Below are 57,671 nucleotides of genomic sequence, written 5' to 3' on the forward strand. Positions count from 1 at the left end.
CCTTGTTCTCCTGCTCAGCAAGCTCGGCAACGCGACCATTTCCCGGCTCTCGATTCTGCTGGCCATGGTCATCGGAACCGTGGTTGCCGTCGTAACAGGGATGGCCAACTTTTCAAAGGTCGGCGAAGGTCCCATCGTCGCCTTTCCCACGCCTTTCCACCTTGGCGCCCCGACCTTTGAAGTAGCCGCAATCATCTCCATGACGATCGTCGTCCTCGTCATCCTGACAGAAACCATGGCCGATATCCTGGCCGTCGGCGAGATCGTCGGAACCAAGGTGGACTCGAAACGAATTGCCGCCGGACTGCGTGCGGACATGGGCTCCAGCCTCCTCGCCCCGATCTTCGGTTCCTTTACCCAGAGCGCCTTCGCCCAGAACGTCGGCCTGGTTGCCGTCACAAAGATCAAAAGCCGCTACGTCGTGGCAGCCGGCGGTGTCATCCTAGTCCTGCTGGGACTGCTACCTATCCTGGGCCGTGTGGTGGCCGCCGTTCCCACCGCGGTCCTCGGCGGGGCAGGCATCGTCCTGTTCGGCACCGTCGCCGCCAGCGGCATCCGCACCCTGGCCAAAGTCGAATACCGCAACAACATGAACTTGATCATCGTTGCCACGTCCATCGGTTTCGGCATGATCCCCATCGCCGCCCCCGCCTTCTACGACAAATTCCCCGACTGGTTCGCCACCATCTTCCACTCGGGCATCAGCTCTGCAGCCGTCATGGCCATCCTGCTGAACCTGCTCTTCAACCACCTCAAGGCGGGCAATTCTGAAAACCAGTCGGTCTTCGTGGCCGGAACGGGACGCGTCATCCGCGAGGAGGACTTGAAGTGCCTGGCTGACGGCGACCGCTATGAAAACGGCAAACTGATCGACTGCGACGGCAAGGAAGTCCCCGTCGAGCCGGTGAACACGGCCTCCGGACACTAGGCACCCCGCTATCAATCCCGCTCCCGGGGCAGCAGTTGAGGCCCATGTCCTTTCGGATCATGGGCCTCAGCTGCCGCGCCGCGTTCCGGTCCGCGGATGCGGCGGCCCGGGCTCAGTTCTGGTTCAGTTCCCGCGAAATCGCAAGGGACGCCTCGCGGAGCAGCGGCACCGCACGGTCGGCGAAGGACTGGTCCACCCGGGACACCGGACCGGAGACGGAAATCGCTGCCGGTGTGGGCGCATTCGGGATGGCCATCGCGAAGCAGCGGACTCCGATCTCCTGCTCTTCCTCGTCGATGGAGTACCCGCGGTCGCGGATCAGCTTCAAATCCGCCAGCAGTGCATCGACGTCGCCGATGCTCTTGGGAGTAGGCGTGGGCATACCCTTTCGGGCGACGATTCCGCGGACTGCTTCGTCCTCCAGCTGGGCAAGGATCGCCTTGCCCATGCCGGTGGCGTGCATGTAGCCGCGCCGGCCCACCTCGGTGATCATGCGCATGGAGTGCAGGGAGGGGACCTGGGCCACATAGATGACCATGTCCGAGTCCAGCACCGCCATGTTGGCGGTTTCCCCGAGCCGTTCCACAAGGGATTGGAGCTGCGGCCGGGCAACGGCGCCGAGCTGCTTGTTCGCGGCTTCGCCAAGTCGGATCAGCCGCGGCCCCAGGGCGTAGCGGCGGTTGGGCAGCTGCCGGATGTAGCCCAGGCTCACCAGGGTCCTGAGGAGCCGGTGGATCGTGGGAAGCGGCAGATCGGTGGAGGCGGAGAGCTCGCTGAGCGTGACGTCCCCACCTGCATCCGTAATGAGTTCGAGAAGTTCGAAGACGCGCTCAACGGACTGCACGCCTCCAGGGGCCTTTTCAGCCATAACCGTGATCTCCTGAGTGTGGGTCGTTACGACAACTTTTATCCACATCGTGAAAAAAGTGCTTGGTAGACCTAAGATACAGCACCGCCCGGCAGCCGTCGATGCAGAGCACAGGACTTGTATTTCCACAAAGTAGATAATAATATCCATCATACGAAATAAATACGTATACGGCCCGGCCGGGCCCGACTAGGAGGAAATTCAATGGCGAATCCGAGCCCCGGAAATTCGATCACCCTGCGCGTGGAAGCCCCGTCCAGCTTCACGGCCACCAGCGAACTGGCCGCCGCCGTCGCCGCCGCCGGAGCCGCGATGACCGCTCTCGACGTTACCGAGTCCCACCACGAGACGCTGGTAGTCGACGTCACCTGCAACACCACGGATGACGACCATGCAGCGCGGGTCAAGGATGTTCTCAACGCGCTCGACGGCGTCACCGTCCGCAACGTCTCGGACCGCACCTTCCTGATGCACCTCGGCGGAAAGCTTGAGGTTGTCCCGAAGGTCGCCCTGCGCAATCGCGACGATCTCTCCCGCGCCTACACCCCCGGAGTGGCGCGCGTCTGCATGGCCATCGCGGAGAACCCCGAGGCCGCCCGGAACCTGACCATCAAACGCAACACGGTCGCCGTCGTGACCGATGGCTCGGCCGTCCTGGGCTTGGGCAACATCGGCCCCGCCGCCGCCTTGCCGGTCATGGAGGGCAAGGCCGCCCTCTTTAAGCAGTTCGCCAACGTGGATGCCTGGCCGGTCTGCCTGGACACGCAGGACACCGAGGAAATCATCCGGATCGTCAAAGCCATCGCCCCGGTCTACGGCGGCGTGAACCTCGAAGACATCGCCGCGCCCCGCTGCTTCGAGATCGAAAACCGGCTCCGCGAAGAGCTGGACATTCCGGTCTTCCATGACGACCAGCACGGAACCGCCATTGTCACCCTGGCCGCCCTGACCAACGCCCTGCGCGTGGTGCACAAGAAACTCCCCGAGGTCCGGATCGTGGTCTCCGGGGTCGGCGCGGCCGGCTCCGCCATCATCCAGCTGCTCAAGGCGCAGGGTGCGCGGAACATCATCGCCGCCGGCCGCTCCGGGGCGATTCACTTCGACGAACAGTACGACGACGAGCACCGCACCTGGATCGCCGAGAACACCAATGAACAGGGCTTCTCGGGCACCCTGCACGAGGCGCTCAGGGGGGCCGACGTCTTCATCGGCGTCAGCGCGCCGCACGTGATCGGCGAAGAGCAGGTGGCATCCATGGCCAAGGACGCGATTGTCTTCGCCATGGCCAACCCCACCCCGGAAATCGACCCCGTCATCGCGTCACGGCACGCCGCCGTCGTGGCAACGGGACGGAGCGATTATCCCAATCAGATCAACAATGTGCTGGCCTTCCCGGGGTTCTTCCGGGGACTGCTGGATGCAGGCGCCACCGACATCACCCCCGAGATGCTCGTGGCCGCCGCCACGGCGATTGCCGACAGGGTGGCCGACGACGAACTGAACGCCAGCTACATCATCCCGAGTGTTTTCGACCCCCATGTCGCCGCCGATGTCGCGGCCGCCGTATCCTCCGCCGCCCAGTCGTCGGCCACCGCCGCGGCCCCGGCCCACGCCTGATTCACCGCCTGATACACCAACCAGGAAGGACCACAATGGCTCTCACAGTTTCAGCCCCCAGCCCGATCGACCGTGCGGAGGAAATCCTGACCCCCGGGGCGCTCGCCTTCGTGGAGGAACTCCACCAGCGGTTCTCCGGCACCCGCTCGGACCTGCTCAAGGCCCGGGCCGTCAAGCGGGAGGACGTGGCCCGGACCGGCCGGCTCGAGTTCCTGCCGGAGACCCGGGATGTCCGCGAGGGCGACTGGACCGTGGCCCCCGCCCCCGCGGCCCTGCAGGACCGCCGGGTGGAAATGACCGGGCCGGCCGCACCGGCCAAGATGGCCATCAACGCCTTGAATTCCGGTGCGAAGGTATGGCTTGCGGACCTGGAGGACGCCAGCACCCCCACCTGGTCCAATGTGATCGAATCAATCCTCAACCTCCGTGATGCAGCGGCGGGAACGCTCGCCTACACCTCCCCGGAGGGCAAGGAATACGTTCTCCGGACCGACGCCCCGCTCGCCGTCGTCGTGGCACGTCCGCGCGGGTGGCACATGAGCGAACGCCATCTGCTGATCGGCGGAGAACACACCGTGGGCGCCTTGGTGGACTTCGGCCTGCACTTCTTCCACACCGCCAAAGCGTTGCTGGAGAACGGCCAGGGCCCGTACTACTACCTGCCCAAGATGGAAAGCCACCTCGAGGCCCGCCTCTGGAACGAGATCTTCGTCTTCGCCCAGGACTACCTCGGCATCCCGCAGGGCACCATCCGCGCCACCGTCCTGATCGAGACCATCCCCGCGGCCTTCGAAATGGACGAGATCCTCTACGAACTCCGGGACCATGCCGCCGGCCTGAACGCGGGACGCTGGGATTACCTGTTCAGCATCATCAAGTATTTCCGCGATGCGGGTCCCCGGTTCGTCCTGCCGGACCGCGCCACGGTGGCCATGACGGCACCGTTCATGCGCGCCTACACCGAGCTGCTCGTCAAGACATGCCACCGGCGTGGTGCGTTCGCCATGGGCGGCATGGCTGCAGTCATCCCCAACCGGCGCGAACCCGAAGTGACGGCCCAGGCGTTCGAGAAGGTGCGCGCGGACAAGACCCGCGAGGCCAACGACGGCTTTGATGGTTCCTGGGTGGCCCACCCGGACCTGGTTCCCATCTGCCGGGACGTCTTCGACGCCGTCCTCGGCGAGCGGCCCAACCAGCTGGACAAGCAGCGCCCGGAGGTCACGGTCACCGCGGAACAGTTGCTGGACATCGAGTCCGCCCACGGCACCGTCACCGAGGCCGGTTTACGCCTGAATCTCTACGTGGCCGTCGCCTACACCGCGGTGTGGATATCCGGCAACGGCGCGGTCGCCATCCACAACCTGATGGAGGACGCCGCCACGGCGGAAATCTCGCGCTCACAGGTGTGGCAGCAGATCCGCAACCAGGTGGTCCTCACCGACACCGGCAACACCGTCACCCGAGAGCTGGTTTCCAGGATCCTTGCCGAGGAAACCGAAAAACTGCGTGGCGAGGTGGGCGAGGACGCCTTCGTAAAGCACTATCGGCCCGCCGGCAAGCTGATCGGTGACATCTGCCTCTCCGAGGACTACACGGATTTCCTCACCACCCCGGCCTACGAACTGGTGGGCTGAGCCATGGCAGTACCCGCCGGTTCCTTCAACGCCGCTGATCTGGCCCAGATTGATACCCAGCTCGCCGCTACCGACCGCATGCTGGTGCAAAACTATCCGGGAGACGACGGCTCACGCCAGCCAGTGCATACCGTCTACGTGCCCGCGGACCGTTTCACCCCGTCATTCTCCGCCGACTGGGGTGCCCAGGCGCTAGCGTCGGCGGACGCCCACGGCGGGCTGGCCCGCTTGGGCAGCCTGCTGGGCCAGGATGCCGGACTCGCTGAGTCCCTGGCGTCACGGATTCAGGTGAAGCTGGAGACCGAACCCATCGAGGACCTCAGGCTCGACTTCGAGGACGGGTACGGGGACAGGGGCGACGACGCCGAGGACGCCGCTGCTGTTGCCGCGGCCGCCGCAGTGGCCGCCGCGGTTGGCGCCGGCAGCGCTCCCCCGTTCATCGGCATCCGCTTCAAGTGCTTCGAAGCCCCCACCCGGGCCCGAGGCCTGCGGACGCTGGACCTGTTCGTCTCCGGTCTGGCCGCAGCCGGCGAACTGCCCCAGGGCCTGGTCCTCACCCTGCCGAAGGTCACCACGGTGGCGCAGGTCCAGGCGATGGACTTTGCCGTGTCCCGGCTCGAGGAAGTCCATTCGCTACCCGCCGGCCGGTTAAGGTTCGAGGTGCAGGTGGAGACCCCGCAGCTCATCCTGGGTCCGGAGGGCACGTCGCCGGTGGCGCAGCTGGCCCATGCCGTCCCGGGGCGTATCAGCGGGCTGCATTACGGCACCTATGACTACTCCGCTTCGCTGCAGATCTCCGCGGAATACCAGTCGATGGAACACCCGGTGGCCGACTTCGCCAAGGAAGTCATGCAGCTGGCAGTCGCCGGGACCGGTATCAGGCTTTCGGACGGCTCTACGAACATCATCCCCGTGGGCGACAATGTGGAAAATGCCTGGCGCCTGCATGGCCGGCTCGTGCGGCGTTCCCTGGAACGCGGCTACTACCAGGGCTGGGACCTGCACCCGGCCCAGCTGCCGAGCAGGTTCGCGGCCACCTATGCCTTCTACCGGCAGGGACTCCCCGCCGCGGCGGCGCGGCTGCGCAACTACGTGCTGCACACCGAGGGCGGCGTTATGGACGAGCCCGCCACAGCCAGGGCCCTCGCAGCTTTCGTTCTCCGCGGTGTCCAGTGCGGCGCCGTGGACGCCGAAGACGTCGAGGCGCTTGCCGGCGTCGGAGTCCCGCAACTGACAGCGCTGGCCCATCCGCGGCTGGCGCAGCCCGCCGCACCCAACCACTGACCCGCTTCCCCCAGGAGACCATCCATGAGCAATTACTTCTCACCCGAAGGCGGCCTGCCGCCGCAGACCCAGCTCCTCACCGACCGCGCGGTCGTCAAAGAGGCCTACACGGTAATCCCCAAAGGCGTGCTGCGCGACATCGTCACGAGCAACCTCCCCGGCTGGACGAACACCCGCGCCTGGATCATCGCCCGTCCCATCGCAGGATTCGCCACGACCTTTTCGCAGCTGATTGTGGAGGTGGCGCCGGGCGGCGGCAGCGAGAAGCCTGAGGCCGAGGCCGGCGTCGAAGGCGTCATTTTTCTGACCAAGGGCGCGCTGACACTGACCCTGGACGGCGAGATCCACCACCTCGCGGCCGGTGGCTACGCCTTTCTCGCGGCGGGCTCGAACTGGAAAATCTCCAACGACTCCGCCCGGGGCGGGGACGGCGTCAGTGACAGCGCCGGTGAGGCTGCCAGCTTCCAGTGGATCCGCAAGGCCTACGAGCCGCTGGAGGGCTTCACGGCGAAGTCCTTCGTCACCCGCGACCAGGACGTCGAGCCGCGGCCCATGCCGGGCACCAACGGCGCCTGGGCGACCACGCGCTTCGTGGACCCCGACGATCTGGCACACGACATGCACGTCAATATCGTCACGTTCCAGCCCGGCGCCTCCATCCCGTTCGCCGAAACGCATGTGATGGAACATGGCCTCTTCGTCCTTGAGGGCAAGGCCGTCTACCGCCTCAATGACGACTGGGTGGAGGTCGAGGCCGGCGACTTCATGTGGCTGCGCGCCTTCTGCCCGCAGGCCTGCTACGCCGGCGGCCCGGGTAACTTCCGCTACCTGCTCTACAAGGACGTGAACCGGCAGATCCGTCTCACCTGAGTTCTTCTTCCTGGCTGTGCCCCGACCAATCCGGCCGGGGCACAGCCAGTTAAAGCCCCTGGATGGGCAGATTCCGTAGATCCCCCGGCTACTGCCGCCCAAACCCCCGTCGTGGGGTTGACTGGCCACCTCACGACACTCTAGACTTTTCACATAGCAAGATATACTTTCCACAATGCGAAATCGATGAAAGGAACCGGGCATGTTCCCGGTTCAGAGCCCTGAAGGAACCCACAATGACGTATTCCGTGAACTGCTCAATCCTGTTGACCGAGCTGCCCCTCCTCGAGCGGCCCGCCGCGGCGAAGGCCGCCGGCTTTGACGCCGTCGAATTCTGGTGGCCGTTCGAGGAGTCCGTTCCCGGCGACGCCGCCATCACCGGCTTCGAGCGGTCCATCACCGACGCGGGCGTCCAGCTGACAGGCCTTAATTTCAACGCCGGGAACATGCCCGCCGGAGACCGCGGCCTGGTGTCCTGGAAAGGCCGCTGCTCCGAGTTCAAGGACAACATCGACGTTGTAGCCGGCATCGGCGGACGCCTCGGCTGCAAGTCCTTCAACGCCCTCTACGGCAACCGCCAGGAAGAGCACACCCCGGAGACCCAGGACGAACTGGCGGTCGGGAATCTCGCCGCCGCGGCCGCAGGCGTGGCCGGCATCGGGGGCACCGTGCTGCTCGAGCCGGTCAGCGGCGCCCCGCGTTACCCGCTCCTTACGGCTGCTGACGCCCTCCGGACCATCGCCCGGGTGAAGCAGGAAACCGGCGCGGAGAACATCAAGCTCCTCGCCGACTTCTACCACCTGTCTGTAAACGGGGACGACGTCGCCGCCGTCATCGAAAATCATGCCAACGACTTCGGCCACATCCAGATCGCCGATAACCCCGGCCGTGGGGCTCCCGGAACCGGTGAGCTTCCCCTCGGCGAATGGATCGCCCGCAGCCGCGAACTCGGCTACGAGGGCTACATCGGACTCGAATACAAGCAAGCGGCGGAAACTGCCTTCGCCTGGGCAATCCGGCAGCGCGTCGCCAGCTAGTCCCCACCCGCACCCTCACCTCGCAAGCTCGGCCAGGGAACCCCGCGGGAGTGGGCCCGACCACCCGCACCCTCACCTCGCAAGCTCGGCCAGGAACCCCGCGGGCGTGGGCCCAACCACCCGCACCCTCAGATTTCAGAAAAGAGAACCATCATGAGCAACGTTGCAGTCATCGGACTCGGAATCATGGGCCTGCCCATGGCCATCAACCTGGTCAAGGCCGGCCACAGCGTCACCGGCTTCAACCGCAGCCAGGACAAGATCGACAAACTCGTCTCCGAAGGGGGCCAGGGCGCAGCCAGCATCGCCGAGGCCGCCCGGGACGCCGACGTCGTGATCACCATGGTCCCGGACTCCCCCGACGTCGAAGGAGTGGTCAGCGGACCCGACGGGGTCTTCGCCAACGCCACGCCGGGCGCCCTGTGGATCGACGCCAGCAGCATCCGCCCGGACGTTGCGAAGCGGCTTGCAGACGACGCCAAGGCCGCCGGCATCCGTGCCCTCGACGCCCCGGTCTCCGGCGGAGAGCAAGGTGCCATCGACGCCGCGCTGTCCATCATGGTCGGCGGCGAACCGGAAGACTTCGAGGCGGCCCAGGATGTCCTGAACGCTGTCGGCAAGACCATCGTCCACGTCGGTCCCGCCGGCTCGGGCCAGACCGTCAAGGCAGCCAACCAGCTGATCGTCGCGGTCAACATCGAGGTCCTCGGCGAGGCGATCGCGTTCCTTGAGGCCTACGGCGTGGACACCGATGCCGCCCTCAAGGTTCTCGGCGGGGGCCTTGCGGGCTCCAGGGTCCTGGAGCAGAAGGGCCGGAAGATGCTGGACCGCAACTTCGAGCCCGGCTTCCGCCTGGCCCTGCACCACAAGGACATGGGGATCGTCACCTCCGCGGCCCGCGAAGCCAACGTCGCCATCCCGCTCGGCGCCGTCGCAGCCCAGCTGGTCGCCGCCACCGTCAATCAGGGTGACGGCGGCCTGGATCACTCCGGTCTCTTCAAGCAGGTCCTTCAGCTCAGCGGCCGCCAGTAAGCTGCACGGCCGCCCCGCCAAGCGCCCCTTCCCGGGGCACTTCGACACGAACACGCCGGCCGCCGTCGTAATTTACGACGGCGACTCCCCCAAAATGCCCCGCGACGGTTCGCAGGGCGGCTTCAGCACACCCAAAAACAGACTTCCAAGGAGTACACCATGACCAAGATGCGCACCGTAGACGCTGCCATCGCCATCCTGGAAAAGGAGGGCGCCACCGAGGCGTTCGGCCTGCCAGGCGCCGCGATCAACCCGTTCTACTCGGCCATGCGGGCCCACGGCGGCATCCGCCACACCCTGGCCCGGCACGTCGAAGGCGCCAGCCACATGGCCGATGGCTACAGCCGCGCGAAGGACGGCAACATCGGCATCTGCGTCGGCACCTCGGGACCTGCCGGCACGGACATGATCACCGGCCTGTACGCCGCCTGGGCGGACTCCATCCCCATGCTCTGCATCACCGGCCAGGCCCCCGTAGCCAAACTGCACAAGGAAGACTTTCAGGCCGTGGACATCGAGTCCATCGCCAAGCCCGTCACCAAGATGGCCATGACCATTCGAGAACCCGGGCCAGATTCCGGGCGCCTTCCAGAAGGCCTTCCAGCTCATGCGCTCCGGCCGCCCCGGCCCCGTACTGCTGGATCTGCCCATCGACGTGCAGATGGCCGAAATCGAGTTCGACATCGACACCTACGAGCCGCTGCCCGTGGAAAAGCCCAGGGCCAGCCGCAAGCAGCTGACCAAGGCGCTGGACATGCTCACCGCCGCCCGGCACCCGCTGATCGTGGCAGGCGGCGGCATCATCAACGCCGGCGCCTCCGCGCAGCTGGTGGAACTGGCCGAGCTGCTCAATGTTCCCGTGATCCCGACCCTGATGGGCTGGGGCGCCATCTCCGACGACCACCCGCTGATGGCCGGCATGGTGGGCCTGCAGACCTCGCACCGCTACGGCAACGAGACCATGCTGGCCTCGGACTTCGTGATCGGCATCGGCAACCGCTGGGCCAACCGCCACACCGGCGGCCTGGACACTTACACTGCCGGACGCACGTTCGTGCACATCGACATCGAACCCACGCAGATCGGCCGCGTGTTCTCCCCGGACCTCGGCATCGCCTCCGACGCCGGTGCGGCGCTGGAGGGCCTGGTTGAGCTGGCCCGGGAACGCAAGGCCTCCGGGACCTTGCCGGACTACTCCGGCTGGGTGGCCGAGTGCGCCGATCGGAAGGCTACGCTGCACCGCAAGACGCACTTCGAGAACATCCCCATCAAGCCGCAGCGCGTCTACGAGGAGATGAACAAGTCCTTCGGCCAGGACACCACCTACGTTTCGACGATCGGCCTGTCCCAGATCGCCGGCGCCCAGATGCTGCACGTCTTCGGGCCGCGCAAGTGGATCAACGCCGGCCAGGCCGGTCCCTTGGGTTGGACCGCCCCGGCCGCCCTGGGCGTGGTCCGCGGCAAGCCGGACGAGACCGTGGTCGCGCTGTCCGGTGACTACGACTTCCAGTTCATGATCGAGGAACTGGCCGTGGGCGCGCAATTCCAGCTGCCGTACATCCACGTGGTGGTGAACAACTCCTACCTGGGCCTGATCCGCCAGTCCCAGCGCGGCTTCAAGATGGAACAGAACGTGTCCCTGGCGTTCGAGAACATCAACTCCACCGATCTCTCAGCGAACGCAAGCGGATACGGCGTGGACCACGTCAAGGTGGCCGAGGGCCTGGGCTGCAAGGCCATCCGGGTGGAGGACCCCAGGGATCTGGCCGCCGCTTTCGACAAGGCCAAGGCACTGATGGGCGAGTTCCAGGTTCCCGTAGTGGTTGAGGTGATTCTGGAAAAAATCACCAACATTTCCATGGGCACCGAAATCAACGCCGTCAACGAGTTCGAGGATCTCGCCGAGACGCGTGGGGACGCCCCGACCGCCATCCTGGCCCTGCAGGCGTAGCCAGATGCGCATTGTCATCGCCCCGGACAAGTTCAAGGGCTCGCTCTCGGCACCGGACGTTGCCCGGCACCTGGAGGCGGGGCTCCAGGCGGCGGCCCGCCATGACGGATGGATCAGTAACCTGGAGGTCCTTCGGATTCCGGTCGCCGACGGCGGCGAGGGCACCCTGGACGCCGCCGTCGAGTCCGGCTTCACCCGCCCCAGCGCCCTGGTCAGCGGACCCACCGGGGTGCCGCTGCGGGCGGACTTCGCGGTCCGCGGCCGCGAGGCGGTCATCGAGATGGCGGCGGCCTCGGGCCTCGCGGTCCTGCCGGGCGGCCGCCCGGATTCGGCCAGCGCCACCGGTGCCACAAGCCTGGGCACCGGTGAACTGATCCGGGCGGCCCTCGACGCCGGGTGCCGGAGGATCATCTTGGGTGTGGGCGGCAGTGCCAACACCGACGGCGGCGCCGGCGTCCTGCAGGGGCTCGGCGCCAGGTTCCTCGACGCCGAGGGCTGCGAGCTGGCGCCCGGCGGCGCCGAGCTGGCGCGGCTGGACCGGATCGACTTTGCCGGCTTCGACCCGCGGCTGGACGAGGCACGTTTTATCCTGGCCAGCGACGTCGACAACGCCCTCCTGGGCGCAGAAGGCGCCGCGGCGATCTTCGGACCGCAGAAAGGCGCATCTCCGGAGGACGTCGGGATGCTCGACGCTGCCCTGTCCCACTTTGTGGACGTCCTGGCGGCTGAGATCGGCCCCCGCGCCCACAACGCCGCGTTCGCCCCGGGCGCTGGCGCGGCCGGCGGGGTGGGCTACGCGGCCATTGCGGTCCTCGCCGCCACCCGCCGGCCGGGCATCGACGTCGTGCTCGAATTCACCGGGCTGGCCGACCGCCTCGCCGGTGCGGAGTTGGTGATTACCGGCGAAGGCAGCCTGGACGAGCAAAGCCTGCTGGGCAAAACGCCGCTCGGCGTTGCTCGAGCGGCGGGGCGCGCGGGCATTCCGGTCATCGCCGTCTGCGGACGGACCACGCTGGCGCCGGAACAGCTCCGGACCTCCGGATTTCGCGAGGTTCACGCTTTGACGGAGCTCGAAAGCAATATAGACACATGTATAGCGGAAGCGGGACCCCTCCTGGAACGCCTGGGACGGAACATCGGCGTCCAACTGACGGCCCTGGCAGCAGGGCAATCCGCGGTGAGCAAGGAGACCCTCAATGCCTGAAGTAGCCTACGACCTCGTAGTCCGGGGCCAGCGTGTCCTGACGACGGCCGGAATCGCCCCGCGTGAAGTGGGCGTCCGCGGAGGCGTGATCGTCGCCGTCGAGCCCCTCGGCAACGGCCTGTCCGGTGCCGAAATCATCGAACTCGGCGACGACGAAACCCTCATCCCGGGCCTCGTGGACACCCACGTGCACGTCAACGAACCGGGGCGCACCGAGTGGGAGGGTTTCGCCTCCGCCACCCGTGCCGCGGCGGCCGGTGGCGTCACGACCATCATCGACATGCCGCTGAACAGCATTCCGCCCACCACCACGGTGGAAGGACTCAAGCTCAAGCGCGAGGTCGCCCAGGAGCAGGCGTTCGTGGACGTCGGGTTCTGGGGCGGCGCCGTGCCCGGCAACAAGGCGGACCTGCGCGGGCTGCACGACGAGGGCGTGTTCGGTTTCAAGTGCTTCCTGCTGCATTCCGGGGTGGACGAGTTCCCGCACCTGGAAGCGGACGAGATGGAGCAGGACATGGCCGAGCTCAAATCCTTCGACTCCCTCATGATCGTCCACGCCGAGGACTCCCACGCGATCGACCACGCGCCCCATCCCGGCGGCGACCAGTACGCAACGTTCCTGGCCTCCCGCCCCCGCGGCGCCGAGAACAAGGCCATCGCCGAAGTCATTGAGCGCGCCCGCTGGACCGGCGCCCGCGCCCACATCCTGCACCTCTCGTCCTCCGACGCACTGCCGATGATCGCCACCGCCAAGCGCGACGGCGTCCACCTCACCGTAGAGACGTGCCCGCACTACCTCACCCTCATGGCCGAGGAAATCCCCAACGGCGCCACCGCGTACAAATGCTGCCCCCCGATCCGCGAGGCCTCCAACCGCGAGCTGCTCTGGAAGGGCCTGCAGGACGGCACCATCGACTGCATCGTCTCGGACCACTCCCCCAGCACCCTGGACCTCAAGGACCTGGAAAACGGCGACTTCGCCGTGGCCTGGGGCGGCGTCTCCTCACTGCAGCTGGGCCTGTCCCTGATCTGGACCGAAGCCCGGCACCGCGGCATCCCGCTGGAGCAGGTGATCAGCTGGATGGCCGAGAAGCCCGCCGCGCTCGCGCGCCTCTCCAACAAGGGCAAGCTCGCCCTCGGCTACGACGCCGACTTCTCCGTCTTCGCCCCCGACGAGGCCTTCGTCGTGGACGTATCCAAGCTCAAGCACAAGAACCCCATCACCCCGTACGACGGCAAGGCCCTCTCCGGCGTGGTCCGGAAGACCTTCCTGCGCGGACACGAGGTCGACGGCCGGACACCAAGCGGCAAACTGATCCGCCGCGGCGGTATTTGACGCCGGCCGCATTTGACGCCGGCCTCGGCTCTCCCGACGACTACATCAACCAACCGACCAGCACCGGATCATCCCGCGTGAACGAGTTTCCAAGGAGCATCATGACCCCGACCCCCACGAGCCCGGCCCGTCCCCTGAAACTACAGCCCGGCACCGCGGCGCCGGAGTTCACGCTCCCCGACGCGGACGGGCGGTTGGTCTCGCTGGCGGACTATAGAGGCTCTAACGTCATCGTCTACTTCTACCCCAAGGCTGCGACGCCGGGCTGCACCACGGAGGCCTGCGACTTCCGCGACAACCTCGCCTCACTGAAGGGCTCCGGCTACACAGTGCTCGGCATCTCCCCGGACACGCCCCAAGCGCTGTCGGACTTTTCCGGGGACTTCGCCCTTGGCTATCCGCTGCTCTCGGACGCAGACCATTCCGTGGCGGCCGCATATGGCGCCTGGGGTGAGAAGGTGGTCGACGGCCAGATCGCCGAGGGCGTTGTCCGCTCAACTGTCGTCCTCGACGCCGAGGGCCGGGTAACGTGGGTGAGGTATCACGTCGCCGCCGACGGCCATGTGGCCGCGCTGAGGAAAGAACTGGGGCTCCAGGTCAGCAGCCGGGCTCCGCTGGGAGTACGCTGACAGGGCTGCCGCAGGCGTCCCGGCAGGGACGATTCCGCAGCGTCCACCGTTGGACTGGTAGGCGGACGCTCATCGGCGCGCTGCTTCCCGCCGTGAAGCCAGGCGGCGGCCGCAATCGGGCCCGAACGCCCCATCTAAAGAAGGAGCACGCTTGCTGATTGTCTTGACCGGGATTGACGGCTCGGGAAAAACCACGGCCGCACGTTCTGCGGTTGCTGCTGCCCGCACCGCCGGCAAGGACGCGCTCCTTCTCAGCAACTACGCCGGACGGCGCAGGATGTCCCTGCTGACCGCCAGGTTCGGGATCCGCCTCCCTCCCCGGCTGGCGGATGCCGTGGAGACAGTGATCCGCACTGCCAATGTGCTGCTGTCCCATGCCATGGCCCACCGGCATCCGGGGTTGGTCATCATGGACCGCCACCTCTACTGCCAGCTCGCGTTACGCCAGGCGCGGCAACTTCCCCGCGGACGGGTTCTTCCGTTCATCCTCGCGAAGCTCCCTAAACCAGACCTGGTCGTCCACCTCGTCATCACCCCGGAACAAGCGCATCAAAGAGTGCTGGCACGCGGCACGGACGCGGAAACCCTCGAGGAGCTCGACTCATTCCGGGCCGCCTACCAGGCGATACCCGAATACGCCCAGTTCACTGAGCTGGCAGCCGACGGAACACCAGACGAGGTGCTCTCAGAGCTGACGCTCGCCATCGCCGGCGCGGGCGGAGACTCAGACACAAAAGCCTTGGCCGCCGACGGCAGGGCCATGGTCCCGAGCTGACCCGGCGAGCCACTGTGCGGCGCGCCAAGCCGGGATCCCATCTGAAGCGGGCGTGCCTGCGTCGTTGATGACGTCCCACACGGGGAGACTCAAGCGTCCGTTCCGGCCGAGGACGGAATGACGAGAACGGGCCGCTGTGGGTCACGACTCAGATCGGCAGACACGGAGCCTTCCAGATGCCGGTCCAACCAGGCGCGGACGCCGGGCCGCTGGCCCCCGACGACGACCAAGGATGCCCCGACGCTCTCGGCCAGCCGGGTGAGCGATACGGCAACATCGCCGTTCAGCATGCGGAAAGTCCACTCGGCCCCCGGCGGACCGAGAATCGCTTCAAGTCGCTGAAGAAGCGGCGCGGCCGGGTACGCAGCCTCCTCATTGGCCACCGGGTCCAGGGAAACGGCCGGCTGGGCGCCTGCGGGCGCCCATTCCGTCAGGTAGCTCGCGGGGTCAACGAACGCACACACGAGGTGCAGGTCCAGTCCGGCAGCGAGGCTGGCGGCCATCCGGACCGCGTGGTCCGAAAAGTCCCAGCCGACCCCCAGCACAATCGGTCCGGCGGGCCACTCCTCACGGGACACGGCGTCGACCCCTTCTGAAGCGTGTGTTCTCTGACCCTCTCGACGGCACGACCGGAACGCTTTCCATAGTCGTCAGGATAGCCGTCCGGGTTCCACAGCAGCGTCGTCCTCGATCGCCGGCGGGATCGTTTGTATATTCGATGGAAATATAGCTAGAGTGCTGAAGCACTGACGGCAGGCGGCCGTTTCGGCATCGCCATATTTCTGGGGGAGATATGAACAAGGCACAAAGACGAGCACACATGGAGCTGCCGTGTCCGGAGTGCGGTTCCAGAGTCGTTCCAACCTGGAAGGACGAGCGTGCCTTGGCTGCCCCCCAGCCAAACTGGCAGGTGAGCGCCCGGCAATGCAGCAGCCTGAGTTGCGGCCGCAACGACCCGCAGAACTGGTGAGTGGCCCGACGGTCGGCCGACGTGGGCCCACGGGCGCTGCTGACGTCCGGCTCGGCTTCGCGCATCACCTGCCACCACGCATGCTTCTTCGGGCGGGAATCACCGACAGCGCCAGGGCCATGATGGGACCCCGGGCGTCCTGCAGATCGAACAAAAGCCAGCACCTGAATCCATCCCTGCGCGTCAGTCCGAGCCTCGTGGGATCAAACGGAGGTCTGCTCAGCACTCGTGGGCAGCCGCCGTCCCGCCTTCGTGACCGACGCGTTGCCGGCAGCACCTCTGATAGGCGTACGCTATATAGGCTTCAGCGCATCGGCACCGGTCCCTTCAGGTCCGGTACCTGAGCGCGCGGAAGCCTTAAGGACCATACGTGAAGGAGATGGCGTGGACACGCGGAAGCTGAAGTATTTTCTTGCCGTGGTCGACCATGACGGATTCAACCGCGCGGCAGAACACCTGCTTATCGCCCAACCCTCCCTGTCCCAGACCATTGCCGGCCTGGAGAAGGATCTCGGCGTGCCACTCTTCCACCGGATCGGCCGCCGGGCGGTCCTCAGCGAAGCCGGCAAGGAACTTGTCGGGCCGGCACGCCTGGTGATGCGGGACCTCGATGCTGCACAGTCCGCTGTTCAGGCTCTTCGGGGTGTCCGCAGCGGGCGGCTGGACATCATCACGATGCCCTCCCCCGGGATCGAACCGTTGACATCCATGATCGCGGCCTTCAGCGAGGTACATCCCTCCGTGCGGCTCAACGTCGGGGCGGCGTTTACGCCCGAGGAAGTCATCGAATCCGTGCGCACGGGCAGCTCCGAGATCGGCCTGGCCGGATCCTCCACTCCGATCCGCGTGCCGGGCGTCCAGGTTCTCGACCTGGAGCGCCAACCGCTGATCCTCATCGTGAATCCCAAGGCCGATCCCTTCAGCCCCGGAGTGGCCATCCAGCGGGAGGATCTGGGCGGGCACCGGCTGATCGCTAGCCAGCGCGGATCCCTGATGCGCTGGCTGGTCGACGATGCGCTGGCCCACGGCGTCAACACCGAAATCGTCGTCGAGGTAGCGCACAGGACGTCGATTCTTCCGCTGGTACTGGCCGGGGTGGGCCACGCGGTGATGCCCTCCTCCTGGGCACCGACGGCGCACAAGGCCGGTCTGCGAACCCTGCTGATCGAGCCGGTTTCCTATCTGAATGTTGCGATCCTGAGTCGAAAGGATGGTCTGACTCCGGCCGCCACGGCGTTTCTGGATGTGGCAGAACTGTACGTGGCAAGCGGCAACGAAAGCGCTTCCCTGCCACGGGACCTATAGGCCAAACCTATTTGGCGCATCGAATCTTGGTCTTGGACGGCGGATGCTGCCGGGCCGTCTACTTGAAGAGGAAGGGCAGCGTGACGCTGCTAACACACTCAATAAGGAGGTAGGCAGATGAGCGCCACCCAGAAATTCAGCATCGCTTCAATCCCCGCAGACGGGGTCGGCAAGGAAGTTGTCTCGGCAGGCCGCCGCGTCCTGGATGCCCTGGCAGAAACCTCCGCCGGGAAGTTCGGCTTTGACTGGACGGAGTTCCCGTGGGGCTGCGGCTACTACGCAAAAACCGGCAAAATGATGGCCGACGACGGCCTGGAGACCCTGAAGGACTTTGACGCCATCTACTTCGGCGCCGTCGGCTGGGAAAACGTCCCGGACCACATCAGCCTCTGGGGCCTGCGCCTGAACATCACCCAGAACTTCGACCAGTGGGCCAACATCCGCCCGGTGAAGTTCCTCCCCGGCATTGAATCCCCGCTGCGCAAGGCCGACAACACCGAACTCGACTGGGTCGTTGTCCGCGAAAACAGTGAGGGCGAATACGCCGGCCTCGGCGGCCGCAACCTCAGCGGCCGCGGCCCGGGCAACGAGGTCGCATTGCAGACCGCACTGTTCACCGAAAAGGGCTGCGAGCGGATCATGCGCTTCGCCTTCGACCTGGCCCGGACCCGCACGGTCAAGAAGGTCTCCTCGGTCACCAAGTCCAACGCCCAGCAGTACGGCATGGTCCTCTGGGACGAAGTCTTCAAGCGCGTCGCCCTGGACTACCCGGATGTACAGACCGAAAGTGTCCTCGTCGACGCGATGAGCGCCAAGTTCATCCTCCGGCCCGAAGACCTTTCCGTCGTCGTGGCATCGAACCTGAACGCTGACATTCTCTCGGACCTCGGCTCAGCACTGGCCGGGAGCCTGGGCCTGGCAGCCAGTGCCAACCTGAACCCGGAGCGCCGCTTCCCCAGCATGTTCGAACCGGTCCACGGCTCCGCGCCGGACATTGCCGGCAAGGGCATCAGCAACCCGATCGGTGCAATCGCCAGTGCCGCCCTGATGCTGGACCACTTCGGCCTGCACGCGGAAGCCCGCCGGGTCGAAGCCGCCATCGAGCAGACCACCGGCGCCGGGTACCTGACCCGCGACGTCGGCGGGGAAGCCACCACCGAGGACGTCACCGAAGCCATCATCAAGGCCCTGACCCATACCCTGGCGGCCGTCAGCCAGAACACGTAACCGTCCGGTCAAATCCCGCGGTCAGGACAAAGCCCGGAGTGGACGGCGGTTCAACACGCCGCCGCCGTTCACTCCGCTCATGCTCCCATCATCAAGCACCCTCCAGCTACATTCCACAACGAGGTAGGAATCATGGATCACATCACCACCGCCGGCGCGGCAACGCCGGCCCCCAAGACACGCTGGTACAAGCAGCTGTACTTCTGGGTACTGACCGCCATTGTCGCCGGCATTCTCGTCGGCTGGCTCGCGCCGAGCGTCGGGATCGCCATGGAACCCATCGGCACGACTTTCGTGAATTCGATGAAGATGCTCATCGGCCCGATCGTGTTCCTGACCATCGTCGGCGGCATCGCCAGCGTCGCGGACCTGAAGAAGGTCGGCATGACCGGCCTGAAGGCCCTGACCTATTTCCAGGTCGGCACGATCCTCGCCATGATCTTCGGACTCGTGGCCATCAACCTCTTCCGCCTCGGTGAGGGCGTGAACGCCGATGCCAGCACGATCGAGACTTCCGATTCGGCCGCCAAGCTGATCGACGCCGGCCAGAACCAGGAATGGTGGCAGTTCCTCACCCACATCATCCCTACCAGCATCGTCGGCCCTTTCGTTGAAGGCGACATTCTCCAGGTCATCTTCATCGCCGTGATCTTCGGCATTGCGTTAAACGCTATGGGCAAGGTCGGCGCGCCCGTCCTGGACGGCGTGCAGCGACTGACCGGCGTCATGTTCAAGATCCTGAGCTTCATCATGAAGGCCGCCCCGATCGGCGCCTTCGGCGCGATGGCCTACGCAGTAGGCAAGTTCGGCGTCTCCTCCCTGACCAGCATGGGCGGACTCATCGCCCTCTTCTACATCACCTCTATCCTCTTCGTGGTGATCGTTCTCGGCTCCATCATGGCCTTCCTGAAGCTGAACATTTTCACGATGATCCGTCACCTCAAAGAGGAATACATGCTCATTCTGGGCACCTCCACCGCCGAACCGGCTCTGCCTGGCCTGATGCGCAAACTCGAACATGCCGGCGTGAAGAAGGAAACCGTAGGACTCGTTGTCCCGACCGGCTACAGCTTCAACCTCGACGGCGCCGCCATCTACCTGTCCCTGGCCGCCCTCTACATCGCCCAGGCCACCAACACGGAACTGACTCTCGGCCAGCAGTTGGGCCTGCTCGCGGTCATGCTGCTGACCTCCAAGGGCGCGGCAGGTGTCGCAGGCGGCGGCTTCATCGCCCTGACCGCCACCCTGACCACGATCGGCACCATCCCCGCGGCCGGTATCATGCTTATCTTCGGCATCGACAAGTTCATGTCCGAATGCCGGGCACTGGTGAACTTCACCGGCAACGCCGTCGCCACCTTGTTCATCGCCTGGTGGGACCGCACCCTGGACGCGGACCGCGCCCGCAGGGTCTTCAAAGGCGAGACCGTGGAGCCCATGCCGTCCGAGGACCCGATCCACCTCGACGAGGTAATCGATATCGACGATGACCTGACCGAATACGGCCACCACACGCCCAAGGAAACTGGCGCCAAGCACGCAGGACCCGCCGACGATGCCACGCCCTCCAAGGACGACCACCGCCCCGTCTACTCGGAAACCATCTGACATGAACAGCGCAACCGCCCCGAAAACCGTGCGGACCCTCATCGCGCCGGATAAGTTCAAAGGCAGCCTCACTGCCGGAGAAGTAGCGGATGCCCTGGCAGAAGGGCTCCGCTCCGGAAACGAAGCCGGGACCGGGACGGTCGATTGCGAACTACTACCGCTGGCGGACGGAGGTGACGGCAGCGTCGACGCCGCCGTCGCCTCCGGCTTCACCCGACGCGGCAATACCGTCGCCGGACCCACCGGCCAGCCCGTCCAGGCCAGCATCGCCTACAACGGCATTACCGCCGTCGTCGAAGTCGCAAACACCTGCGGCCTCGGGCTGCTCCCCGACGGTAAACTGGAACCGCTTGACACCTCCAGCCGCGGCTTCGGCGAAGCCCTCCTGTTCGCCCTCAGGCTGAAACCGGCAAGGATCGTCATGGCACTGGGCGGCAGTGCCAGCACTGACGGCGGAATGGGAATGCTCACCGCCCTGGGGTACAGCTTCCGCGACGCCGACGGCCGGCAGCTCTACGGCAGCGGCCGCGCACTCGCACCGATCCACTCCATCCATCGCACCGCCCTTCCGGAGCTGACCGACACTGAACTCGTCGTCGCCAGCGATGTACACAACCCGCTCCTCGGAGCCCAGGGCGCCCCTGCGGTCTTCGGACCACAAAAAGGCGCCTCACCGGAAGCCATTGCGGAACTCGACAATGGACTGAAGCACTTCATCACCAAAATGACCGAAGCTGGCTTCGCGGACGCTATCACGCTCGCCGAGCACGAAGGCGCCGGCAGCGCCGGAGGAATCGGCTATGCCTGCCTGCTGCTCGGCGCCAAACAGGTATCCGGAGCCGACTACTTCCTGGACCTGCTGGACTTCAACACCCGAAAGGACAGTTGTGACGTCGTCATCACCGGAGAGGGAAGCATCGACGAACAGACCCTCGCCGGCAAACTGCCAGCGGCAGTCGCACGCCGGTCAGGGCAACGCCCCATTATCGCCGTGGCCGGCCGCTCCCTCCTCCAGCAGGAACGGTGGTCCGAAATGCCCCTAACCCGGGTGTACACGCTGGCAGAGTACACGGACGAGGACTCATCGAAAGATCCTGAGCTCTCTGCACGGCTGCTCCGCAAGATCGGCCAGGACATCGGCACAAGCCTGCTGTATGGAATTAGCTCAGCAGAAGATGGTCGCCGCCCCGGACCAGATGACGCTGCCGGCGAGCCTTGACAAGCGGATGCCTTCGCCCGGGTCCGGACACCGCGACGCCCGCCACCAAGGCAACTAATCGGAGGGACCCGGCCTCCCGGAATGGCCCTCGCGCTACTATAATTTGGTTCACACGAGCGGGAGATGAGCGAAGATGCGCGGATTTGCCAGACGCCAAACGGGAGGGCGCGGAGTAGGCCTATTCGCGGCCGTGTATCTGGCCATCGGCGTGGTGGTCGCCGCCACGCACGGCTACTTGGTGGCCTGGAACGTTCCCGGCAACATTCTGGAAGGCCTGGCGGCGATTGTCCTGTGGCCGCTGGTGGCGCTCCTTGGAGTGGACCTGCACACCCTGATCGCCTAGACCCCGCAGATCCCCTTCGGCGGCGAGTCCCTCATCGGGACGATGCTTGTCCATCGCCACCAACCATTGACCGTTTCTGTCCCTACAATTTAGTTTCTGTCCCTACAATTTAATTGTCGGCCTCCATGGCATTCACGTCGCGGGGGCGGCCAAAGAAGGAGAACGACCATGGGCTTGGGTGACAAGATCCATAATGCCGCTGAGAAACTCCACGGCAAGGGCAAACAAGCTGCTGGCGAGGCCACCGGCAACGACCGGTTGAGGGCCGAGGGCAAAAGCCGGCAGGTCAAAGCCGACCTGAAGCAGGCTGGCGAAAAAATCAGAGACGCTTTCAAGAAACACTGATTCAAGCGCCAAAAGGCAGAGGCGTGATCCGTCCGGGCCGCGCCTCTGCCCTCCCTTGCCCTTCGCACCTGGCGTCCACGCCGGATCCCCCGCTTCAGGTAGCCGACGCTGGCATTTCCTCAGCGGACTCGGGCACAACCTCCCTGTGATCCGGGCTCAGGGTGCCGCGCTCATCGCCCGTCTCGGTTCGTAGCGGAGACCTCCAGGCCCGGGGGCGGGCAGCCGGACGGCGACAAACGCGCCACGCCAAACTCCGCACACGGGAGGATAATTACACCGAGATCCAACGGTCCACGCGGACACAGAAGGGGGGTCCGATGCTTACGCTGCCGCGCATCACGGTGGAGGTCCCCGTGATCGGCGTCGGATCAGCCCCTTCGGACTACGATGAGCTGGGCACGCACGTCGATGCGTTGCGGCGACGCCAGGGCCTGCACCTGACCCTGCTGCACATCGGGGTCCTGGACGACTTCTCCCAGGACGTCGCGGACTGGACCAACGGATTCACCAGCAGCGAGACAGCCACACGCACTGTGGTTGAGTGGTTGGAGGCCTTGCCGGTATTGGCAGCCTTCACGGGACGTGCCGACAAGCTGATTGTGCTGGGCGGTGGAAATGTGTGCGGACTCGAAGTGGACGTCCCCGAGCACGTGCATGATTTTCAGGTCCTGCTCGTGCGCGCGCTCCATGAACTGCTCGACGAGCTGCTCGTGGACAATGTTGATGACTTCATTCTCAGCTCACGTGCGTTGGGCTACAGGTATCCCCGTTGGACACCCCACGTTGCTGTCGGCCGCCCCAAGACCAGGGCCCGGGAGCCCCTGAGGATCGAATCCTTGGCCATCGACTTCGGAAGCTCACGCATCCGGAACCACCGCTTCCTTCCGGCCGCCGGCATCGGCTGACCGCGGCGATCAGGTGTCGGCCAAGCCACTCGGGGATCCGCTGCGGCCGAGCAAGTATTCGAGTTCGACCAGCCCGGCATCGTACGTCTTCGCACTCAGCAGACGCAGCAGGGCGGGATCCTGACCGCGGGGAAAGACGCCCCGCCCCGCGCCAATCGCGACGGGCAGAACGACGAGCCGCACGGCGTCAACCTCGCCGGCCCGGAAGAACGCCTCGCTCAGGGAGAGACTGCCCCAGAGCACGATCGTGCCGGCGGTCTCGCGCTTGATGCGGCGGATCGCTTCGACCGCGTCGCCGGATTCGATAGTCGCCGCCGGCATGCTCCCCCACGGTGCGCTTTCGAGCTGCCTGGAGAACACGTAGCGGCGGAGTCCGTTCAGGGCCGGCGCAATGATCTCACCATCGGATGCCGGGGTCGGCCAGAACCCGGCGAACATCCGATAGGTCGATGCTCCCAGCACCATGGCGTCGACGGTGTCGAGCCACTCCAGCTGGCTTCGGTCAAGTTCTTCGGTCCCCCCTTCGAGCATTTCGTATGCCGTGAATTCGTTATCCTCATTGGCGGCGAACCCGTCGGCGGTTACGAATTCCTGGACAACCAGTTGCCCCATGATCGGCTCCTCGCATCCGTTGTTCGACGGACTTTACGCCGCGCAGGGCTGGCCTTCAAGCCCGCGATGTGATCGATTCTTAGGCCCGATTTTAGGCCAATTGAACGAGCAATCCTGGACAACTCTTGGATTTGGCCGGGATCATTTCGTTCCCTCGGATTCTTAGGGTTGGACCATGAAAACAAATACAGTCCTCATCCTCACGGCAGCCAGCATTCTCCTCGCCGGTTCGACGGCCCTCGCGGTGAATTCCCAGACGGTGAACAGCCCACCCGCAGGGGGCTTCGTCCCCGCGGACACCGTCTTTCTGCCTCAAAGTTCGACGACCGCCGGGACGGCCTCCCCTGTCTCAACGCCCAGCCCAACATCCACCCCCGGCCGCTCCGCGACCGAAGACGCGAGCCCCGGCTCCTCCCCAAAGTCCATCGCCCCGGTCCCAGCCGGCCCTTCCCTCGCCGACGACGGAACCGCGGCACTTCTCCCCGCCCCGGCACCGGGACCGTCCCGTTCGATCGCGCCAAATGACGATCACGGCGGGCACGGGGAACTGGAGCCGGGCGACGATCACGGCGGCCACGGCGAACTGGAGCCGGGCGACGACAAACGCTCCGGAAGCGACGACTAGGGGGCTGCTTCGCTTCGATGTGCGTTGGCGGGCCGATGAGCAGGTTCCCCCGGAACGGGTAGGCAAAGCGGCAGGAGAACGCTGGTCCTCCTGCCGCTCCTGTAGTTCCCTGGCCGTGCCGCCTGCTCGCCCCGTCACTCACTGAATACTTTCGGCGACAACGACGGCGAAGTTGCCCCGCCGTACCGGCGGTAGCGACGTCCACGCAGGGAGAAAGCTGCCGGGCGTGACGGCTAAGGGGAAGATATTCAGCCTGCAAAGTCACGCCGAGAGGTCTATCCTTAGCCGTAACCACCGATTGCGCCGGTTGGTTATGCGCCCGTCTATCGCGGGAGGATGCCGGGGATCTAAGGCTCATCATGGGTGGTACACGCATCCGATCGCTGTCTTCCGGAGGAGACCCTGATGCAGGGCAACCACACAAACACTTGTTTAGGCCGTTCTGCAGTAGCCTCGGCGCGGGCCATGAACACTGACCCGCTCTGGGCGGTCGAGGAAGCCGCCGCCATGAACATGTCCGCAGGCATCGAAAAACACGAGCCTTCCGCGCCCGAGTGGCAGGCTCACGTGGCCGGTGCCGTCACGCACGGCACGTCCATCAAAGGTGTGGCCAGCCCGGCACACACGACCTCGCTGGAAATCCTCGATGCAGCGGACACCCTCACCTGCCCCGGCCGTATGCCGGGGTGAGCCCAGAAGGGGACCCTCAAAATGGCCACCGACTACGACGAAGTGCGATCCGATGTTGCTGAATCGCGCCAAGATTCACTCCGCGCACTCCAGTCCGCAAACGCCCCGGATGCGGGCAGCGTTGTCCGCGAACTGGACGAGGCCGACACAACGGACGGGGTGGAACTGCCTGGCGCCGACCTGTCCGCTGAGGAATTGACAATCGAGATCGTCCCGCAAAGGGAAGACGAGTTCACCTGTTTTTCCTGTTTCCTCGTCCGGCACAGGTCGCAGATCGCACGCGAGGAAGACGGCCACGCCTACTGCCGGGACTGTGAGGGTTGACCTAACATCCCATGTCGAGCGGTCCGGAGCTCAAAACTTAGCCGGGCTATCGAGGTCGCCGCGAGCATCGCCGTCGCAATCGCCAAGGCGGACGCCATGCCCGCCCGCAGCGCCAACGCGGCAGTGGCGCGGGATATGGGCGCCGCACGTTCCGTGGTGATTTTCCACCGCCGGCCGGGACCATCTGAGCGCGATGCAAAGCTCGATCGTCGTTCCCCTCCTCAAGACCTGACTCGAAAGGGCGCGGAGATAGCCGCGGACTCTCCGGTCACTTCCGCCCGATAGTCCGGCTCCTCTGGATACGCTGAGGAGATGATGGAGGGGAAATGACGGTTCGGAGCGCAGGTTTGCTGCTGTACCGGCGGAGTGCCACCTCGGGGTTGGAAGTCTGGATCGCGCATATGGGCGGGCCCTTCTGGGCCCACAAGGATGCCCAGGCCTGGTCCATTCCCAAGGGCGAATACCTTCAGGACGAGGACCCGCTGATGGCAGCGCTACGCGAGTTTGCCGAGGAGATAGGCACACCGGCCCCTGTTGCCGACTACCTCCAGCTGGGCGCTTTCCGGCAACCGTCGGGAAAGGTCATCACGGTGTTCACCGCCGAGTCGGACTTTGCACCGGAACGGATCGTGAGCAACACCTTCGCACTGGAATGGCCAAAGGGATCCGGCACCATCACCAGCTTCCCCGAAATCGACGACGCCGAATGGACGAGGGAGCCCGTAGCCCGCACCAAGCTGGTCAGGGGTCAGCTTCCGGTCCTTGACGCGCTCATCCGGCACCTCCGTGACGACGGTCCGTAATTGCCATTGCTGGCCCGGCAGGACACTGCCATTCTTGGGGAATCGGGACTACCCGCAGCGAATGAAAGGAAGGCCGATGCCGCTCTATCTTTCGAAGTTCAGCTACACTCCTGAGACCTGGGCCCGGTTGATCAGCAACCCGGAGGACCGCGGGAAGGCAGCCCAGGCATACATCGAATCGGTCGGAGGAAAACTCCATGGCTTCTGGTACGCATTCGGAACCCACGACGGCTACAACCTGTGGGAGGCTCCCAACAACGTGTCCATGGCCGCAGTTGCGCTGGCAATCAGCGGAGGCGGTGCGCTGAGCTCGTTGGAAACGACGGTGCTGTTGACCGTCGATGAAACGCTCGATGCCCTGCGGATGGCCGCGGAGGTCAAGTACCGGGCTCCCGGCACCCATTCGGGTACGCCCGTTTCCTCGGAGCCATAGCTCCCGGAACCTGACGGGGGCATTGCGGATCGGGGATGGAGAGTCCCGCCCGGTCCGGCAACTCAGCGCCGCAGACCCGGTCACCGGGGAACAGCTACCCGAGCAAAACGTCCGCTATCAGATGGTCACTTTCCTGGTCGCCGGACAGGAGGGCAGTCGAGGGCCAGGGGTCAGGATCACGTCCGTCGCAGGACGACGAGGCCGTTGGCGGGCAACCGCACGTCAATGCGCCCGTCCTGACTCGGCAGCATGGCACTGTAGTTGCCCAGATCCGTTCCGCCGTAGAACCTGGAATCGCTATTGAAGATCTCCTGCCACCCTCCCGGCGCCAGCCGGTCCGCCGTCGTTCGTACCGTGTACCCCGCCGCAAACGGATGGTTGTTAAGGGACGCGATGACGAGCTCACGGGTGGTGCCGTCGGAACGGACGAAGGCGATGACCCTGGCGTCGTTCGAGGCGTGGATGATGTCGATGGTGCGCGAACGGAGGGCCCGGCTGCCCCGGCGGAGCCGGATCAGGTCCTGGTAGTAGCGGAACAGGTTGGCCCCGAGGCCGGAACGTTCGCCCAGGATGTCTTCCCGTCCGCCTGGGATGTCGTCGTACTTGCAGGGCTTCCGAGCGCCGATCTCCTCACCCATGAAGAACATCGGTGTCCCGGCCGAGAGAATGCTGATCCCGGCGACGACGCGCGTCCTCGCCTCGGCGGTGTCCCGCGTGGGCCCATACAGGACGGCGTCGTTGACGGCTGCGCGGATGGTGCGCATGGTGCCCTTGGAGTTTCCGGCCTCATCGTGGGACTCGTGATAGACGACGTGCGCCTCTCCGGTCCTGGCGAATGACCCGCAGAACTGGGTCAAGGGCACCGGGTCGTCGGTCCCGAATCCGGCACGGTGAAGTATCTTCGCCTTGTCCTCGTGGTTGGCGGCGTCGCCGATGAGATCGTGGTACAGATCAGACAACCAGGTCGCATTGAAGCCCATCCCGCCGCTATCCGTGGGCTCGGTGATTTTGTCCCACCCCGAGTGATCTTCAGCAATGCGCAGAGCCGAGGGACGGATAAGGTTCAGCGTGCGGCTCCACTCCCGCAACAGTTTGTGCCCGAAAAGCTGCGCAGCGACCACTTCCGATCCATCGATCTCCTGCCAGTGGTCGCGGTGAATGGCCTCAGTGAGATCCACGCGGAAGCCATCGACGTGGAACTCCGCTGCGAACTCGGCCGCGCTGCTGGTGAAGAGCTGGCGTACGTTCTCTTCCCACAGGCGCGGGGTGCGTCCCGATGATCCGTTCTGGAGATACCCGTTGTCCGGATTCCCGTAGTCGGCGGACCGGCCCTCATACCAGTAGTAGATGTTCTGCTCGGGCTGGTCGGAGTCGTATTGCCACTCGGCGCGATCGGCGGTGTTGTCGAAGTGGTTGTACACCACGTCCTGGATGACGGCGATCCCGTTGCGGTGGCACTCCCGCACGAAGTGCTTGAACTTGTCCCGGCCGCCGGCGCTGGACTCTATGACGAAGTGATGGGTGTCCCCGTAGCCCCAGCTGAAGGTCCCACCGGTCTCGGACACCGGCATGAGCTCCACCGCATTGACCCCAAGGGACACTAAATGAGGGATGAAGTCCATGGCATCACTGAGCCTTCCGGCGTCCATCCGACCAAACCCCAGCGATCCGATGTGGAGCTCGTAGATCACCAGTTCCGTCAGCCGGGTCGGCACCGGCGCGGCAGGGGTGAATTCGGTGAGCCAGAACTCCTCGTCGGTGATCAGCTTCGGCGGGTCGGTGGTCGGCTCGAACTCTTCCCGCACCACGTCCTGGTCGATGACGACGCTGCAGCTCACGCCCCCGTCCAGGGTGCCCGGATCCCCGTCCCAGGGCTGGTGGTTCGGGTTCTCCGGATTGATAGCGCCGCGTCCGATCTGCCACCGGGAGTGGATGTCCGTGCGCATCCGGACGATTCCCTGAGCGGTTCGAATGCGATACATGTAGGGCACGCCCACGTAGGACGAGAAGTCCGCCTGAGGAACACTCGCCCAGATGCCACCGCCGACCCCGTGGAGCTGGATCAGCGGCCGGTTCGGGTCGATGCCGCGTCCGTCGTCGTAGATATAGCCGTTGTCCTTCTTTCCGAAGACGACGTCCACAGCCTGGGCGTTCGGTGCCCACGCTGCGAACCGAAGGTGCTCTTTGCCGTACTGGTACAACTTCTGGGCACCGTAAAGCCGACTGACGGTCAGGCAGTACCGTGCCGTGTCGTGCCCTCCAGCCGACGGCAGGACGAAAATGCGCTGCGTCCTGACGGCATGCGGATTCGGGTCCTCGGTGGCGATCGCCCACCGGTTCGCGCCGGAAGGACCGTCGAGGCGGACACCCCAGTGAACCTCCTGCCCCGCCATCCCGTCGTCGAAAACCACGGTCACCTCAAAGGCCGGACAGCCGTCCTCGCCGAGAATCTCCTGCATGGGTATGTCGGACCAGCCGTTCCACGTGCCTGCCAGCCGGGCATTGCGGAAGAGGCTCCCCTTGAGGCCGCTGAGATACTGGAATCGGACCGTAATCATGGGCTCCCCCGATCAATATGCCGAAAGACACCGAGCAAGGACCACCACGCGAGGACCACCTCGTTGTCCAGGCAGGGGCTCACCGCGACCGTTTAACTACCATCGCCGAACCGCCCCCGCGCCTCACGGGCTCGGCCGCGGCGACCATGCGTCCGTCGGATTCGAATTCGATGGCTGTCGCCGCGCCGATCTCCGCCGCGGACGTCGACGGCGCACCCGGCGTCACGAGGGCGTGACCGTACGGTGCCAACTCGCTTCCGTACGCGGCGATGAACTCCGACTCCGCCGTGACCGTGGCGGCGTTCCGCTGTGACGCACGCGGTGCCGCGAGCGCCTCCGCGATGCTCATGCCCAGATCCACCCGGTTCAGGATCATCTGCAGGACGGTGGTGATGATCGTCGATCCACCCGGCGAGCCGAGCGCGAGGAACGGCTTGCCGTCCTTGAGGATGATGGTCGGTGACATCGAGGAGCGCGGACGCTTCCCCGGCTCGATCCGGTTCGGGTCAGTCGGGTCGTACACGGTAGAGAAGTCGGTCAGCTCGTTGTTGAGCAGGAACCCGCGGCCGGGAACCACAATGCCGGACCCGCCCGTCTGCTCGATCGTGAGGGTGTACTCAACCACGTTTCCCCACTTGTCCGCGACCGTCAGGTTGGTCGTGGAAATGTTCTCGGTGTCCCTCTCATCGGCGGGCGCAGCAGCGGTGGCCGGGCACACGCCGTCGTACGAGGCCACATCCCCGGGTGGGACAGTTCTCGCAGCCGCATGCCGCGGGTCGATCTGGCATGAGCGCTCCTTGCCGAAGCGCGGATCGGTGAGTGCGTCGGTGGGGACGTCGACAAAAGCCGGGTCGCCCACGTATTTGCCGCGGTCCGCGAAGGCGAGCGCGCTTGCCTCCAGGTAATGGTGCAGGGCGCCGGCCGGGGCCATCTCGGAAAGGTTGAAGGTGTCCAGGATGTTCAGCGCCTCCCCGACGGTGGTGCCCCCGCTGCTCGACGGCGCCATGCCGTAGATTTCCAGGCCCCGGTAGTCCACGTGCGTGGGCGCCTGATCCAGGACGCGGTAGGCTGCCAGATCCGCCGTCGTGAGGTAGCCGGCGGGGACGGGCAGCGCCGTGCCGGGGGCCTTCGGCGGAACCCGGACTGTGGCTGCGATCTCCGCCGCCAGCGCGCCGCGGTAGAAGCCGCGCGTGCCCTTCTTCGCGAGGAGCCGGTACGTTTCGGCGAGGTCGGGGTTCTGGAAGACACTGCCGACGGCGGGCGCGTCGCCGCCGGGCAGGAACAGGCTGCTCGTCGAGGTGAACGCCGCAAAGCGGAGCTTGTTTTCGAGGGTCTGCAGGCGGAACGTTTCGTCGACCACGAAGCCGTCGGTCGCTACCTTGATGGCAGGCTCCAGGACATCGGCGAGGCTCAAAGTGCCCCAGCGGTCGAGGGCGCGCTCCCAGGTGGCCGGCGTGCCGGGGACGCCGACGGAGACGCCGCTGGTGACGAGCTCCGGCGTGAAGGGGTAGGGCTTGCCGGTCGCCGGGTCGATGAACGCGTTCTGGGGCATCGCGGCCGGAGCAGTTTCGCGGCCGTCGATGGTGCTGACCCTGCGGGTCGTCGCGCTATAGAACACGAAGTAGCCGCCCCCGCCGATCCCGGCGCTGTAGGGTTCGGTCACGCCCAGGGTGGCTGCTGCGGCGACGGCCGCGTCCGCCGCGTTGCCGCCCTTGCGCAGGACTTCAATCGCTGCTGCGGATGCGTCCGGGTCCACAGTGCTCACCGCGCCGCCGTAACCGGCCGCCGTCGCTGTCTTTTCCGTTTCGCGCGGATCGGCGGACGCGGGGCTGGTAACGGCGGCGCCGCTGGTAACGCTCAAGGCCAGAGCCGCCGTGATTGCAGCGAGTCGACGTCTCACAGTTGGCATTGTCGCTCCCGGGTGAGGGTGATGCGAGCAGACGGTGCAATCACGCTACTCCGCCGCGGTGCCACACTCAACAGCTCCCGGGCGATTGGCTCCAGCGGCACTAACCGCCCGCCTTACCCCGGGTTCGGGTAGCCAAGGTGGCGCTTGATATCGTCGAGCTCAGCGCTGAGTACTTCGACCTGCAGGCTGTACCTGGCGAACTCGGCTTTGCGGCGCTGTGCCTCCCGGTAGCTCACAATAAGTGCCAATATTCCCAAAGGCACGGCAACAACCAGGGCCCATCCGGCTGCTGCGAGGAACTCCAAAGCGACCGGAAGCGCTGCCCGAAAGTCGGTAAACTCATTGACGCCGTCCACTACTCCGCGCAGAAGTGTGTCGAGGGAGCCCAGGAACTGTCCAACAACAGGGGTATCCGCCAGCGAAGGAGCGCCGAGCCGGTCCTCTGCGCCGCCGCCCCAGCGGGAATCTCCGAGATGGGACAGAACGTAGATGCCCGCACCGATGTTGGCCACCGCAAAGACGAGGACTGAGCCAAGAGCAGCCACATGAGCTCGGCGAGGTCGCCAGAAACCCAGCAGCAGCCCGCTGGCGATCGCGGCGACCCAGGTCAGGGCTCTCAGCCATTCGCCGCTTACGCCGCTCAGAATGTCCACAACACTGCCCTTCCCTAGCCTCCCTTGGCAGGTTACCCCGCCCTGTCCCTTTCAACCGCACTGTCAGATCCGACACGGTGACTGCATCGTCGGAAAGATTCGTATGGTGACCATCTCCGATTCCCGGCTCCAGCCAGTCACTGTGTCCGTTGCACGCGCAGTCCAACCCGGCCGAACACGTCAGGCCAGCGACCGGGGCGCATGCAGGCCAGGAACTCGCCCGCGAGTGGCCCGGCTATCTCTGCTCCGGCAGGGTCCGCTCAGCCGCGGACTCCAACGGATGGCACATGCTGTGTCGGTTTGCCAACGCCGGCCTGCTTAAGGACTGGGAGCAGTCCGACGAACGGTGCCAATGGATCGACAGGGCGGCTGGATCGACAGGGCGGCAGACCTCGTGGAAGTCACGCGGATCGAGGGCCGCACGGGCATTGAAGACTGGTTCGCGCCGCCCGGCGATGTCCGCCTCACCCTCCCCGAGGGTGGTACCTCCCCGATGGAAACAGATGGTCAGTATCTTTCTGCCCTTTTTTCCCGCTCAGCCTGCTGGCCAATTTCCTGCTGCACCCGCTGACCAAGGAGTGGCCCCTTCCGATCCAGGTGCTCCTGGCCACCATGCGCCGCGCCAGCTTGCCTTCAACGAGCTCGTTCAGCGGCGCCAGGGAATGCCAACCGACGGGGAAGCGATGCGGAACATCTTCGCTGTGATTCACACCGGCAGCCTGCCGGTAGCTTAGATGCCCGCCGAGGAAACCGGCGGCCGCAACTGTCGCAAACCAGATAGCCGAGAACCTTCCCTTGTGCCTGCAGGCCGCGGATCCGTTGCACCAGCGACGCAAGGTAAAGTCCGGTCGCGGTGATGTTCCCCGCGACGTGCACGAGGCCGACGCACTGTTGCTGCTCGTGTAGGTCCGACCAATCGGTGAAGCCTGCTACGGCGGAAGGATCCGCGGTGATTGCCCCGACGCCGATCAGGATGCCGGCGACGCGCTCGCTTCCGGCACAGCATCCAGGACGGCGGCGGATGTCCAGGCCCCCGACGGTATCTGGACTCCAAGGGGATGAACCTGATGCCTTAACGGCACCGTGGAGCACATCGCGGAGCCACGGGAACCGGACAATCGAGTTCACGGTTCCTTTGACACCCGCGACCCACGGATCAAGCCAGAGACTCTCCTCCAGGCGGGAAACGAGATTCAGCGGCGGCACCTCTTTCATGTGCTTCCTCGATCATCGGACCCTTCAGCTGAGCCCAATTTCTCTGCACTCAGCACAGCCCGCGGGGAGGAACTGCGTCACTCGAAGTCAAGGGGACATCAACGGCCGACGCTGAAGTTCACCTCGTGGTCGTATGGAGGAACTTCGACAGCGTAGGGACCACCATTTCCCCCGATGGCCGAACATGCCCGGCCGGGGTCGTCGTTGAGCCCGCAAAGCGCGAGGTAGAACCCGTCTGGAAGCCTGATGGAGTACGACCCGTCAGCGCCGGTAGTGGTCCAGATCTGTTGACACCCGCGACAGCCTGGGACCTTAAATTCGACCCAGGCATTTCCTACCGGGGCGCCGTTGGCCGCCAGCGTTACATAACCATTGACCGACGCAATCGAGGGTGCCGGCGGTGGCGGTGGCGGTGGCGGCGGTGGCGGTGGCGGCGGTTTCGGCTTTGGGGTCAGTTGTGGCTGTCGGGTCGGGATTGTCTGCCCACTGCTGGACCGGGTGGGCAGCGGCGCCGTAGACGTAGGGGCGGCTTCCAAGGTGGTGGTGGGCTGTGTTTGGGTGCTGGGCTGTGTTTGTCCCGAATCTGTTGCGCAGGCAACCATGCCAAGACTCAAGGTCAGTGCCCCGACCAGCGCAAACGCACCTCGCGCCGGGCGCTTCACCGTGGGCCTGCGGGTACCACGGATCTTCCGAAGGCCGAATAAAGGGGCCGCGAGAATAGAGGCCATCCCCGAATCGTAGGCGCACGGAAGGGCTGTGGCGTTCCCGGCGGGTCGACCCAACGGGCTCTGCGGAATGCCCGATCGCGCAATTCACGATATTGCACCCGGGGCGTGCGGCAGACGAAGCATGGCAGGCCGTCCCTGCCCCCAATAGGCACACACCTGTTGATCATTTGCCGGGCATGGTAAAAAAGCAATGGTCACAGGGGCGCCGCCTGGAGCAACTCCCGAGCGGCCTTCAACCGCTATCGGTCCCTTCATGTCGCGGTGGACGAGATGCACGTGGAGGACAGGACCCACGGCGGAAGCAACGGCATACCGGCCACGAGGATGGTCCATGGCGAGGCCAACGGTCGTGCAAAAAGCTGCCGGCCGAGGTGACGAACCACGAAACCAGTCGGGCCTTGATCTGAACGTCTCGATCCGATGGGGCTGGATCTTCCAACGGCGCCAGATCCGCGCCACGGAAGATAAAGAAATCCCAATTGGTCAGCAAGCTGCACGGCGGCCTCAACGTCCGCACTGTAGATGGAGCTCGAGAGCCCGAAGGGCGAATCGTTGGCCAGATCAACGGCAGCTTTGGGTGAGTCCACCCGGTAGACGACGGGCGGCGGGGCCGAAGATCTCTTCCGAGTACGCTCGCATTTCCGGTGCCGCTGATGGTCCAAAGAATTCCAGTCTGCAGAAGCGACCGAAGTCCGCCCAGTCGCCCCGATGCTACTCGCCGGGGACCCGGCTGTCTCTATGTGGCGGGCGCTGCGCAACAACTGCGCGCTTCCCCCGCCTGAGGACGAGGACGACGGCGAGGCCCGCGCCCGCGAGGAGTGCCACGCCCCAAGCGGTGAGGACCGCGTCGGGGCGCACGATCGACTGCCCGGCCAGGGCCTGCACCGTGAGTAGCGTCAGGGCTCCCAGATAGGACGCGACCAGGATCCAAAGCAGGCCCAGGCGCGTCGCAGCCGCCTGCAGCAGCTTGATCCGGCGGGCGCAGAGTTCGAGCAGCAGGGCCGCGAGCGGAATGAGTTGGAGGGCGTGCATACCCACGAAATGGGGTACGCGCAGGTCACCTGCGACGGTGCTCCAGCCCAGTAGCGGAAGGCCGGGGCCGCCGTCGGGAAGGCCAACGGTGTGCGCCCCCGCGATGCCCCGGAAGTTGTTAAGCTGGTCCGCCGTGGGGCTCGTCATGAGGAAGGCCAGGGCCATCCCGATGAGCGCGATGACAAACCCGGCGCGGATCGCGAACGAACGCGCGGGGTCACCGAGCGGAGCCCCGAAGAGGAGCAGCGCCACGAGCAGTGCCGCGAGCCAGACGAGAACGATCGAGGCGCCCATCACGGACCAGAGACCGGCCGCAAGGGGTGTCGAGACGTTGAAGTGGCTCGTAGTTCCCGCCGCCGCTGCTCCCCCGATAATGATCATCTCCGCCGCGAGGAAGACGGCGGCTGCCGTGCCGGCCCACCAGGCCAGCCGCCGCCAGCGCGGCAGCTGGCCCAGCAGCCAGGACAGCGTCAGGGCATAGATCAGAATGGAGACGGAGAATTTGAACGGCTTGGCCCAGAGCGGTGCCCCGTCCAGCAGCCGGGGGTCGAAGATTAGTCCGGCCATAGTCGCGAGGGTCGAGGCGGCCATCGCGAGACTGAGCCAGAGCAGCGGGCGGTGCCAGCGGGTCGGGACGGCACGAAGCGAAGTGGTTGCGGTCGTGGACATTTTCACTCTCTTGTGGGTGAGTGGTGGAGCTCAGGCGGGGCGGGATGGCGCACGACCGAGACATGCTCCTGCGCGGCACGGCGAAGTCCGGAAAACAGGGCGTCGCCCAGGACAGTGCCGATGACGACCGTCTCGGCCATGGCCTCACGGCTGCCGCGGGCCTCCACCTGGTCCAGGTCGGCCTCGGCCACCAGCAGGGCCGCGGCGGCATAGCGGGAGAACCAATTCCGCTCGTCCCGCTGCCCCAGGGCTTGGAAGGTCTCCAGCACGCGGGCAGCGGCGAGCCGGCCCGGGTTGTCCCCGGAGACCCGCCAGCCGTCAACGAGCCGATCAATACCGGCCAGCGCCTGGGAATCGATGTCGCCCGGATCGATCTTGGCGGAAACCGCGCGCTGGGCCACCCCGAAGGAGTGGGCCAGTGGAAGCTCCGAATCGACGGCGTCGATGACGTCACGGGCCGTCGCGATGCTGAGTCCGCCGACCTCCAGAAGGCCACGGATGAGCCGCAGCCGGCGCAGGTGCTCCTCGCCGTAGCGCGCCTGGTTGGGCCCCATCCGTTCACCTGCTTGAAGCAGCCGCTCGCGCAGATAGAACTTGATGGTTGCGACCGGGATGCCGCTGGCCCTGCTCAGTTCAGCCATTCGCATATGGATAGTTTAACTATCGGATAGGCTTACTGTCTATACTCGGAACGAGTCAGTACGGTTTCCAGCGTCAGTTGCTCTGGTGCCGTCCACGGGGCGGCTCGCAGGACCGGCATGTTGCGGCCCAGGTCCAGCACCATGGCAAGCCAGCAGAGCCAGACAGGCCACTTGGAGATCCGATCAGATGACGTCATTGGCATTAGCATCGTGGCCAAATCGAACTCGGAGGAGCCAGCCGATAACCGCGCCACTAAGCCGGTCGATCGACAGTACTGGTGACAACCTCCGGGAAATTGCGGTTAGGCGGTGGGCCAGCCGGTGTAGGCCTCGGCGAGGTAGGCACGGCCGTGCCGGGAGGACACCACCGAGTTGAGCTCGCCGAGCTGGCGGGCGCGGGAGAAGTCATCGGCGTCCACGGGGGTGTGCAGCATGGAGGTCATCCAGTAGGAGAACTGTTGCGCCTTCCAGACGCGGTCCAGGGCGTGGTCGCTGTAGGAATCCAGGAGCGCGGAGGAACCGGTGTTGTAGAAGCTGTCGAGGCCCTCGAAGAGCACCTTGACGTCGTGGATGGCCAGGTTCAGGCCCTTGGCGCCGGTGGGCGGGACGGTGTGTGCGGCGTCCCCGGCCAGGAAGAGCTTGCCGTGCCGCATGGGCGTGTGCACGAAGCTGCGGAACTTCAGGACCATCTTGTCGATGACCGGACCCTCCTTGAGTTCGAAGCCGTTGCCGTTGACCCGGCTCCGGAAGGCGTCCCAGATCCGGTCTTCGCTCCAGTTGTTCACGTCCTCGTTGAGATCGCACTGGAAGTACATCCGTTGCACCGTTTCGGTGCGCTGGCTGATCAGTGCGAAGCCGTTCTCCGAGTTGGCGTAGATGAGCTCGTTGGAGCTGCGGGGAGCCTCGGCGAGGATGCCGAACCAGGCGAAGGGGTATTCGTGGAAGTACCACTTGCGGTGCGCATCGGGGATCTGGAAGCGGCAGTGGCTGCGGGAACCATCGGCGCCGGCGATGAAGTCAGCCTGCAGTTCGTACTCTGTGCCGTCCGCGTCCGTGAATGAGACCTTGGGCGTGCCCTCGATGTCGTGGACGGTGGTGCCTGTGACGCTGTAGCGGACGTCACCGCCGTCGGCCTCCCGGCGTACTGCGAGATCCATGAAGACATCGGTTTGAGGATAGAGCCAGACCGACTCCCCCACGAGGTCCTTGAAGTCGATCCGGTGGCTTTCGCCGTTGAACCGCAGTTCGATGCCGTCGTGCCGGTCCCCCTCGCGCAGCACGCGGTCCGAGACGCCGCTGTCCACCAGCATGTTGACCGTTCCGTGTTCCAGGATGCCTGCACGGACGGTTTCGGAGATCTCTTTGCGGCTGCGGATTTCGAGGACGGTGGATTCGATGCCCGCCTTCGCCAGCAGGTGCGAGAGCATGAGCCCTGCGGGCCCAGCGCCCAGGATGGCGACCTGGGTGGTGATGATTTTGCGTGGTGCCATGACGTTCCTCGCTTCGTCGCGGGGCCCCTGTGTGAAACCCAGGGGCCGGAAGTTTCTCTGGCTAACAGTGTGCGCCGGATACTATGTCCGGCGTTACAGCCATTCCGTTGAATGGTATGACGTTGTTGTATTGGCGTCGTTGAGCCGGCGCCCGATTCCCCGGGCGGCGGTCTGCAGTGCCGGCACCAAGGCCTGGAGGCGCACCTCCTGCAGGGGAACGACGACGCCGAGGGCCGCTACCGCGCGCTTCCTGCCGTCCAGCACGGGAACCGCGATTCCCCACGTGTCGGAGTCGATCACGCCCGCGAGCTGGGCGTATCCCAGATGGGCAGCCTCGCTGAGCAGAGAGCGGAGTTCGTCCGCGGTCACCTTTCCTGCCGGATCCGTGAACTGTTCGAGGTACTCAGTCTGGAAGGAGCGCGGCTGGTGGGACATCAGCGCCAGTCCGGCTGAGGACACGTGGACGGCGAGGCGCCCGGCGATCTGGGCACGGTTCGCCACCGACCCGCGGCGGGAGAGCCGCTCCACGAAGAGCGCCTCCCCGCTGTCCAGCACCGCGAGGTTCACGTTCTGGTTGAGCACGTGCTGGATGTCCTCCATGAACGGCAGGGCAGCCTGCCGCAGAGCCAGCGTGGCTGACTTGCGGTTGACCAGCTCCCACAGCCGCAGCCCCAGCCGCACCGAGCCTCCCGCGCCTGCTTCCAGAAGCCCGTGCTGCGCGAGTTGCCGGACCAGCCGATGTGCCGTGGTGAGCGGCAGCTCCGCACGCTCGGCGAGTTCCGTCAGCTGCAGGACGCTCGCCCCTTCGGGAAATGCGGCGATGATGCGCACCACCCGGTCCACCACCGAATCGCCGGAGACTGAGTTAGCCAAGGTGTTCCGCTTCCGTTCGCCAAAATGCTCTGCTTCCGTTCAATAGAACGGGCGTCCCAGATTACACCCCGTTCTCGGCCAACCCGCGTCAAGCTGCCTCGCCCTCCCTTCTGCGTCGCTCAAACGTCGAGGATGCGCAGTGCATCCAGTTCGGGGCCGAACGGCACAGCGTCCGCATGGCGGCACGGCTTGATGGCGAGGTCACGATCGCGTCCCACTCCCGGACACGACGGCGTCGCTTGAGCAGTGGAGCAAAACCACGCCGTTGCCGAACGTCCGCGTCCCCTCGAGCCTGAGGTCCACCCGAACACCAGGGGCCTCGAACAGCGGCCGGCCCTGCCCCAGGACCACGGGACGGACGAGAATTCGAAATTCGTCGATCAGGCCGTGCCGCATGAAGGTGGAGGCCACGTTGGCGCCGCTAAGGGCGATGTCACCCCCGGGCCGCGCCTTCAGTTCCGTGATTTGTTCAGGCACGACGTCGTGAATCACCTGGGTATTCCGGCCTGCCTGCATGACGGTCCGTGAAACGACGAATTTCAAGGAGACCGACATCATGAGCGTGATCGTGGCCGTCGTCGTACCTTTCAGTGAAGCACTCCCGGGGTCCGTCGGAACACGACGTTATCCGGCTGGCAGCCTGAGCAAGGTCCGGTTACGTCCCACTGGGTGGAGTTTCCCTCGACACCGTGCGGGTCAGTGCTTTGATTATGCTGCAGTGAGTTCGCGTCCTAATATCAGGCCGCAGACCCGTGTCCTGCCCGGTCTGGGCTTGACGATCTTCAGGGCCAGGGCCTCCCGCAGGGCCGTCCGGGCGTAGTCGCGGTGCCAACCGATCAGTTCGACCAGCTCGTCCAGGATCCCGGACTTCCCTGCACGATCGGCGCGCTCTTGTAGGCGAGGGCTTTCATCTTTGTCACAGCTTGCCGCTAATCCATCGTTAGCTCCATGAAAACGGGCATAGCCGCCATTCACTGCAACGGCCGGAAACCACGCCACTATGCAGAGGTTTCAACTGAGACAACGTATCCGGTTACGCGGAGGTTTCCTATGAGTCAACGCGTCTTATTGACAGCGACGATTGCGGCAAGTAAACCTGACGCATCACAAAAGCATCTTCGTTTTCTGGTCAGAGCGCTAGACATGGCGCCCTGAAGCTCAAGCACAACGGATCAGTCGATTTTCGAAGTCTTGCCTGTCCAAGCTGGAGCAGTGAACTTGCTTGGGGCCGTTCGGAGTTCGAAACGTGCGGAAGAGTCGTGATGAAGCGTGTTGCCTGCCGACATAGTTGAGATCAGAGTTCATGGGATCGGCAACAAGGAATTGCTGGATGCTCTGGGCCGGCCCCGGTTCGAACGGTTAAATCCGGCGTGCGAAGTGACGACAGCTCCCCCACTGCCGCCGCATGAGATCCGCATTATCAATTGGGCACGTTCCAATAAGGAGTTCACCAAGGGATTCTTCTGGTACGTCGCGCTTCCGTTCACCTTTGCCAACGTCATCGGCTACATGAGACCGGCCAAAGGTAGCGCGGCGTTTTTTGCCACGATCTCGTTCATTTATGGGTTGTTGTTGACGGCAACACAAGTCGCTTGGGCTGCCCTCATAGTGGAAACAGCCCTTTCCTTCGTTCCCATCGATGTCGCAGACAAAGCCGGCGGTGGAGCTGTTCCGCTGTTGGTTGCTTCCGCACTTGCCTTGGTGATGCTGTACCGGGCGTCAGAAATACAGCACGCGAACGATATTCGAGATCCGGGGCCCAAAGCCTCAGTCTTGGCAGCCAACATTCTTGCTGCTTTGGCGGCAGGTGGTTACCTGAGCAGCGGAGCCCTGCCTCTCTGGCTCGCAACATTGGGCCTTGATCCCGCATTCCTCAACCCGATGCTGGTCGTGATCATAGTTTCGACCGCGGTGGCGTACTTCCTTGCAGCCATCGTCCTCCTCCTCTACATGGGAATCGGGCGAAGGGAAAATGAAAACAGGGCGGGAGCAGCAGAAGCGCGAACTCGTGCCAGAATCCGGTTCAGCAGCAGGCGAAGGCAGTACGCTGCAGCGGCCCTCGTGATGATTGTGGCAATACTGATCATGCACGCCCTCGGAGCATTGCTAAGAATAGCCGTCTCCGACCTGATGTGGCTGTTACGTGCCCTCGCGTTTCCGAACCAGCCCGTGGAGCTCCACCCAGATGCGGTGACTCTCCTCGTTTCAGCTGACGACACCCGCACGTTCAAAGACAACCTGCTGGACATGGTGCCGGCATATGCGCTGGGGGTACTCGCATTCCTGGGAATCTGCTGGAGAACTGCGGCGAGAGTGAAGTTCCGCACTGAAGACCGCTGGCCCAGGCCGCGGAAGATTCGAGCGGAACTTCGCCGCGAAGCAGTCCAGCACCTGGGTCGGCTGTTGCCCAAAGTGGCAGCATGGTTCCTCGCTCTTTCGCTGGTGTTGCTGGTAGTCGCTGCTGCATTGACGACGGCAGCTAAGGAAGAGTCGAAAATTCTCGAGACTCTCATCGGGGCCTCCCATGCCCTTTCCTATGTGGTGATACTGGCGACCGTCGCCGGGCAATTCCCTGAAATAACCTCCAAGACCCGCCTTGTTGCCGACATCGTAGGCTTCTGGCCCATACGCAACCACCCCTTGGCCGGCGTCTCATATCGCAGGCGCGTCGTCGCCGGTATCCGCATTGAGATGAGCCGACATCCACACCGCACCGTGCTCCTAGTCGGTCACAGCCAAGGATCCGTGATCTGCGCCTGGCTGATCCGTGCGGGACTTCTGCCCATCAACGAACGGCAGGTACACCTGATAACGTGTGGATGCCCCCTCTTAACCCTCTACTCATCCATGTTCCCGGCCTTCTACACAGCAGAGGACTTTAGGGCAACGCGACAGAACGTCGCGTCATGGACCAACTTTTGGAGAACCACGGACGCCATCTCGTCCAAAGTCCCGTGTGCAGTTAACCGCATGGTTCCCGAGCCGGGCCCTGATGGCTTGATCGAACAACATGGGAACTACTGGACGTCCCCGCTCCTCCTTGAAGAGCTAGCACAGCTAGCACGCGTCGACGCCGCAGAGCGCAGTTTCAAGCCAGAGCCGGTACCTGAGCCGACCCCGAAGCAAACCTCCGACGTCACCATCTTGCGAAAGCTGTAGCAAAAAAGCCACGGCCAGCGGCCAGCCTGAACTTCTCCACTTTTTTCGTCGTCGTGATGATGACCTGTGACGCGCGGTACCGGGCGCATCGCCGATCAAGGCCTGGCCAAGAAGAGCCCCCTGACGGCCACTACACCACTTACTTCGCTGGGACCACTGTCGACAGGATGCCGGGGATTCCCTTGTCCATCCCTCGTGTCGTTACGCGGAGAGCCCCTTCCTTCCGGGGGTGAAATGGCGATACCAATGGTCTGTATTTCACCCGTCATGGGAAGGAAGGGGCTTGTTGTGACGTCTCCAGGAGAGTTCATGGGAATTTTAGCTGCTTACGATTCAACCCAGTCGTACCGGAACGCCGCGAAGGTCTGCGGCGGTTCACACAACAACATGCGCTCTGATGTGAAGGCCCGCCAGTAAGGGGCACAGGCGCCGGTTGCCCGCCAGCGCGGCCGGATGACCGAACCGTTCCTGCCGCAGATGATCTCCTGGGTCGAGCAATCCCAGGGGAAGATCCGCTGCGACATCGTGCATGAGAAACTCCTGGCGTTGGGTTTGTCAAGCCCCAGGTTTTGTGGAGACGTTTTAGCTGGAATTGAGAGCAGTTCCGGGGCCGGGTGGCCTGCCTCGGAGCTGCTCATATTCGACTGGCGGGACAACAGGTACTACTAGATTGCCAGTCTGTCTAGTCGGTGTTAGCTTCTAGTCATGAACGATTATCCGAAGTGGCCCAGCGACTGGACCCGGGCCGTCCTGGCTCCGTGCATCCTGCAGCTGGTCCAGGCCCGGAACGAGACCTACGGCTACCAGCTTGTTCAGGATCTGGGCGCGCGGGGCCTGCCAGGCATCGCCGGCGGCACCGTCTACCCGGCGCTCAACCGGCTCGAGACCGAGGGGCGTCTGCGCTCACAATGGCGTGAAGGCAACGGCGGCCCCGGCCGCAAGTTCTACACCATCACCCCCGAAGGGGAAACCTGGCTGCGCGAGACCGCCGGCGCGTGGCAGGACTTCACGGCGAGGGTAGCGGCAGTACTGACGTTAGAAGGAAACCCCGCATGACCACCTCGGAGTACTTCAAAACCCTGGCGCTGGTCCTCCGCCAGCGCAAGCTCAGCGAGGACCAAGTCGCCGATGTGCTCCGGGAACTCCAGAGCCACCTGCAGGAGACGGGCCAGCGTCCTGAAGGGGCCTTCGGCAGCCCCAAAGAGTACGCGGCCCGGTTCCCGAAGGGGAACATCGTCTCCCCCGGGACCAAGGTCGCCTACCTTGCTGCCTTCGCGCTGATGGCTATTATCACCGTGAAGGTCTTCACCAGCCAGGTCCTCGGAATATCCCTCGGCTTCCCAGGGACATTCATCTATCTTGGGGCGAGCGCCCTCGTGACATTCGCCCTGATCGCATGGAGCAACGTACTGCAGCGGAAGCTTCCCGAACACATAGCCGAGGAGCTCAGCCGGCAGAAGTAAGACCTCCAGGGTCCGGGCTTACGCATGATCCTTGGTATGACGAACAGCCCCCGGGTGCGGCAGCTTCCAAAAAATCCAGATGCGCTTTAGGAAAGAGTTGGCGTCGGAGTTGTATTCCCTGCCTTCGGCAGCCGCGCAATTCGCTCCGGGAGTCCTCCCTCCGGGGCGTCACAGGTCCGCAGGCATGCCGCTAGGCCATGATCGACCGCATCGTCCACTCAGATTGGGTTCGGCCAGGGCACCGGCAGCCGCGTCCACAACACACCGTCACTCTCGCTCTGGTCAGTGACATAGACCCAGCCGGCGTTACGGGACCTGGCCAGAGAGACCACGTGCGCCATGCTCGCGGCATCAGTGCGGTAGACCAAGTGCCCGAACCGACGTGCGGGGTGCTTGGCGACCCAGGGCGGCTGCCTCCATGTTTCGTAGGTGGCGGCAGAGCCTTCGAAGATGACCAGCACATCGGCTACCGGAGTGTCGACCTGCCAGGCAGTGTTGGCGGCGTTTCCGGGATTGCCCGCCACAATTCCGTCCTTTTCATTGTCAGTGTTTCTTGCATCAGCGTAGAGCTGCTTGAAGTAGGCCAGCGCTGTCAAGCCCCCGGCGGCGGGCGCAGCCGGGTCATTCGGCATTTCGTCGAAGAAGATTCCATCCAAGGCGGGATACCAGCCGCGATAGGAGGCAACGTCCGCCTTGACGGCGGCCAAGGGGCGGTCACCGTAACGGGTCGAGACGTAGCCGATAACCTTGTGATGCCCGGCATGGCATTCAGAGATGGCCCTGGCGTAGTCAGGATTTGCTGACGTTCCGGGTCCGCTGTCCGGGTTCATGATAGCTATGGACCCTTTTTTCATGGTGTTCACTTGGGCCCAGTAGTTCGGGGAACTGCTCCACGCGGGATAAAAGTAGCCGGGAACCAACTGCCGCTGGTTGACCGCGGCGGATTCCTCGGCTGAGGGGATGTTGCTGTTCTCGGCCAACGTGTCTGAGGGATGTTCCACAATCGGCTCCCGATTCCCTTTAGCGCCCTTGACCATCATCCCTCAACGGATCGAGCGTGTCACCGCAGCCCTGCTGCGCCGAAAGCCAGCCGGTAGAACTTCCCGCTTGAGAACAACCGTCTTAACGTTCAATTCACGGGCGGCCGTAAGGCCAATTATCGGCGGGTTCGTGCAATTGCCCCAGCATCGCGATCAAGGAAGAAATCAGGGGGCTCCGCCGTCCGCGCCAGCAATTTCGTCCAGCAAGGATCGGCCCGGCCAGGTGATTGCGCCAGCAGCGTCCCAACGGCGACAGCCCGGCCCCGACTTCGAGAAGCGGTGCCGGCGCGATGCTGTATGGAATGCTTAGGCCTGCCCCGGCTCCGTCACCAACTCGCACGCAACCAGAGCCCTTACGCCGGTGCAGGCGGCGGGCGGTGGACTCCATGGGTTTCTCCTATGGTCGCCACTGACGGGGTAGTGGTCAGAGGTCTGCATAGTTGATCCACCTGATGCCATGCGCAAGCTAGTACCTGACCCTTTGAATCAGTTCAGGCGCATCGGGTGCCAACGAACGCCCCGCTTCGCGGCATGGCAGCGTTGACTGCCACGCTCTAGAGGGACCCTCGGGCTGACTGTGCAGCAGGCCCCGACGACTTTCCAGCCGAGCACTGGATGCACCTGCGCACCACCAAACCGATCTCGAATCCACTTCGCTTTCGTCCGGCTCCGCACCCGAGACACCAAGGGCGGGTGCATGGACGGATTCAGACATGCAGGGTGGGCCGGTAGATGAGCTCTTGGGTGTTGCCGTCGAGCGTCCGGCTCTCGATCAGCTCGAGGTCGAAGTCGGGCGCACCCTGGAAGATCCGGTGCTCCCCGGTCTGACCGGTGATCACAGGGAAGAGCGTCACCTGGACGCGGTCGACCAGACCGGCGGCCATCAGCGCCCGGTTCAACGACAGGCTGCCGTGCGAGCGCAACGGCACCTTGGACTCCTCCTTGAGCCGGGCGACGACGTCGACGGCGTCGCCGCTCACGACGGTCGCCTCCGGCCAGTCGAGCGGTCCTTGCAGTGTGGTCGACAGCACGGTTGCCGGCAGGTTCCTCATCCGGGTGACCCATGGGTCACGGACCTCGGACTCCTCGGTGCTCGAGGCCAGCATCTGCGCGTGCGCGCGATATGTGTTGGCCCCGAAGACCATCCGCTGCTCCTGGTCGTACAAAGCGAGGCGGTGGTCGAGCAGCTCGGGGCCTTGCTTGCCCCAGTAGCCGCCCCAGCTGCCGCTGTGGGCACCGTAGCCGTCGAGGCTTGAAAAGACGTCGAAGGTGTAGATAACGGCCATTGATGCTCTCCTCGAATGCGGTTGGTCGGGTCCCAGTCGTGTGTGCCCAGATCATAGACCCCCGAAGTGTCGAGCGAGGCTTGGCAAGTGTCGAATGGAGCAAATCGAATTTCCAGGGCAGATATCCCGCCAGCTTCACTAAACTCCATGGTGAATCTCACGAACCTGGACTTTGGCCACTCCGGATTCGGAGGCAACACAGGCACCGGTCCCCCACGACTAGTCCCTGAGCTCCGCCACGGGCGAAACTGTGGGTCGACGTCCATGGCACTGGCGCTATGCAGCGCTGCCCAGTACTACGCGGTGAAACGATCCGCTTCGGACAAGCGAATTACTTCAACCGCTCTGCGAAGGAGCAACGCAATAGGAAGCGGCCATCCCCCAACATCGCGTTGGGTGCACCGGCTTCGATGCGTCGCTCTGGCCAATTGACGGTCGATAGTTCCGGAGAGTGTCACGGAAGTAGGTCCTCGACATTTGCCCGCGTATATCCCAAGTCGAACCTGGACTCTTCCTCCACTTCCTCGACCTCGGTGAAATGCAGGGTGTCCAGGTTTCCACCAGCCCGTCCCTCACGCCGTTGCTTGATCCCTCCGGCCCGTCAGCAGTATGCTGGCGCCATGCCGGAGGTGCTCATCACCGACGCCGGCCGTGATCAGCTGGCCTATCTCGACGACTACACCTCCGCGGCGCCGAATTGGCTCGGAGCCTCGGGTGCCGGGACCAGCGAGTTTCGGACCCCACGCGCGATCGCGCGGATCGCCGGAGGGTTTCTGATCGCCGACAGCGGCAACCACCGGGTGGTGTCGATCGACGACGCGTTCGGCAGCGGGTGGCGCACTTTCGGCGCCTACGGCTCCGGTGCTGGAGAGTTCAACCAGCCCACCGGCGTGGCGGTCGACAGCAACTCACGCATCTACATCGCTGACACCGGCAACAGGCGAGTAGTGCGCATTGACGGCATCGACGGCTCCGGATGGGTCTCTTTCGGTGTCGGAGGTACGCCCACGCCGACCGATCCTGCCGTCGGCAAGTTCCGCCAACCCTCCGGGCTGGCGGTGGACGACAATGACGAGTTGTGGATTGCCGACTGGCAGTGCTCGCGCGTCGTGCACATCGCCTCGATGGCCGGTGCGGGTTGGTCCACCGTCGCCATCGACGCACCTGTCGCACTCGCCTGCGACGGCGACAACTCCGCGATCATGATCGGCGCCATCGGTGCGAAGCGGATCAGCCGGCACGATGCCGCGACGGGAGCCCTCACCGCCGCGACGCCACCCAACGCGCTGACCGCGCCTGCGGCCGTGCAGATCCACGACGCGAGGATCGTCGGGCTCGACGCCGCCGCGCGCCGCCTGGTGACGATCAGCGACACCCTCAGCCAGGTCACGACTCAGGTTCACCTCGCCGACCTCGACGTCCGGCGACCCATGGGGATGGTGGTCTGGTGACGCGACGACTGCGGGTGCTCACGTACAACGTCCAGATGCGGTCCTGGGGTATGGAGGCTGGCGCGCAAGGCTCGCTGACCCCGATCACGAGCGTCGAGAAACGTGCGAACGCCATCGCCGATAGAATCCTCGTCGCAACCGAGCCGTGGGATGTGTTGTGTTTCAATGAGGTCTTCGATGAGGACGGCCGCGAGATCCTCGAACGCCGGCTCCGCGCGACCTACCCCAACTACGTCCTGAAAGCCGATGCCGACGACCGAGGGGTCGGCGCACTGTTGGTCGCCGCCGGGTCCGTGTTCGCAATCGGCGGAGCCCTGTGGGGAATCGCGCTCGGCCTTCTCGGCGGCGCCTCGCTGTTGTCATCGCAGTGGGAAGACAGCGGGCTGATGTTGTTCAGCAAATTCCCGTTCCAGCGCATCCGCATTCCTAACGCGTTAGCCAACCTCGCCGGAATACCCACCGGCACGACGATCCCCAATGTCGCCTTCCTCCCCTACGAGGACGCTGTCGGCAGCGACAAGAACGCGGCCAAAGGCGTTGTCTACGCGCAACTCGTGCTGCCCGACGAATCGCTGTTCAACGTTATGATCAGCCACACCCAGGCCGACCCGCTCGACGACATCGGCAAGAACAAGGCCACCCGCGAATCTCAATTCGCCGCCGCGATGGCACTTCTCGACAACCGCCTCCAGGGCAACACTTCGCGAAAGGAGATCCTGTTCTGCGGCGACTTAAATGTCCAGGGCATGCCCGACAACGACGGTCTGCGGCCCGAGTGGACGGCGCTGCTCGACACGCCGTCCACGATGCTGACCAAGGTCCTGCAGGACGCGTGGACATTCGAGCAGTGCCCAGGCCGCCTGCTGCTTGGTACCACGCCGTTGCCCGAGGACTGCGATCCCGGAATCACCACACACGCACAACGACTCGATTATGTCTTGCGTTCCAAGCCTTATCCCGGCCGGATGGTGGCACAACACATCCGCATCGCACACGACGTCGCCCAGATCTCGCCCACCAGCCCGACGAACTACGCCAGCGACCATCTACCGCTGTCGATCGACCTACACGAGGCGAGACGGTTCAACACCGCCAACACCGCTGAGAAGCTGACATTCACCATCGACGACCCGGAGAACACCTCCACGTCAATACTCCGCGACGGCGAAATGCACTGGTACCGCATCGATGACCCAGGCGGGTACGGGTTCGCGATGGTCGGCGGCGCCGACAAGGTGTTTCACACCATCTACACCAAGGCCGACCTGTCGCAGCCATATCAGCCCTTCGTTCGCGACACCACACCGCCCACGCCCGAAAGCCCGGCCGTCGCCCGCTACGCACTGGCCGAAGCGCCGTTCTTCGTCCGAGTGCGGTTGCGGCCCAATGTCACGAGCGCCAGCTACACGCTGTACTCGCGCCGCTTCATCGGCACCGGCCCGAAAGACGCGATCCCGCTGATGCGCAGTTGGCCGACCCCCGGCGAAGCGCGGGTGGGCGCACAGCACTCCGACGAGAATCCCGACACGGACGTCGAGGACGTCGACAGCGTCTGGTTCACCGCCCGGCTGGATAGCACCTATCCCGGCGTGACCACATACACGTCAACCGTGACGCTCAAAGACATCCAAGGCAAACTGTTCGGTATGGTCATCCTCCGTGATGACGGCGGCAACGGTTTCGAAGTCATCGAGGAACGCTCCCATGGCTCCGACCCCATCGTCGTCACCTTCGACCACGACCGCCACGGCAGGCTCTACGTGTTGGTGCGTCGCGAAGAGCCGGAACCGCGCCCGTTCGACGCCCGGTCGTTCACCGTGCTGCTTGAAACCAATGCCTGCTACCTGTATTCGAACGGCACCGAACGCGGCGGCCGTGCGCTCGGCGGGGATGCCCGACTCATATGCTTCGACGAAACCGACGGGTTCCTCGGGTCGGAGTCCGGCTCTGACGATCTCCAGATCAATGTCGGCGTCAACGGCGTGAATGTCGCCCACATCCCGCATTCTGACGACTTGGCCTTCGACGACGACACCCGACGCGACATCGTCATGCCGACCATCGCCTACAACTCGGAGGCGAAGTTCGAGCTGGTCGAGCTCGATGACTTCTCCCCCGCCGACCGGGCGTCCGTACAGATCCCGATGCTGCCGGCCGCCGCGACCGCAGCCAAACAAATCATCACCCGCGACGGACCCGCGGTCCGAGGTGTCTATCCCATCAAGTTCGAAAGCGATGACGGCCACTACGAACTTGAGATCACCATCTCCAGCGAGCCGCCCACCGACTGAACCGTCAGCCACCGGTGCACAGATAAATCGTTCCAGTGCTGGCTGCCAGGCCGATGTCGCAATCGAAGTAAGCAACGGCTCGAGATCTGTGAGGATTCCCAGGCCGCCGACATGAAGCGCCGCTGAGCCATTGACGGACCTATGGAACCGTCCGAAAAGTTCAAAGGTCATGTCCAAGACCTTCAATCGGTCTGTCACCTGCAGCATTACCAGCCCAATGGACCCCGTCCGGCTAACCTGTCCTACGCAGCAGGTGAGCGAGTTCTTCCGCCACAGGTCACTGGTGGCCTTGAGGCTCATGGGTGCCATTCCCTGCACGACGCAATCCCGCCGCGTCGCGATAAACTGGATCGATCATGATCGGTGTCCCGCTCCGTCTTCTGGCCTGGTTCGTCATCCTAGCGACCCTCCTCTCGGCCTGCGCGCCCGCGATCAGACTCGATGAGGCCGCCGCCGATCGACCGATCCAGACCTCCTCGGCCCCGCCAGCCGCACGCGATGACGTCCCCGCTCCTCACCGGACCGCATCCCCCACCCCGACATCGGTTCCCACGCCGACCCCGGTGCCCCAGGCGTTCGCCCTCAACCTCTACCAGGAGGGGGACTTCGTTCCGCAGTACACCTTTGAGTGGTGTGTGGCGGCGAGCATCCAGATCATGAACAACCTCATCGACGACACGGGGGCCGGCACGTGGGCCGATCGCGTTCAGCAGGGCGAGCTGTGGGAGATGGCTCGGGCACGGTCCTCCAACTCGTTCAACGGTGCCAACCCCTTGGGTTGGGCGAAGGTGCTGGCCGAGGTCGGGATGGGGACGTACGCCGTCGTCAGCATCGCCGACTACGAGGAAGCGCTGCAGACAGCGGCGCGCGCCATCGCCGACACGGACCGGCCGGTCGGGCTGGTCATGTGGCGCGGTCGCCACGTATGGGTGATGAGCGGCTTCGAGTCACTCGGCGATCCTGACCAGTTCCCGGAGTTCTCCGTCACCGGCATCCGCGTCCAAGATCCGCTCTACCCGTACGGCGACGACCAGTGGGGACCGTCCCCCGCGCCCAACGCCCTGCTCACCCCCGAGCAGTTGGCGACGCAGTTCGTCGTCCGCGAGCCGCGACGCTGGAGCGCCGATATGCCGACCGGCTACATGCTGGTCCTGCCACTCGACAACCACTGACCAGACCTTCACGCCAGTGCGGGTTCGTGCGCTTCCCATCCGTGCCCCCGCAACCACGACGCACGGACGGCCCACATCGCCCGTTCGGAAGCCATCATCGGCGTCCGAGGCAGCCGCCCGTCAGTACAACCAAGCTCGTTTTCCGAACCGACAACTGCTCCTGATGGAGTAGGAACGTTGGAGTCACGCTGTCGTTCGTCATAGTTGAAGGGTGTCCCGAAGCGCGAGTCGCCGGCAGAGATACCGGGCCGATCTGTCGAACGCCCCGAGCGGTACGGTTGAGTTGTGAACGCCAGTATCGATTACCTGGTCATCGCCGCCGATTCGCTGGAACAGGGCGCGGCCTGGTGCGCGGCAACGTTCGGTGTTCAGCCCTCCGGCGGTGGCAAGCACCCGTTGATGGGTACTCACAACCGGTTCCAAGGACGGAGCCAGCGCTCTTGAAATCTGAAGAGCGCTGGACGTAGATGGTCGCAGACAAAACACCCGAGGAGGTCACCATGACGGTCACTTTCAACCACACCATCGTCTATGCAACGGACAAGCGCCGTTCGGCGGAGTTCCTGACCAACGTGCTCGGACTGCCGAAACCCCAAGCCATGTGGTCTTTCATGACCGTGCCCCTCGACCATGGAGTGGCCCTCGATTTCGCCACGGCGGACCGGCCCATCTCCCCGCAGCACTACGCCTTCCTGGTCAGCGAGGAGGACTTCGACGGAATCTTCGCAAGGATCCAGGCCCAGGGCATCCCCTACTGGGCGGACCCGGGACGGTCCCGCCCGCAGCAGATCAACCACAACGACGGCGGACGCGGCGTCTATTTCGCGGATCCTGACGGGCATTTCCTCGAGGCGATCACGCGTCCGTACGGATCGGATGCTGCATGAAGTCCTAAGTGCGCCGACGGTCGCCATTGGCAGCTCGCCCTACGTTCTGGGAGCGGAGCGCCGTAGTTGCTGCCACATCTGCTTGACCGCCCTGCATGCCTCACTCCAAAGGAACCCAGAGGCCTGTCGGGGAGCTGGGCCTAGGCGCGCCGAAACCGGCGGCAGACCGGCCCTTCCGCCGGCCAATTTGCGAAGAAATAGAAATCGGTCGTCACCGGAAGCGGTGGAGGAGTTGTGTCTGGTCTGATGCGGCGACCGGCCACACCTGCCAGGTCTTGTGCGTAATCTCGTCTCTCTGCCAGGTGACGGTGACCGTATTTACCGTGGTTTATGCTCGGGTCGAGCCGTCAGCTGAGGCTGGATATTCAACTCGGTCATGAGGTCGTTGAAAGTCCCCAACCCGTACGTCGCTGTTGCCGCTTGGCCGAAACCTTCCAATTCCCTCTTCGATGTGCAGGAAGATGGACGTTTTATAGGCGCCAGGATTGCCGAAGTACTGCAACCCACCCAACAACTCCATGGACAGTCATGCAGGTCATGTCGCTTCGCTCCGGCGCCGCAATGATGGCCGATGTATGGGCCAGTCCGATGCCCAGGGTGTGGACGCTGTCAACACCCCTTTCCTGACCGGCAGGGTCAGGCTGCTCGGAAGCTACTGGTGTCCAGGGAGAGGGTCCCCCCTGCTCAATGCGGGATCAGGTGCGCTTCCGCTTTGTGACTAGGATCCATTATCGGCGTTTAAAGCCACCAGGAGTTGCAAACCGCGCCGGCCCGGACCAGCGCTGCGAAGATGGGGCTCGTTGACCGCGCGCCAGCGGGCTACTGGCGCCATGAAAAACTCATAGTCCAGCAGTGGGTTACCGTCGACAACGTCGCCGCGTAGGAGGACGGCGGGCCCAGCTTCGTGCCAGGGGAGCCTTTTTCCGAGACGGCGTCGTCGACGAAGTCCGGATGCTGGTTTGCCCGGCGTCACGCGGCAACGGAACGCGCATTTTCGAGGATTGGCAGGACCTGTTGCTGGTCGAGGCCAGCTCGTTCGAAAACGGCGTGGTACTTCTGCGCTACGAGATCAAGAAATAAGCGGAAAGTCCGCACTTTCGATTCTTCCTGGATCTGGCTGGCGAGTAGGCGTAGGCGAGTCCAGAAAGGTCGTCACAACATCCAGCACGAGGCCGGTCCTCGCCAGCCCGAAGAAATGTGTTGTACCGGGAAACACTGCGAGCTGTGACGCGGGAACGCCTTCAAAGTCGCCGTTCACATCTCCCCCGCGCAACTGGAGGAACCGCACCGCGTGCTCGAGCTTGACCATGTCGCAATCGCCGACGGTGATCAATGTCGGGGCGGCGATGCCGCTGATCTCGTCATCACTCCACCCACTGGCGCCCGAATCGTAGCGTCCGAGCTTGTCCAACAGCCCCTGTAGATGCTCGCGGTCCGGGTGGGGCGACACGGCCAGATAGCGCCGTTCCATTGGGGTACCGGCGATCATGTCGACGGTCATTGCAGCGACCGCTTCAGCGTTTCCGCCCCGGTCGCCGTCGGGTCGGAATGACACCGACGAGACGATGAGTTTGCGGACAAGTTCCGGGCGGTTGACCGCCAGGTGCAGTGCGACCGCGCCGCCGACGCTGAATCCGAATACATCGACCTCGCGCACGTCCAGATGCGCAAGGAGCCCGGTGACATCGGATGCCAGGTCGCGGGTCTTCAGTGGACGGTCGATGTCGTTGGTTCGACCGTGACCCTGGAAGTCCGTGGCGATGACCCTGCGACCGGCCGACAAGCTCGGGATTAGTGCGCCAAATTGCTGCTCGATATCGAACAGCCCGCCATGCAGGAGCAACAGCGGTGTGCCGCTGGCACCGTGCAGCTCGTAGTACATCTGCAGTCCGTTTACGGGGGCGTACCCGGTTTCGGGGGCTACCGTCATTCGCTGATGCATCTGCGCGTCCTCCGATTCGTTTTGGGCCATACTAGTCCGGAAACGGTCCGGGAGGCAGGCTGTCAGATGTGTGCGGCCGGCATCTGTGGCTGCAGCGTAGACGAAGGGTTCACGGCGCGCGGCCTCGCCGACTACCTCAGCAATGACCCGAACGCCACCAGCGTCCTCTTTACCCTCTACACCTTCACCCACTGGGAACCCACCAGGACAAATCACGCTAAGCAGCCCGGGCCGGTGCGGGAGAAAGGCAACCTCCGGACGGACATCCAGGAAGGAGACAAAATGGGCCCGAGCACACCAGCCGAGCACCAGGCCTCCCACCAGTCCGGGAGCCCAGGGAACCGGGCAACCGCCCGAGCCAGGCCATCGCGAGCTACATCCCACGCGGCGGCTTCCCGTTCCCGTCGGGCCCTGCGATCGATCACCGGCCCGGTCAGCGTCTCGACGGCGTCGGCAAGGCCGGCGGGCCATGGCCCGCGGCGTAGGATCTCTTCAACAACGGTAAGGTCCACCCGCAGCGCCATCCCGGCTCGCTTCGGCCGGCCTACGAGCCTCACGGCAGCGGAACGCTGCCCGGGAGTCGTCTCGTTCAACTGAACAACGCCCCTGAGCGGCTCTCCGCAGGAGCCGAGGATCCGCCCGCGAACCCTGTCGACAAGCCACGCCATCTCGGGGACGCCCAGGAGCCGGTCCAACGCGGCACGGTCTCGAATCCCCGCCCGTTATCCGCACGGCGGTCATCCGAACAATGCCGCCTCGTCGGACGGAACCGGGGAGCCGCCCCCGGCCTGGCCCATTCCATCCACTTCCCCGACCCGCTGTCGTCCCCGGCCATCCACCGCCAGCGGGTGACGCCCACGGCGTCGACCCCCTCCACGCGCGACAGTTGTGCGATCCCGAGTCCGGGCACGGGGGCGCGCAAGGCCAGCAGCCTGTCGACGGTAGTAATGCGCTTCAGCCGGTCCTGACGGCGCTACGAGTGACAAGGCGTGCCCGTCGAGGAGCAGGCACTGGTGGATGCCGAGGCATCGTGCCTGGCGGACGCTGAGGGGGCGCCTCCAACCGTCGAGCTCACGATGTCGAGCTCACGATGTCGAGCTCACGATGAGGAGCGACACCGCGTGGCTGACAGCCAGCTCACGGATCGGCTGGCCGGGGAATCAGCAGACTGAATGCTTCATCTCCCTCTCGGAACCGGTTGACGGACCGGCGAAGCGAACCTGAGCTGGTTGATCACGGGGAACGACTGACCGGATTCCCGGCCTGAGGGATCTGTTGTGTTAAAGCCGGCAGGGCCAGATTGAGCCGGCCCTGCCAGGTTTTCCCTCTGCAAAGGCATCTCACGGCGCCAAGCCCTCAAGCCCGCCCGGCGTCGCCGTGTCTGAGGTTGACCGCGTTGCTGGACCTGAAGGCGCTGCGCCATAGAGGTCCCCGATGATGGCCTTGGCGATGGTTGAGGCCGGGTCCCGTCCGTCCGGTGACGGGGCAAGGTTGGTCCACACCACCAAGGTCACTTTGTTTTGCGGATCCCTGCCCATGAAGGTGTTGTAGCCGGGGAGCTCGCCAGTGTGTCCGTAGAGCGGGCCGAACTGGGCCAGTGCCATGCCATACAGTGCCGCGCCTGGGTTGTCCGGGTCGATCGGCGCAAGGCTGTCCATCCGCTTCTTTTGAAGTTCCGGGTTGAGCAGCTTGCCATCGATGAGGCCCTCGGCCAAGGTCATGAGGTCGCCCGCCGTGGAGACGCCCTGCCCGGCGGCCCATGTCCAAGAAGGGTTGGCGTTTGTGTAGTCATTCGGTTTCAAGGAGCCGTCCTGCGCCTTGGCGATCAAGTCCGCCGGAAGCTTGGTCGTGGACAGGGTGAGGAGGTTGTCCATGTACATGTAGCCGCGGGAGAAAGGCTCCGGAAGGCCCGCAGAGTCCGACGCCGGAAAGGATGTTTGGTTCAGGCCGAGTGGTCCCAAGATCCGGTCGCGCACGATCTGGCCGAAGCCCTTGCCATCCAGCTTCTCGGCTATGAGCCCCAGCAGAACCGTGTTGGTGTTCGAATAGTGAAAGCCTTCGCCGGGGCCGAAATAAACGGGCAGCGGCAGGGCTATGGCCACGAGTTCCTCAGGCGTCCAGACCCGTTGCGGCGTGGTATCGAGGGCCTTGCTGAGCTCGTACGACTCCGAGTAGTTGTAGATTCCGCTACGCATGGTCAGGAGTTGCTCGATGGTGATGTTGTCGCCGTTCGGTACGTCAGAGCGGTACTTCGAAACGCGATCCTCAAGCTTGAGTTTGCCTTCCTGCACGAGCTGCAGGATGACGGTCCCAGTCCACGTCTTGGTGACGGAGCCGATGCGGATGTGGTCATCGAGTGAGACAGATGTTGTCCCTCCGGCGCTCGTCACGCCGTAGGTGAGGCTGATGTCGCCTTGAGTGGTGCGTAGCATCATGGCCGCTCCCGGTACGAGCAGCTCCTTGGCAAGGGCCTGGAAGGTGTCCTGGACCTTGGCTTTGTCCAGTCCGCCCAGCGGCGCCGATCCTGTCTTTCCTCCCGCCGTCGTGCCGGTAGTGGAAGCGGCCCCCGACGGCGGTGCAGTGGACGACGCCGGGGCCTGGCTGGGCGCGGACGTGCACCCGGAAATCGCCAATGCAGCTGCGGTTGCGATGCCGAGCGCGATGAGGAGGCGGGAGGGGACATGCCAATTGCTCTTGGGCCTGTTACTGGTCACGGTTGACTCCCCGCCGACGCTGATAATTGCGCTCAACCTACCGCAGCGGCGTCGCGAGATCTACCCCCGAAAGTCCTGGGCAACCTATTAGTCATGCAGTAGCCGACGGCGAACACCATGAACATGCATGAGACCAGAACGGGACAACACGCCGGACTGGACCAACTCCCCAGCTCCAAAAGGTCATGTCGCTACGACCTGACCCGGCAATGAAGGAGTGGCAAGGCCAAAATGTCGGCGACACAAGCAAGGGGGCGCCTGGCCACAACAACGGCCGGCGATAATTACGGCGTGACCGACACACTGTTATAAGAGTTCCGCGGACAAGGCCTCGACACTGTCCACAGTCAGAAGCCAGAACGCCCTTGCGCGGAACCAGTCACTGGGCGTGCGGTTGAAACCGATGACGGCGAAAGCCGTCGTAAAACCATGCGGTGGCGGCGACGAAGGCTGCCCTACAGTGCTAACTTCCACACCGAAATTGCTGCATTGTGGTGGGCGGGTCGCAGCCGCGAACGGCCTGGAAAACTCTGTCGTGATGTCCGATTCGCTGACCTCATCGTCCACCGTCTTGTTCTTCCGCGGTGTGTTCCTTCTTTATGTTTGTGGATCCGCGTTCTAGACAGGTGAAGGAATGCCCGGTGGACAAGGCCAAGAACCCGGACGTAGCGTCGATTTGTACGGGGCGGCCAAGCTGACAGGGTGAGTTGACGATGTGCGCCGCCGGACTGCAAAGGAGGTGGCCGTGCCCAAAGTTGCCCGCTTCCTGGTCCTGCCGCTTGTCCTGCTGGCAGCGTTCACTGCCGCGCAGCCGCAGCCGCCCTCCTCCCCTCCGCCTGCCTCCATGGCTGCCTTAGGCGACTCAATAACCCGGGCACTGGCAGTGTGTTGTTCGAACGGTGACAACTCGCTCCACTCATGGTCCACCGGGGAAGGTCCCGGCGACGGAGTCAGCAGCCACTATGAGCGGCTGACAAGGCTGGGCCCGGCTATCACAGGCCGCAACCACAACAACGCAATGAGCGGCTCCACGGCCGCGGACCTTCCAGACCAGGCCAGGATGGCCATCAGACAGAATGTGGAGTACGTGACCATCCTGATAGGGGCAAACGACCTTTGTGCCTCATCTGCCGCCACCATGACATCCGAGGCGGACTTCGCTTCGCACATCAATACCGCCTTGGCCACACTCAACCAGGGCCTGCCGAGGGCACGCATCTTCGTCGGCAGCATCCCGGACCTCTACCAGCTCTGGAAGGCCTTGGGAGGTATTGCCGAGGCACGCGAGGCATGGTCGGGAGGTACCTGCCGATCGATGCTTTCTGCCGGCAACGCCGAGCAGCGGCAGTTAGTGATTGAGCGGGAACTCGCGTTCAACCGGATCCTTGCCCAGGCGTGCTCCCACTACAAGAACTGCCGCTGGGACAACAACGCTGTGTATGACTTCAAGTTCTCCGCAGACGACGTCAGCATCCTCGACTACTTCCACCCAAGCCTCGAAGGCCAGGCCCGTCTGGCTGAGCTAACATGGCGGGCGTCATGGTGGGGCAACCAGCAGTAACGACCCTCGGCAGCCCGTCCACCAAACCGGACCTCTATAAATCCCTGCGCCCCTTTCTCTACAAGGGCTGCTGTCGACGCCGTCTTCAAGTAAGCCAACTTCGGGAATCCCGTCGGGGGCCAGTTCGCCGCCACCACCCGCGCCGAACCCGAACTCGCCCTCGGACAGCGGGCCACCCCATTTCACGATGTCATTCCCTTGCCGGACACTCCGGAGCTGGTGGTCGCCAACCGCGAAGCCTTGATCCGCAGCGCCGAACAGCCACCGCCGCCCGCGAAGAGGCATTGAAGGGTCCGAAGTTCGCGAAGCGCCAGCGTTTCAGCGACGACCGAGACCCGGACGTCAGCTACAGCGGCCAGCCGG

At 64.6% G+C, this 57,671-nt stretch carries 50 protein-coding genes and 1 pseudogene (1 of these 51 only partly in view); 34 read left to right on the plus strand and 17 right to left on the minus strand.

The features are described from left to right. Positions 1–928 carry the 3' portion of a nucleobase:cation symporter-2 family protein gene (locus QFZ69_RS10840; RefSeq protein WP_306918053.1) on the plus strand. Its footprint begins 569 nt before the window's first position, so 928 of the gene's 1,497 nt are visible here — the last part of the coding sequence; its start codon lies off the left edge, out of view; it ends in the stop codon at positions 926–928. A 112-nt stretch (positions 929–1,040) separates the two neighbouring features. Here the strand turns inward: QFZ69_RS10840 and QFZ69_RS10845 are convergent, their stop codons facing one another. Next, positions 1,041–1,796: an IclR family transcriptional regulator gene (locus QFZ69_RS10845; RefSeq protein WP_306918055.1), complete on the minus strand. Its 756-nt coding sequence runs from the start codon at positions 1,794–1,796 to the stop codon at positions 1,041–1,043. 204 nt (positions 1,797–2,000) lie between these two features. On the opposite strand from QFZ69_RS10845, the gene QFZ69_RS10850 reads away from it, so the two are divergent. The 11 genes and pseudogenes from QFZ69_RS10850 to QFZ69_RS10900 all read left to right on the plus strand — a co-directional run bounded on the left by QFZ69_RS10850 (position 2,001) and on the right by QFZ69_RS10900 (position 15,165). Continuing rightward, positions 2,001–3,413: an NADP-dependent malic enzyme gene (locus tag QFZ69_RS10850; protein WP_306918057.1), complete on the plus strand. Its 1,413-nt coding sequence runs from the start codon at positions 2,001–2,003 to the stop codon at positions 3,411–3,413. 35 nt (positions 3,414–3,448) lie between these two features. Beyond that, on the plus strand, positions 3,449–5,047 hold the full coding sequence (aceB, locus tag QFZ69_RS10855; RefSeq protein WP_306918059.1) for a malate synthase A: 1,599 nt from the start codon (positions 3,449–3,451) through the stop codon (positions 5,045–5,047). Between the two features lie 3 nt (positions 5,048–5,050). After that, positions 5,051–6,331: an aldolase gene (locus QFZ69_RS10860; protein WP_306918062.1), complete on the plus strand. Its 1,281-nt coding sequence runs from the start codon at positions 5,051–5,053 to the stop codon at positions 6,329–6,331. Between the two features lie 24 nt (positions 6,332–6,355). Beyond that, complete coding sequence (locus QFZ69_RS10865; RefSeq protein ID WP_306918064.1) at positions 6,356–7,201, plus strand: bifunctional allantoicase/(S)-ureidoglycine aminohydrolase; 846 nt, start codon at positions 6,356–6,358, stop codon at positions 7,199–7,201. A gap of 236 nt (positions 7,202–7,437) precedes the next feature. Next, positions 7,438–8,238, plus strand: coding sequence for a hydroxypyruvate isomerase family protein (locus tag QFZ69_RS10870; protein WP_306918066.1), 801 nt, complete (start codon positions 7,438–7,440; stop codon positions 8,236–8,238). 153 nt (positions 8,239–8,391) lie between these two features. Then, a complete protein-coding gene (locus QFZ69_RS10875) occupies positions 8,392–9,270 on the plus strand; it encodes a 2-hydroxy-3-oxopropionate reductase (RefSeq protein WP_306918069.1) in 879 nt (292 codons plus the stop codon). A 159-nt stretch (positions 9,271–9,429) separates the two neighbouring features. After that, positions 9,430–11,221, plus strand: a pseudogene (gene gcl, locus QFZ69_RS10880) (glyoxylate carboligase). 4 nt (positions 11,222–11,225) lie between these two features. After that, positions 11,226–12,425: a glycerate kinase gene (locus QFZ69_RS10885; RefSeq protein ID WP_306918073.1), complete on the plus strand. Its 1,200-nt coding sequence runs from the start codon at positions 11,226–11,228 to the stop codon at positions 12,423–12,425. After that, positions 12,418–13,761 carry an allantoinase AllB gene (gene allB, locus QFZ69_RS10890; RefSeq protein WP_306918074.1) on the plus strand — a complete coding sequence of 448 codons (1,344 nt, stop codon included), beginning with the start codon at positions 12,418–12,420 and terminating at the stop codon, positions 13,759–13,761. The genes QFZ69_RS10885 and allB overlap by 8 nt, the downstream gene beginning before the upstream one ends. 101 nt (positions 13,762–13,862) lie before the next feature. Next, on the plus strand, positions 13,863–14,390 hold the full coding sequence (gene bcp / locus QFZ69_RS10895; RefSeq protein WP_306918076.1) for a thioredoxin-dependent thiol peroxidase: 528 nt from the start codon (positions 13,863–13,865) through the stop codon (positions 14,388–14,390). Positions 14,391–14,541: 151 nt separating this feature from the next. Then, complete coding sequence (locus QFZ69_RS10900; RefSeq protein WP_306918078.1) at positions 14,542–15,165, plus strand: thymidylate kinase; 624 nt, start codon at positions 14,542–14,544, stop codon at positions 15,163–15,165. 89 nt (positions 15,166–15,254) lie between these two features. On the opposite strand, the gene QFZ69_RS10905 is transcribed toward QFZ69_RS10900, so the two are convergent. Further along, entirely contained in the window at positions 15,255–15,743 is a 489-nt protein-coding gene (locus QFZ69_RS10905) for a universal stress protein (RefSeq protein ID WP_306918080.1), read from the minus strand. Positions 15,744–16,519: 776 nt separating this feature from the next. Between QFZ69_RS10905 and QFZ69_RS10910 the strand changes: the two genes are divergently transcribed. The 7 genes from QFZ69_RS10910 to QFZ69_RS10940 all read left to right on the plus strand — a co-directional run bounded on the left by QFZ69_RS10910 (position 16,520) and on the right by QFZ69_RS10940 (position 23,087). Continuing rightward, a complete protein-coding gene (locus tag QFZ69_RS10910) occupies positions 16,520–17,440 on the plus strand; it encodes a LysR family transcriptional regulator (protein WP_306918082.1) in 921 nt (306 codons plus the stop codon). A gap of 117 nt (positions 17,441–17,557) precedes the next feature. Further along, complete coding sequence (locus QFZ69_RS10915) at positions 17,558–18,667, plus strand: tartrate dehydrogenase (protein WP_306918083.1); 1,110 nt, start codon at positions 17,558–17,560, stop codon at positions 18,665–18,667. Between the two features lie 132 nt (positions 18,668–18,799). Further along, positions 18,800–20,275: a C4-dicarboxylate transporter DctA gene (dctA, locus tag QFZ69_RS10920; RefSeq protein ID WP_306918086.1), complete on the plus strand. Its 1,476-nt coding sequence runs from the start codon at positions 18,800–18,802 to the stop codon at positions 20,273–20,275. 1 nt (position 20,276) lies between these two features. Further along, positions 20,277–21,494 carry a glycerate kinase gene (locus tag QFZ69_RS10925; protein ID WP_306918088.1) on the plus strand — a complete coding sequence of 406 codons (1,218 nt, stop codon included), beginning with the start codon at positions 20,277–20,279 and terminating at the stop codon, positions 21,492–21,494. 190 nt (positions 21,495–21,684) lie between these two features. Continuing rightward, positions 21,685–21,837, plus strand: coding sequence for a hypothetical protein (locus QFZ69_RS10930; protein ID WP_264357062.1), 153 nt, complete (start codon positions 21,685–21,687; stop codon positions 21,835–21,837). A 168-nt stretch (positions 21,838–22,005) separates the two neighbouring features. After that, on the plus strand, positions 22,006–22,182 hold the full coding sequence (locus tag QFZ69_RS10935; protein ID WP_306918092.1) for a CsbD family protein: 177 nt from the start codon (positions 22,006–22,008) through the stop codon (positions 22,180–22,182). Between the two features lie 317 nt (positions 22,183–22,499). Further along, positions 22,500–23,087 carry a hypothetical protein gene (locus QFZ69_RS10940; protein ID WP_306918093.1) on the plus strand — a complete coding sequence of 196 codons (588 nt, stop codon included), beginning with the start codon at positions 22,500–22,502 and terminating at the stop codon, positions 23,085–23,087. Between the two features lie 9 nt (positions 23,088–23,096). Here QFZ69_RS10940 and QFZ69_RS10945 read toward each other — a convergent pair whose 3' ends face one another. Beyond that, complete coding sequence (locus QFZ69_RS10945; RefSeq protein ID WP_306918095.1) at positions 23,097–23,699, minus strand: dihydrofolate reductase family protein; 603 nt, start codon at positions 23,697–23,699, stop codon at positions 23,097–23,099. Between the two features lie 175 nt (positions 23,700–23,874). Here QFZ69_RS10945 and QFZ69_RS10950 point away from each other — a divergent pair, with 175 nt between their 5' ends. The 5 genes from QFZ69_RS10950 (at position 23,875) to QFZ69_RS10970 (ending at position 26,574) form a co-directional block, all read left to right on the plus strand. Beyond that, entirely contained in the window at positions 23,875–24,324 is a 450-nt protein-coding gene (locus QFZ69_RS10950; protein ID WP_306918097.1) for a hypothetical protein, read from the plus strand. Between the two features lie 465 nt (positions 24,325–24,789). Beyond that, the gene (locus QFZ69_RS10955) at positions 24,790–25,014 is read left to right on the plus strand and encodes a hypothetical protein (protein WP_306918099.1); all 225 of its coding nucleotides are present in this window, start codon (positions 24,790–24,792) and stop codon (positions 25,012–25,014) included. A gap of 21 nt (positions 25,015–25,035) precedes the next feature. Then, positions 25,036–25,338 (plus strand): DUF4193 domain-containing protein, encoded by a 303-nt coding sequence (locus QFZ69_RS10960; protein ID WP_306918100.1) that lies wholly within the window; start codon positions 25,036–25,038, stop codon positions 25,336–25,338. A 326-nt stretch (positions 25,339–25,664) separates the two neighbouring features. Continuing rightward, positions 25,665–26,141: an NUDIX domain-containing protein gene (locus QFZ69_RS10965; protein ID WP_306918101.1), complete on the plus strand. Its 477-nt coding sequence runs from the start codon at positions 25,665–25,667 to the stop codon at positions 26,139–26,141. A gap of 76 nt (positions 26,142–26,217) precedes the next feature. Continuing rightward, positions 26,218–26,574 (plus strand): GYD domain-containing protein, encoded by a 357-nt coding sequence (locus QFZ69_RS10970; RefSeq protein WP_306918102.1) that lies wholly within the window; start codon positions 26,218–26,220, stop codon positions 26,572–26,574. Between the two features lie 176 nt (positions 26,575–26,750). On the opposite strand, the gene QFZ69_RS10975 is transcribed toward QFZ69_RS10970, so the two are convergent. The 9 genes from QFZ69_RS10975 to QFZ69_RS11010 all read right to left on the minus strand — a co-directional run bounded on the left by QFZ69_RS10975 (position 26,751) and on the right by QFZ69_RS11010 (position 38,900). Then, the gene (locus QFZ69_RS10975; RefSeq protein WP_306918103.1) at positions 26,751–29,132 is read right to left on the minus strand and encodes an alpha-amylase family glycosyl hydrolase; all 2,382 of its coding nucleotides are present in this window, start codon (positions 29,130–29,132) and stop codon (positions 26,751–26,753) included. Between the two features lie 79 nt (positions 29,133–29,211). Continuing rightward, the gene (gene ggt, locus QFZ69_RS10980) at positions 29,212–31,041 is read right to left on the minus strand and encodes a gamma-glutamyltransferase (RefSeq protein WP_306918104.1); all 1,830 of its coding nucleotides are present in this window, start codon (positions 31,039–31,041) and stop codon (positions 29,212–29,214) included. A gap of 113 nt (positions 31,042–31,154) precedes the next feature. Then, positions 31,155–31,694, minus strand: coding sequence for a hypothetical protein (locus tag QFZ69_RS10985; RefSeq protein ID WP_306918106.1), 540 nt, complete (start codon positions 31,692–31,694; stop codon positions 31,155–31,157). Positions 31,695–33,888: 2,194 nt separating this feature from the next. Then, positions 33,889–34,224: a hypothetical protein gene (locus tag QFZ69_RS23335; protein ID WP_373461885.1), complete on the minus strand. Its 336-nt coding sequence runs from the start codon at positions 34,222–34,224 to the stop codon at positions 33,889–33,891. A 124-nt stretch (positions 34,225–34,348) separates the two neighbouring features. After that, positions 34,349–35,338 carry a hypothetical protein gene (locus QFZ69_RS10990; RefSeq protein ID WP_306918107.1) on the minus strand — a complete coding sequence of 330 codons (990 nt, stop codon included), beginning with the start codon at positions 35,336–35,338 and terminating at the stop codon, positions 34,349–34,351. Positions 35,339–35,340: 2 nt separating this feature from the next. After that, positions 35,341–35,979, minus strand: a complete 639-nt coding sequence (locus QFZ69_RS10995) for a MerR family transcriptional regulator (protein ID WP_306918108.1) — start codon at positions 35,977–35,979, stop codon at positions 35,341–35,343. A 302-nt stretch (positions 35,980–36,281) separates the two neighbouring features. Beyond that, positions 36,282–37,469 (minus strand): 4-hydroxybenzoate 3-monooxygenase, encoded by a 1,188-nt coding sequence (locus QFZ69_RS11000; protein WP_306918109.1) that lies wholly within the window; start codon positions 37,467–37,469, stop codon positions 36,282–36,284. Positions 37,470–37,562: 93 nt separating this feature from the next. After that, a complete protein-coding gene (locus QFZ69_RS11005; protein WP_306918111.1) occupies positions 37,563–38,342 on the minus strand; it encodes an IclR family transcriptional regulator in 780 nt (259 codons plus the stop codon). Between the two features lie 201 nt (positions 38,343–38,543). After that, on the minus strand, positions 38,544–38,900 hold the full coding sequence (locus tag QFZ69_RS11010; RefSeq protein WP_306918112.1) for a dihydrofolate reductase family protein: 357 nt from the start codon (positions 38,898–38,900) through the stop codon (positions 38,544–38,546). 714 nt (positions 38,901–39,614) lie between these two features. Here QFZ69_RS11010 and QFZ69_RS11015 point away from each other — a divergent pair. From QFZ69_RS11015 to QFZ69_RS11025, 3 genes are all read left to right on the plus strand, one after another. Further along, entirely contained in the window at positions 39,615–41,501 is a 1,887-nt protein-coding gene (locus QFZ69_RS11015; RefSeq protein WP_306918114.1) for a hypothetical protein, read from the plus strand. A gap of 705 nt (positions 41,502–42,206) precedes the next feature. Continuing rightward, complete coding sequence (locus QFZ69_RS11020) at positions 42,207–42,557, plus strand: PadR family transcriptional regulator (RefSeq protein ID WP_306918116.1); 351 nt, start codon at positions 42,207–42,209, stop codon at positions 42,555–42,557. Next, entirely contained in the window at positions 42,554–42,964 is a 411-nt protein-coding gene (locus QFZ69_RS11025; RefSeq protein WP_306918118.1) for a hypothetical protein, read from the plus strand. Before QFZ69_RS11020 ends, QFZ69_RS11025 begins: the two co-directional genes overlap by 4 nt. A gap of 218 nt (positions 42,965–43,182) precedes the next feature. Here the strand turns inward: QFZ69_RS11025 and QFZ69_RS11030 are convergent, their stop codons facing one another. Continuing rightward, on the minus strand, positions 43,183–43,965 hold the full coding sequence (locus tag QFZ69_RS11030) for a spherulation-specific family 4 protein (RefSeq protein WP_306918120.1): 783 nt from the start codon (positions 43,963–43,965) through the stop codon (positions 43,183–43,185). A gap of 746 nt (positions 43,966–44,711) precedes the next feature. Continuing rightward, positions 44,712–45,290 carry a dihydrofolate reductase family protein gene (locus QFZ69_RS11035; RefSeq protein ID WP_306918122.1) on the minus strand — a complete coding sequence of 193 codons (579 nt, stop codon included), beginning with the start codon at positions 45,288–45,290 and terminating at the stop codon, positions 44,712–44,714. Positions 45,291–45,910: 620 nt separating this feature from the next. Between QFZ69_RS11035 and QFZ69_RS11040 the strand changes: the two genes are divergently transcribed. From QFZ69_RS11040 to QFZ69_RS11065, 6 genes are all read left to right on the plus strand, one after another. Continuing rightward, positions 45,911–46,741: an NHL repeat-containing protein gene (locus tag QFZ69_RS11040; RefSeq protein ID WP_306918124.1), complete on the plus strand. Its 831-nt coding sequence runs from the start codon at positions 45,911–45,913 to the stop codon at positions 46,739–46,741. Next, positions 46,738–49,032 (plus strand): endonuclease/exonuclease/phosphatase family protein, encoded by a 2,295-nt coding sequence (locus QFZ69_RS11045; RefSeq protein WP_306918126.1) that lies wholly within the window; start codon positions 46,738–46,740, stop codon positions 49,030–49,032. Before QFZ69_RS11040 ends, QFZ69_RS11045 begins: the two co-directional genes overlap by 4 nt. A gap of 356 nt (positions 49,033–49,388) precedes the next feature. Beyond that, positions 49,389–50,204, plus strand: a complete 816-nt coding sequence (locus QFZ69_RS11050) for a hypothetical protein (protein WP_306918128.1) — start codon at positions 49,389–49,391, stop codon at positions 50,202–50,204. A 285-nt stretch (positions 50,205–50,489) separates the two neighbouring features. Further along, positions 50,490–50,648: a VOC family protein gene (locus tag QFZ69_RS11055; protein WP_306918131.1), complete on the plus strand. Its 159-nt coding sequence runs from the start codon at positions 50,490–50,492 to the stop codon at positions 50,646–50,648. Positions 50,649–50,704: 56 nt separating this feature from the next. Continuing rightward, a complete protein-coding gene (locus QFZ69_RS11060) occupies positions 50,705–51,091 on the plus strand; it encodes a VOC family protein (RefSeq protein ID WP_306918132.1) in 387 nt (128 codons plus the stop codon). 951 nt (positions 51,092–52,042) lie between these two features. Beyond that, a complete protein-coding gene (locus QFZ69_RS11065) occupies positions 52,043–52,171 on the plus strand; it encodes a hypothetical protein (RefSeq protein WP_306918133.1) in 129 nt (42 codons plus the stop codon). On the opposite strand, the gene QFZ69_RS11070 is transcribed toward QFZ69_RS11065, so the two are convergent. The 3 genes from QFZ69_RS11070 to QFZ69_RS11075 form a co-directional block, all read right to left on the minus strand. Further along, entirely contained in the window at positions 52,161–53,063 is a 903-nt protein-coding gene (locus tag QFZ69_RS11070; RefSeq protein ID WP_307000107.1) for an alpha/beta fold hydrolase, read from the minus strand. The genes QFZ69_RS11065 and QFZ69_RS11070 overlap by 11 nt on opposite strands. Before the next feature lie 182 nt (positions 53,064–53,245). After that, positions 53,246–53,701, minus strand: coding sequence for a TIGR02679 domain-containing protein (locus tag QFZ69_RS23340; RefSeq protein WP_373461936.1), 456 nt, complete (start codon positions 53,699–53,701; stop codon positions 53,246–53,248). Between the two features lie 672 nt (positions 53,702–54,373). Further along, positions 54,374–55,747 carry a serine hydrolase gene (locus QFZ69_RS11075; RefSeq protein ID WP_306918135.1) on the minus strand — a complete coding sequence of 458 codons (1,374 nt, stop codon included), beginning with the start codon at positions 55,745–55,747 and terminating at the stop codon, positions 54,374–54,376. A 745-nt stretch (positions 55,748–56,492) separates the two neighbouring features. On the opposite strand from QFZ69_RS11075, the gene QFZ69_RS11080 reads away from it, so the two are divergent. After that, a complete protein-coding gene (locus QFZ69_RS11080; RefSeq protein ID WP_306918136.1) occupies positions 56,493–57,308 on the plus strand; it encodes a GDSL-type esterase/lipase family protein in 816 nt (271 codons plus the stop codon). The last annotated feature ends 363 nt before the right edge of the window (positions 57,309–57,671 follow it).

Source organism: Arthrobacter sp. V1I7 (assembly GCF_030817015.1).
Classification (GTDB): domain Bacteria; phylum Actinomycetota; class Actinomycetes; order Actinomycetales; family Micrococcaceae; genus Arthrobacter.

Coding starts and splice junctions, on each gene's coding strand:
- QFZ69_RS10845 (WP_306918055.1), bottom strand. CDS start 1,796: ATGGCTGAAAAGGCCCCTGGAGGCGTGCAGTCCGTTGAGCGCGTCTTC.
- QFZ69_RS10850 (WP_306918057.1), top strand. CDS start 2,001: ATGGCGAATCCGAGCCCCGGAAATTCGATCACCCTGCGCGTGGAAGCC.
- aceB (WP_306918059.1), top strand. CDS start 3,449: ATGGCTCTCACAGTTTCAGCCCCCAGCCCGATCGACCGTGCGGAGGAA.
- QFZ69_RS10860 (WP_306918062.1), top strand. CDS start 5,051: ATGGCAGTACCCGCCGGTTCCTTCAACGCCGCTGATCTGGCCCAGATT.
- QFZ69_RS10865 (WP_306918064.1), top strand. CDS start 6,356: ATGAGCAATTACTTCTCACCCGAAGGCGGCCTGCCGCCGCAGACCCAG.
- QFZ69_RS10870 (WP_306918066.1), top strand. CDS start 7,438: ATGACGTATTCCGTGAACTGCTCAATCCTGTTGACCGAGCTGCCCCTC.
- QFZ69_RS10875 (WP_306918069.1), top strand. CDS start 8,392: ATGAGCAACGTTGCAGTCATCGGACTCGGAATCATGGGCCTGCCCATG.
- QFZ69_RS10885 (WP_306918073.1), top strand. CDS start 11,226: ATGCGCATTGTCATCGCCCCGGACAAGTTCAAGGGCTCGCTCTCGGCA.
- allB (WP_306918074.1), top strand. CDS start 12,418: ATGCCTGAAGTAGCCTACGACCTCGTAGTCCGGGGCCAGCGTGTCCTG.
- bcp (WP_306918076.1), top strand. CDS start 13,863: ATGACCCCGACCCCCACGAGCCCGGCCCGTCCCCTGAAACTACAGCCC.
- QFZ69_RS10915 (WP_306918083.1), top strand. CDS start 17,558: ATGAGCGCCACCCAGAAATTCAGCATCGCTTCAATCCCCGCAGACGGG.
- dctA (WP_306918086.1), top strand. CDS start 18,800: ATGGATCACATCACCACCGCCGGCGCGGCAACGCCGGCCCCCAAGACA.
- QFZ69_RS10925 (WP_306918088.1), top strand. CDS start 20,277: ATGAACAGCGCAACCGCCCCGAAAACCGTGCGGACCCTCATCGCGCCG.
- QFZ69_RS10935 (WP_306918092.1), top strand. CDS start 22,006: ATGGGCTTGGGTGACAAGATCCATAATGCCGCTGAGAAACTCCACGGC.
- QFZ69_RS10940 (WP_306918093.1), top strand. CDS start 22,500: ATGCTTACGCTGCCGCGCATCACGGTGGAGGTCCCCGTGATCGGCGTC.
- QFZ69_RS10945 (WP_306918095.1), bottom strand. CDS start 23,699: ATGGGGCAACTGGTTGTCCAGGAATTCGTAACCGCCGACGGGTTCGCC.
- QFZ69_RS10950 (WP_306918097.1), top strand. CDS start 23,875: ATGAAAACAAATACAGTCCTCATCCTCACGGCAGCCAGCATTCTCCTC.
- QFZ69_RS10955 (WP_306918099.1), top strand. CDS start 24,790: ATGAACACTGACCCGCTCTGGGCGGTCGAGGAAGCCGCCGCCATGAAC.
- QFZ69_RS10960 (WP_306918100.1), top strand. CDS start 25,036: ATGGCCACCGACTACGACGAAGTGCGATCCGATGTTGCTGAATCGCGC.
- QFZ69_RS10965 (WP_306918101.1), top strand. CDS start 25,665: ATGACGGTTCGGAGCGCAGGTTTGCTGCTGTACCGGCGGAGTGCCACC.
- QFZ69_RS10970 (WP_306918102.1), top strand. CDS start 26,218: ATGCCGCTCTATCTTTCGAAGTTCAGCTACACTCCTGAGACCTGGGCC.
- QFZ69_RS10975 (WP_306918103.1), bottom strand. CDS start 29,132: ATGATTACGGTCCGATTCCAGTATCTCAGCGGCCTCAAGGGGAGCCTC.
- ggt (WP_306918104.1), bottom strand. CDS start 31,041: ATGCCAACTGTGAGACGTCGACTCGCTGCAATCACGGCGGCTCTGGCC.
- QFZ69_RS10990 (WP_306918107.1), bottom strand. CDS start 35,338: ATGTCCACGACCGCAACCACTTCGCTTCGTGCCGTCCCGACCCGCTGG.
- QFZ69_RS10995 (WP_306918108.1), bottom strand. CDS start 35,979: ATGGCTGAACTGAGCAGGGCCAGCGGCATCCCGGTCGCAACCATCAAG.
- QFZ69_RS11000 (WP_306918109.1), bottom strand. CDS start 37,469: ATGGCACCACGCAAAATCATCACCACCCAGGTCGCCATCCTGGGCGCT.
- QFZ69_RS11010 (WP_306918112.1), bottom strand. CDS start 38,900: ATGATGTCGGTCTCCTTGAAATTCGTCGTTTCACGGACCGTCATGCAG.
- QFZ69_RS11020 (WP_306918116.1), top strand. CDS start 42,207: ATGAACGATTATCCGAAGTGGCCCAGCGACTGGACCCGGGCCGTCCTG.
- QFZ69_RS11025 (WP_306918118.1), top strand. CDS start 42,554: ATGACCACCTCGGAGTACTTCAAAACCCTGGCGCTGGTCCTCCGCCAG.
- QFZ69_RS11035 (WP_306918122.1), bottom strand. CDS start 45,290: ATGGCCGTTATCTACACCTTCGACGTCTTTTCAAGCCTCGACGGCTAC.
- QFZ69_RS11040 (WP_306918124.1), top strand. CDS start 45,911: ATGCCGGAGGTGCTCATCACCGACGCCGGCCGTGATCAGCTGGCCTAT.
- QFZ69_RS11050 (WP_306918128.1), top strand. CDS start 49,389: ATGATCGGTGTCCCGCTCCGTCTTCTGGCCTGGTTCGTCATCCTAGCG.
- QFZ69_RS11060 (WP_306918132.1), top strand. CDS start 50,705: ATGACGGTCACTTTCAACCACACCATCGTCTATGCAACGGACAAGCGC.
- QFZ69_RS11065 (WP_306918133.1), top strand. CDS start 52,043: ATGCTGGTTTGCCCGGCGTCACGCGGCAACGGAACGCGCATTTTCGAG.
- QFZ69_RS11070 (WP_307000107.1), bottom strand. CDS start 53,063: ATGGCCCAAAACGAATCGGAGGACGCGCAGATGCATCAGCGAATGACG.
- QFZ69_RS23340 (WP_373461936.1), bottom strand. CDS start 53,701: ATGGCGTGGCTTGTCGACAGGGTTCGCGGGCGGATCCTCGGCTCCTGC.